We start from the raw sequence: 57,671 nt of genomic DNA, 5'->3' as shown, positions 1-57,671 counted from the left end.
GTGTCGTGCTGTTGCTGTTTTCGGTGGGCCTGGAAACCCGGCTCGAAGACCTGAAGAAAGTCGGCAAGATCGCTTTTCTCGTGGGCATCCTCGGCGTGCTGGTGCCATTCGCCATGGGCGGTTTGTGGGCGCATGGCAGCGGCTTCGACTGGGATCGATCGCTGTTTGTCGCCGCCGCTTTCGTCGCCACGTCGGCGGGCATCACCGCACGCGTATTGCAGGAGCTCGGCGCCTTGCAGCGCATCGAGAGCAAGGTGATTCTCGGCGCCGCGGTGATCGACGACATCCTCGCCATGCTGCTGCTTGGCGTAGTGGTATCGCTTCAAGGTGGCGGCGGTTTCGACCTCACCCACCTGCTGGTCGTGCTGGGCGGCGCGATCGGTTTCATCGCGGTGATCGGCTGGGGCGGCGCACGCGCGATGCGCTGGAATTCGACCTGGTTGGATAAACCATTGAGTCCGCATTCGCCGCTGATGATCGTGCTGGCGCTGTGCCTGGGGCTGGCCTATCTATCCACGCTGTTTGGTCTCGCCGCGATCATCGGTGCGTTCCTCGCCGGCATGATCGCTTCCGAAACGCGACAGCAGCACACGCTGGAACAACAGACGATGCCGTTGCTCGCGTTGCTCACGCCGTTCTTCTTCGTGATCACCGGCAGCAAGATCGACCTGCACGAACTTGCGAACGCCGAAGCACTGTGGATGCTGCTCGTGGTCACGCTGATCGCCATCGTTTCCAAGCTGATCGGCGGCTGGCTAGGCTCGCTTTCGCTGGGCCGACGCAGCGCCACCATCGTCGGTTTCGGCATGGTGCCGCGCGGCGAAGTCGGCGTGGTGATCGCCAGCCTTGGCCTTACTGCAGGTGTATTCACGCACCGCATCTACGCCATCATCGTGGCGATGTCGCTGCTGACCGCGATGGTCACCCCACCAGTGCTTGCGTGGCTGTTGAAGCGACAGAGCAGCCCTCAAGACACCGCGGACATATTGCCGCCCAGCCCGGAGGCCTGACGACGTGCGTTCCATCACGGCGAGGAATGTGCTGTGATGCGTCGGGGCGAACTTGGGGGTTCCGTGTCAACGAACAAGACGATACTCGTTGTCGACGACGACGCACTGGTGCTGGAGTCGATCGTGCTGCTGCTTTCCGCGGCAGATGGATTCGAGACAATCTCTGCGCGTGGTTCGACGGATGCGGCCGGGCATTTGCATGGCCCTCGTTCCATTGATGTCATCGTCGCCGACATCGTGCTGGCCGGCCCGATCAGCGGACTGGATGTCTGCCGCAAGGCCATCGAGCAACGTCCCTCCATTGCCGTCGTGGTGATTACCGCGGACACCGAAGCGCATCGCACGGATATCGTCGAACGCGGCGTGTTTCTTCGCAAGCCGTTCGGCGCCGAAACCTTGCTCGCCGCCATTCGTCAGTCGATGGAACAGGTTCCCGAACACGACGCTCTTTAAAATATGATTTTGCCATGATCGAGTAAACACGCAGGGGCATCGACGCACGATGAAACGCTTGCTTCCGTGGATTGCACTGCTGATTTCATATTGCTGCAGCCTGCATGCGCAGGAACCGTTCAAGGCGGTATCCGCGTTCGATGCGAACGCCATCCAGGGTCGACCCGTGCAGCTCGATGCCACTGGAAAGCTGCTGCCGTGGCCGTGGCCCGACGATGTCGGCGCTTCCTATCAGTCATATTTCATGACGCAATGGAGCTATCTGCTGCAGCAATACCACGGGCCGCGTTACTACTATTTCCATTGCTGCGTGGATTTCGATCGCAGCACGTTCAAGACAATTCCGGACCGCCACTGGGCCAATTCCACGGGTTATCTGCGCGCCATGTTGGAAGGATTTGTCGAGCATCTGTACCCATACACGGGCGACGCCGAAACCATCCAGCTACTTGAAGACGCCGTCGATTACGAACTCGTGCACGGCACCACGCCGCGTGACTACGCGTGGAGCGGCGTGCCTTATGCGTCGGCGGATCCGGGCGCCGCGAACTATCGCGGATGGAGCCAGCACGCGGTGGATTTCATCGAGCCACCGATTGTCGGTGAGGATGGCTACGGTTATCTGCGCCTCTACGAAATGACCGGCGAAGCACGCTACCTGGAGGCAGCCAAGCGATGCGCGGACGCACTGGTGAAAAATATCCGCGCCGGCGACGCCACTCATTCGCCGTGGCCGGTGCGCGTCGATGCGAGAAGCGGGCGAGTTCGTGGCAAGGCGATGGGCGAGTATTCGGCAAATGTCATCGAGCCGATCGCCTTGCTTGATGAAATGATCCGGCTGCAATTCGGCGACGTCGTCGGTTATCGCGGAGCGCGCGAGCAGGCCTGGCAATGGCTGCGCCGATACCCCATGAAAAACAATGTGTGGGTCGGTTACTTCGAAGACGTTGCGCCCACCATGGGCAACATGAACAACGTGATCCCGCTGGAAACCGCACGCTATGTCCTGCTGCATCCCGACAAGGATGTGGAATGGAAGAACGATGCGGCCAAGTTGATCGACTGGGTGAAAACCACGCCGCGCTGGCCGAAATACATCGTGCACGGCGCCACGGTGACCACCGAGCAAGGCGATGGCAAAAACTTCTGCTGTGGCAAACCCAACGTCTGCTGCGACAGCCACACGGCAAGACTCGCTGCCGTCGAAGCCATCTTCTACTGGAAAACCGGCGACGAAAAATACCGCGACGCGGCCTATCGCTCATACAACTGGGTTACCTACCAGCAAGGGTTCCCACCGCTGGGAACGACCCCGTGGGGACAAGGGCAATGGTGGTTCACTGATGAATTCTCTGATGGCCCGCGACGCATGATGGATGGCTTGTGGGCCGTGCCCGCGTGGGCACCGGGGGACGCCTCCCATTTCCTCGGCACCACATCGGTCGTCACCCGAATCGCTTACGGTCGCGGAAGCGTCACCTACGCGACGTTCGATGAAGCGGGCGACGATGTACTGAAACTTGATTTCACGCCGACAACCGTCTGGATGGATGGCCACGAAGTGATGGACGGCTATAAGTTCGATCGCCAGACCCACGTTTTGCGCGTTCATCGCACGGCTGCACGGCAGGTCAGCATTTCAGGCGATGGTGGAAAGCTGCCGGTGAAAACCGTGACTTTCGATAATCCGCAACTCGCCGTGGGCATGACGCTGGATGCAACCTACCCCACCGGCGTGATTTCATGGAATCACGGCGACTGGAAAGTCGGCGCGCCACGCGGCAGGTTTTCCACGTTCAACCTCGGCGTTGCCCAGTGCGATGCGCACCAAGCGGGTTTCTCGTTCATCGCGCCACGCGTGCTCACGGCTCTGAGCATCTTCAACGACAACGGGTCAGACCGCACCGTGATTCTCCACTCGGCACCCAATGCCGATGTGATGATGGCAATCCCCGCCGGGCAGTTGCGGCGCGTGAGCACGCAGTGGCGAACGCCGACGACGTCGGTCGTGCTGGATGCCAGCCCGGATGATGCACTCGGAGGCTTGTTCATCGACGACGTAAGCTATGACGAAAGCACCACGGTACCCGCGCCCGCCCTGCAACATTGAGCCGATCCGTAACCCGACGACGCCGCAGCTGCGTGCATGTCGAAGCTTCGCGCGTCGTTCGCACGTGCGAGTCCCCGCTTACTTGACCTGCGCTTGACGTCGTCACGGTGATGCTCGAATGACCGCATCCCAAGGAATCAGCCATGACGCTTTCACGTGACCAGCTTGAACCACTGCTGGAAAAACTGGACCAATCGATTCCGGGGCTGATCGCCGAACATCCCGACCATCGCGAATTCCTGGGTGCCGTTGTCACGCAGGCCGACGCGATGACAAGCAAGGCCGATCCAGAAGATCATTCATGGCTGCACGGCCAGATCGGCAACATACTGGCAAGACACGGCCAGCTCCACGAAGACCTGCTGCCATTGTCCTATCGACAGACGCCCTGACGAATCAACCCGCTCGATGTTGCATCGAGCGGGTTGATGAACACAACGTTGGAGAGTGTTACCAGTTGTGCCCCTGAGAGCAGTAGTGACCACCGGTCCCATGCACGCCACCCATGCACGATTCACCGCATGTCGGGCATTTGGCAGTGCACCTGGACGCAAAAACACCGACGAGTTTCAAGAGCAGCTTACGCATGACGTCTTCCTCGAGTGGATGGTTGGACAGGATGTTGCCGCGCTGATGCTACAACCACGGCGAAAAATTCCGATAACACTGTATCCGGTGAAGAGCAGGCATCGACGATGCGCTCCGTGCAGGTAAAAAATCCATCGTGCGCAGCGATCTCACGGCGCCACCTTCACCACGGCGCAAATCAACAAGGCTGCAGTGCACACCACCAGCGCGAGCACTGCCATGATTTGCCAAATGGCAAGCTTCGGCGCAATGGCAGCACAAGTGTCTCCGCCGGATTTGCGTCTGCTTCTTGTCAACGTCCCTCTCCATCGTCGAAAAACGTAGAGCGTGACGCCGTTTTTGTGACAACTCCGAAACGAAGTTGTTGTCACTCGAAATGTGCATTCATGAAGCTATACAAGCCATTCATGAATTCAACGATGCACGGCCGCGTGGCGTTCCATGATTCGTTTAAAAATTTGCCGCATCGACGCCGTTGAGAAGATGAAGGGAATTTCAGCCGTCTCAGTCGGCGACGCAATTGCGCCCGGTTGTCTTGGCCTTGTAGAGGGCGTGATCTGCGGTCTGAACCAACGCGCTGACCGAGACGTCGTCGCCAACACTCAGGCTTGCAACACCGATACTTACGGTCACCTTTCCTTCCGTGCTGGTGGGATGCGTAATTGAAGGCCCTTCCACTGTCGCGCGCATCCGCTCCGCAATGACGCGGGCTTCGGTTGATGATGTATCGGGCAACAAGCAGGCAAATTCTTCGCCGCCGTAACGCGCAAGCACGGCGTTCGACAGATTGATCGACACTTCGAGTGATTTGCCAACGGCGCGAATCACGTCGTCGCCAGCCACGTGACCTGACAAGTCGTTGATGGCCTTGAAGTGATCGATGTCGATCATCAACAACCCAAGGTTCTGTCCGGTTCGTCGCGCGCGAGCCCACTCCAGATGCAACGCCGCGTCGAAGGCCCTGCGGTTGCCGATACCCGACAACGCATCTCGCCAAGCCAGCTCCGCCATCACGTCGCGATCGCGCTCTGCGCTACGCGTGGCGCCAACGTGATGCACCTGTTGCAGCGTGCTGCGAATGCCGTAACCCAGAATCGCAAGGATGGTGCAGGAAATGCCGAACCGAAACGCATATTGGGCCGTCAGGGTCGCGATCACGACCACTGTGATGGTCAAGAAAAACGACGGCACGGCGGCGGCGAATCGCGCCAGTCGCGGCGTAACACTCAACGACAGAGGTCCATTTGAATCGAACGCCAGCGCCACGAGTGCAAACGCCAGAAAAGGCAGGTCCACCACGACGTCGTATCGGGTGCCTGTGTCGAAGTGCAGCGTCGCCACGACATGATGGTTGTAGTACCAGGCGGCTACAAAATAGAGACCCGTGTAGATCGCCAGCGCACCATAGAGCAACCGACTTGAGCCATCCGTTGAAGCAAGCAGGCGTATCGATGCGAACAGAAGCAGCAGGAGATTCTCCGCGTCGTACATCGAAATGTTTCCCGCGAGCGCCTCATCGGCGTTGAGGCCCATCAGTCCGGCAAACAGCAGCGCATTGACCAGAATGAGCGCGGTCAGGACCACGACCATCGCCGCGTCGATCCAGCGGATCAACGGCGATGCCCATTCCGAAGGCGATGTAGTCAGTACCAGCAGGAGCGGCACGCCATAAAGCACGTAAGCCGCAGTGTCGAATCCGGGTCTCACGAGGCACGCAGTGCGATACACATCGATGCACATGCTCGCGCCGATGCCAACGGCCCAGAGGAGGAATGCGAGTGCCAGCAGACGCCAGCGAGTATGAAGTTGTCCGTGCGGATCGCGGCCCGTCCACCATGCGACTGCGGCAGCGATCAATGGCGCCAGCACCTGCATGCCGTAGGACAGCGCCATCGGATCCAGGCGCCTTTGGGAAACCGCAAGCAAATGCAAAGCGATCAATCCTGCCGCCAGCACAACGACGACAATGGCGCGTGGCCACATGATCTTCATCATTCTTCCTTGCACTATCGACGTGGCGAATATAGCCCACGGTCTTTCGGGCGCACACTGGTTCGCACGCCATGAGAGCGGATGCCTGCATGGTCAAACACACGAGCATTGATCGCATCGCCAGTGAATATAGATGCGACGTCGGGAGCCGCTACGATCCGGCACTGATTTCCGGAATAAAAAAAGATGGCTTTCACGCCATCCTTTTTTACTTTCGTTCATGGACATTTACGCTCATGCGCACCAGTTGAAGCAATTGCACACGCTTCGCTTTCCTGACCGGAACCCTACGACGCGGCCTTAAACGACGATGCGATCCATTGAGCCGTGCGCAGATTGGTTGGCTCAACGCAGCTCACCATTGCACGGTAGCTCGACGCACCGTGCACTGAGGAAGACGCAGCTTGATCAGTGCCCACGCCCACCATGTTCGCCTCCGCCGACATGACCTCGTCCATCGCGCATTTCGTTGCCGCGAAAACTAGGCATGTGATCGAAATGTCGGGAAGGATCGGGACGGTCGTGCCGATTCGGAAATGGACCGTGAAAGCCGCGGCGGCCATCGAAACGGTTGTCTACGTGGCCGTAGAATCCGTGGTGACCGTGAAACCACGGACCCGCCCCAATGAAGATGCCACCCGCAAACCATTCGGGTCCGTAGTAGCCATAAGGCGCACACGGATAAGGTGCATAGTCGTAATAGCCATACGGACAGTCCGGCGCAGGCCCGACATCAACAACCACTTGAGCGTGCGCCCTGCTGGATGTTCCGATCGAACCAAGACCGACCACTGCAGCCATGGCGAAACATGCCATTTTATTCATGACGACTCCCATCTGTGTTGAGGATTCCAGCGTTGGTCAAGCTCAGTCTTTTTGCCGTGACGATTCTGCGATGCGTCGATCAATTGGCTCTGACGAAGTGACTAAACACGCAAAAGCGTCAGCATCGGGTGCCTGCCATATGCATCGCCGCAAAAAAAGCCGAGTGTCATTTGGGATGTGGGTGCGAGCGATCTGGCCGACGCTTGGAGCCACATACGCCGCGTAGCAGCGGATGGTTCGCGTTGACGCAGCCGCACTGCGGACGTACCTTCCGCTTGGCGGGGTTGCGTGACACTTCCAGGGATAAACCAATGGATGATTCATCACGGAAACATGGCGATCTACCGTCGCCATCGATCGATCTCTCGCCACTCGTCGGTTTATTGCTGGTACTCGTCATTGTGATGATCTGTGCATCGTGGCGAGCACCGATCACTCGGCTGCCGCTGATGGACAATTTTACGGGTAGCGATGGCCCCGTTTGCGTGAATGCAAATGATGACTGTGGCCTCAGTCGGTACACGATCGTCGTGCCTGCGTCGGGTGAGGCATATATAGATGGCATGCCCTCAGTTTCGCTAAGGCCTTGGGGGACACTCGCGTGGCGCGTCACACGCTCACACTCACGTTCCACGCTTTGGTCAATAAAGGCGGACGACAAGGCAAAAGCGCAGCACGTCATCGACGTCCTTGATGCGTTGCAGGCCAACGATCTCAAAGCGGCTATAGCGGAGCGCAATGACTAGATATTGGGCGAGCGAGGCACATCCGCGAGGACATCATGTTCAAGCGGATCGTCGGCTCGACAACCACACCAACCTGTCCAGAAGTACATACGGATATTGCGTTTCCGGCCGGTCTGATCGATCGAGGGCGGAAACATCGCTATGATTCTTGCGGTCAGCAGACCCGTGGTGCAGACGAGGGAACAGCACGGATCAAGCAGCGTGACCGGCCAGAAAGATCAGGCCCCTGGCCCAGAGTAAACGTAATGACAGAGAGCATCAGCTACTGAATTGCATTGTTGAGCTTTCGTCGCGAGTTGCTAAAATTGAACTTGCATCACATTCTTCGGCCATCTCCTAGATGCTATCGCGCTCCACATCTGCCAAGTACGTCGGTAGATGGCATCGGCGTGAATCCGGCTTGATGGTTCTGCTTCTTTTTGTGACGTGCTGTCGGGTCGCTTTCGGTCAAGCCACGATCGCGCCCTCGAAAGCAGTAGCGATGCGCACCCAAGCTGTTACCACGGTCGTGCTTGGAATCATCAGCTATACACACTGGCCGACTAGCGCTCAGCAGTTGCGGATATGCGTATTGGCCAACCCGGCGTACGCCAGCGATCTCCTGAACGGCACACACCTATCGGGCGGACAAAGCATCATCGCTCAGCATATGGATGTCGAGAATCCTGACATCGGCCGCGATTGCGCCGCCGTCTATCTTGGTGCACTCACGGACGATCAGCGCATGAAGTTGTTCACGGAACTGTCTGGGCATCCCGTGCTCAGCATCAGCGAAGCGGACCTTACCTGCGCCTCGGGCAGCATGTTTTGCCTACGCTTCGATGACTCTTCGAAAGTGCGTTTTGCCACCAATCTGGATTCCGTCGCGCGAAGTGGCGTACGGGTCGATCCCCATGTGTTGCTGCTTTCCCATTCCAGGACGGAAGCACAACCATGATGCGACGACGAAAGGCGGATATCGCCGGTCGACAAAACCTGGGAGCGGTTCTCAAGCGTTCCTACCTGGGCATGACTTTATTTTCCGTGTGCTTTGCTGGTATTTCCGTAACCGCTCTTGCCATGTTGGCATTGCGCAGTTCATCTAACTACAGCCTGCACATGATCGCTCGTTCGATGATTACTGTCTGCCTTTCCATCTTCATAAATAGTCGTATTTGGAATGCCGCCAATACATTCCATTTGGCACAACTCGAGATAAAGCTGCCCTTGATAGGAATCTGCATCGGTAATATTACCAGATGGTAACGGATGGTAATTGATTGCCATTAGCGAATTCCCTTTTTCATCTGATAAATGGTGCAATCGGGTGGAGAAAACGTCTCATGATCTTGAGGCGGAGAACTCGGCAGAGCTGGCGTATTGTGATAAATATCCAACTGCGACCAGGCATTTTTTAGAGCAGCTCCTACCAGCGAGGTCCAGCGTATGTAATAAGTCTGTCCCCTGTAGATAAAAGGACTACCTGAGGTCTCATCACCCACACCCCACGACCGATTTAAAGTACCGTCAGCGTTTTCCATAAAAATTGTTGGATTCATACTTCGTGGCGCTTCAACGTCGCCAGGGCACCGCACAGAGTCTAAAAAATAAACAACATGCGAGCTTCCGCTGTTGTTGTTATCAAAAGGAGCTCGATAAAGCTTTATCGCACCTGAACTCATTAGGCGACTCACCGCCGCTTCGTTTTCATGCTTATCGGCTTTCGTTAAAGGCAATTTGCTGTTGTTAACGATAGACATCATTTGGCTTAATAAGCTCCGATACCTAGAATTCGACACAGGCGTGAAATTGATCGGCTTGAAGCCGTAACGAGTCGCCTTGATCGACACGTCGAACCTTCGATAGCAAAGCGGTTTTTGGGCGTCCAGAATCAACCCACGGGACAGCGCCTGTTGGACGGCAAGGCACACCGGCACGTCAGCTTGTCCGTCCCTGGAAAAGGTATATGTCACCGCCAGGGCGCCAGTCGAGCCAGTCACTGCAATTAGCAGAGTCCCTTTTTTCCACCATGCGTAAGCACGTCGCCTCATTTCTACTTCCTCGTATTTGTGGCTGGCGAGCCATCTTGCCGTCGGAGCATTTCATTCCAACGATGGCGTCCTCTGAAATCTGACTAATCATGCCTGCGCACCGAGTACACCATCTCCAGACGCGTGCCAACCGCGAGCCTCCGCATCCGAGTCTTCGCCCTTGCTCTGAAGACATCCAGAGATTTTTCAAGCAACGCGACAGCGAATGGCGCAATGCAAACTTCTACCCAACGATAATATGGCTTGGGTATGCGTGCCCGTATTTCCGTCAGTTTGGAAAGGCAAACCCACGCGAGGTTGAGGCTGGTGGCCACGCATACCGAGAATCGCACGGCAGCACATCGACCTTCCTTAAGTCCCCAGCGTTCTTGATCATCTGAAGTAATTGCGCACACATCGCCAGGTTTACATTGACAACCGTCTTGATCTTGACTCGCAGATGCGAAGCGCCTAGATCTTCCAGTACGATGACAATGAGAACGCAGCAAACGCTCGAAAGCATGCTGGCGTGCGGACTGATTTTGACAAGGTGATCGCGAAAAACGGATGTCACGCATTGACGACCAGTGAACGACACTGGCTAGTTGGAAGTACGACGCAGTTAAACCGTCGTTCGCGGTCCATGCGTCATGGCTGGCGGCAGCGGCACCCTGCAAGGTCGTTCCCCTTTCCTTTTCGAACTCTTCCAAGCCTTTATATCTTTACTCTCAGCATGCAGAAGCTGCAACAAGTAAGTTCTTGCTTGTGATCTGGCCCACAAACCTGTCCCGTAATGATTCGTGGGCCCACGCTTAATCATCATCACGCCGCAGCATGAGCATCGTGTGCGCGATGACTGGCGGCATCATCGATGTTAGCCAGTCCGCCGCCTCCGCCTCCGCCGTATCCCCATGATGATTCCTGACCGCGATCACAGAGCACGCCATCGACGGATTACGAACTTGAGAAGAACTTCCTTCCAGAACTTTGCCGACGGGTTGAAAAGGGCGCCTCCACTATACGTTTCGCTTTTGAAGTGACGACTTAAAGACAACGTTGCCAACCAAGTAGCCAGTGGGTGTTTATCCCACTGGCCTTTTTTATTGCGCACGAGAAGGACTAGGCCATGGAACAAATTCACTTCGAGATCGTGTCTAAAGTACGTGGCACGACTGCCGATCACATCAGATGCATTTTGAGAAAAGGCGCCTTCGCTGAGCGCGATGACTTCATTGGTTGGGGATATGACAATCAGCCAAGCTGGGCACGGCATGATCCGGAAGCATTCTTCCTCGCATCGGACAAGTACGAGCGCAAGAACAGCCCCGCATTTGTCGCTGTGACTTTTAGCTTGCCAAACTGCTTGAGTGCAGAGCAGAACATGCACTTGGCATCCAAAATCATGGATGCTTTGGCGAGAGGCATGCCGTACATGTTCGCGTTTCACGAACCGATCGCTTTCCAATCGGGAGTCCCACATCCTCATGTGCATGGGATGTTATCCGGCCGGGTGGATGACGGCATTGACCGGTCACCGGAGCACACGTTCCGGCGTTACAACGGCAAATATCCCCAAAGTGGTGGGTGCAGAAAGATGGGCTGCGGTATACCGCCTGCCGAGATCAAGAACTCCACCATCGAGATGCGCCGCATCATCGCCGATACGATCAACAGCGAGCTACGCGCGCACGGCTTCAATGATCGCGTTGACCATCGCACGCTTCGTGAACAAGGGATTGTCCGGGAACCGATTCCCTACATGAGGCCCTCTCAGTTCCGTGGAATGCGGAAAAGCCGGATGCAGTGCGCCCACAATCGGGAGCGTCATCCGGAAGGTGGCGCTTCATGGATGTCTTCGGAATCGTGGCGCATCTGAGTAGCATGGCCGCCCGAGAGCCGCTGTGATGCACACTAGCTTTGCCACGCTGCGCTTCGCTGGGTTTTATGAATCGTCGTATGATTTCGAACTGGGCTATGCAATGGAGACGATGCTCTGGTCACGAAATGCTGACGAAACCTTGCAGATGATCCTTGCTCTTCTGCCGTGCACCCACATCTGGTTTGGAAGATCTGTACAGACAGGTGATCCATGGGGCACATGAAGGAAGGTTTGATTCTCGACGACGAACGCGGCTGGCGTGAAAGCGACAAGCACGTGTGCCCTCGATGCGTCGATGATGATTACCTCAGGAAGCTGGTTCGCGACGATTTGACCGCGCGTGCGTGCGATTACTGCGGTCGCCGCAGTCGCAGTCCCATCGCCGCTAGGGTCAACGTCCTGCTGGAAGCGATCTATCCAACCGTCGATGCGTATTTCAATGAGCCGAACGATGCCGGCGTGCCCTTCGACGAAGGCGAATACCTCGTCGAGCCATGGAGCATGGAGGAAATCTTCGAATCCTTGAATCTCGAAGAACGACCTGAGCTGATGCAGGATCTCATCAATGCCGACATCTACGATGGGGGGCGGGTGCCCGCAGCCGACGGCCATTGGGCGTCGAGCCATGAGCACGACATGATGATGGCCTCCTGGCAACACTTCACCCACACGGTGAAGCACGTGACGCGGTATCACTTCGCGAACATACCGCCGTCGGAGAGCAGCGAGCCCGGTGACGTCGACATCTGTAACTGGCTCCCGGCCCTTGCCAAAAGGCTCCGTCCTCTGGTGGTGACCTTGGGCGTCAGCACCGAGGTGTTTCGTGCGCGAATCCGGTGGCCGGATGAGCATTGGTCGCCCACCGCCGATCAGTTGACGGCACCGCCCTCGGCGAAAATGAAAGCAGGCCGAATGAATCCGGCCGGCATCCGCTATCTCTACACCTCCTTCGATCGGCTCACGGCAATGCGCGAGGTGGGCGTCGATCGATCGACGACAGACCCGGTCTATGTGGCGTCATTCAAGCTGACGCGCCCGTTGCATGTGGTGGACCTCACCAAACCTGTTTGCCTGCCATCTGTTTTCGATCTCGCACAGAAAGGCAGGCTGGAACGGGCGCGGTTTCACTATGGATTCGTCCGCGAGGTCAGCAAGCGCGTGGTGAAGAACAATCTGGAACACCTGAGCTATGTGCCCACCCAGGTGGTGTGCGAATACCTCGCCCAAGTGTTTATGACGAAGGGCGGTCACCGGCTGGATGGCCTGATCTATCCCAGCTCCGTGCACAAAGGGGGCTGCAATTTGGTGGTGTTCCCCTCACAGGAAGGCCTCACCGAAGGGTTCCACGGCGTGACCTTCAACGGATCCACCCGGCGCCGGTTGAAGCGGCCTGCAGCAACAGCGTGATCGGCAACGCTGGGACGATGCAATCGTGAGCGTTTGGGTTGCCCGCGAAATGGCCACGTAAAACAACTTGGCTTGAGCCTTTCGCTCCCGAAGAAAGTGTGTGGCATCGGGGATGACCACATGGTCGAACTCGAGACTCGTCATCGAAGTCTTAGTATGTTCGGCCGAGAGGCACCGTTCGTTCTTTTCCACAAAACGAACTTGATGCAAAAGTCCCGCTCAATGAAGCTCAATTAGAGAGAAGCAGAAACAACAACGACCGGCATACCAAATGGTATACCAGTCGCGTCATCTAGAAGTAAATATTACTTAAAACAATAACTTACATAATTTCGATGGCGGAGAGAGTGGGATTCGAACCCACGGTAGTGTTACCACTACGGCAGTTTTCAAGACTGCTGCCTTAAACCACTCGGCCATCTCTCCAAAACTTGGTGCTCTTCAGCAAACTTCGCTTTGCAAGCAGGCGCGCAGTTTATCAGGAACGTTGCGATGGACGAACTGGCGCGTTGCCTTTGCGCGAGAGCGCGAACAGGCAGCCGAGCAGGATGGCTATCGGGATGAGTGCGCCGAGTAGCGGAAACAACAACACGGGCTCACGGATAACCATCGGGACGATCTGGGTTGCGCTGGCGAGGGCGATGATCCACAGGCGCCAGCTTCGACGACCTCGTGCGAACCAGAACGCACCGAGAACGATCAACAGCGCGACGATGGAAAGCACGAGATCGATGGCTGGAAGTTTCCACACCGTGGCGAAGCTCAGGCGCGTACCGATGAAAGCAGCGAGCACGAGCAGCAGGAAATAGCTGGTGTAGAACTCCACCTTGTCCCACGTTCCACGCGCAGGCGCATCCGTATTCATGCGATGCGATCCAGCCCCGCCATGTACGGACGCAGCGCTTCCGGCACGTCGATGGACCCATCGGCGTTCTGGAAGTTTTCCATCACCGCGATCAGCGTGCGACCGATAGCGAGACCGGAACCGTTCAAGGTGTGCACCAGTTCGGGCTTGCCGGTGCCAGCGTTGCGCACGCGCGCCTGCAAGCGACGCGCTTGGAAGTCTTCGCAGTTGGAACAACTGGAGATTTCGCGGTAGGTCTGCTGGCTGGGCAGCCACACTTCGAGGTCGTAGGTCTTGGTCGACTGGAAACCCATGTCACCGGTGCACAGCAGCAGCTTGCGGTACGGCAGGCCGAGTTTCCGTAGCACTTTTTCGGCGTGGCCGACCATTTCCTCGAGTTGCGCGTAAGAGTCGCTGGCGCGGGCCACCTGAACCATCTCGACTTTCTCGAACTGGTGCTGGCGGATCATGCCGCGGGTGTCGCGGCCGTAGCTGCCAGCCTCGGCGCGGAAGCATAGCGAGTGCGCGGTGAAACGCAGCGGCAGCGCGTCGGACTCCTGAATGGTGTCGCGCACCAGATTCGTGAGCGAGACTTCCGCAGTGGGAATCAGGTAGCGCTTTGTGTCGCCGACTTGGGTGGAGAACAGGTCCTCCTCGAATTTCGGTAACTGGGTGGTGCCGAGCATGCTGTCGGCGTTGACCAGCACCGGCACATTGCATTCGAGGTAGCCGTGCTCGCTGGTGTGCAGGTCGAGCATGAACTGGCCGATCGCGCGGTGCAGGTGCGCGAGCTGTCCCCGCAGCACAGTGAAGCGCGCACCGGAAAGCTTGGCGCCGGCATCGCCGTCGAGCCAGCCGTGACGCTCGCCGAGTTCCACGTGATCCTTCGCTTCGAACTCGAACGTGTGCGGCGTGCCCCACCGGCCGACTTCGACGTTGTCGCTCTCGTCCTTGCCCAGCGGCACCGACTCATGCGGAAGATTCGGGATCAGCAGCATGATGTCGGAAAGCTTCGCCTGCGCATCGCTTAGTGCCTGTTCGTTGGCTTTGAGCTTGTCGCCCAGACCAGCGACCTCGGCCATCAGCGCGGAGACATCCTCGCCCTTCGACTTGGCTTGGCCGATCGACTTGGAACGCGTATTGCGCAGGTTCTGCAACTCCTGCGTTTCCATCGCCAGCTGCTTGCGTGTGCTTTCCAACGCCTCGACCGCGGCGACATCGAGCGCGTAGTTGCGGGTTTGCTTGAGGCGCGCGGCGGTGTCGGCCAGGTGCGAACGCAGCAGTGCGGGATCCAGCATGATCGACGTCCAGTAAAGGCTTGAACCCTGAATTATCGCCGCGCGACGGCAATCGTCGCAATGTGAATCACGTTTGCATGGTGACTGCGATCCTTCAGCCGATCAGTTTGTGTTCGGCATTTGTCGCAAAACTGCCTAGCGAAAATCGCGCGCTCCCAACAAGGCCTGCGCCTGAACGATGCGATCGAAAAGCTGTTGTGCCTGCTGATACAGCTGGAGATCGAACCGATTCTGCTCCAGCAAATGCGCGTACAAATCGGGTCCGAGAGCCGTTTCGATCTCGGCGATTCTTGCGCTTAGAGTTGCCGCCCGCTCCGGTGTGGCGTTAGCGGCAGGCGCGAATTCCTCCGGCGCAAAGTCCCGCACGAAGGGACGTACATAGATGCGCAAGCGCCGAATCGATTCATCGAAGCGATCGACCAGACCAAGAAACGGAAGCGATTGCAACGTCGCCTGGGCGCGCTCGAAATCATTGTCGTTGACGACCGCGTGACGAAGATCGTCGCCGTAGGCAGACAAATGGATCGTCTGAAAATTGCGAATGACACTGCCGTTGCCTTCCGCCAATCGCCATCGCACATATCCTGCGAGATCCTCACTGCGTGCAACCTCGATGCCGATACCTCTGGCGTCCGCCGGTTGCCGACGCTCGAAGGCGTAGACCGATCCGACCCGGTCGACCGGATGGCGCAGGAACAGAATCGGATGGAAAACGATGTCGTCCGCTTGCGGCATGGGCATGTGCGCACCGTGACTCGATATGGCACGCAAATGAGGATGAGTGCGCGCGAACGCGACGAACTGTTCGCTCGGCACCGCATGGCGCGGCACTTTTGTTTCGAGCGAATCCCACTGATCTCCGAATGCGCGTTGCAGCATCCCATCGATCGTGGTGCCGGAATTCTTGAAGATGTGGCAGTGAAGCAAAATATCCCGCATGCGCTGGCAGTCCTGCAATTTAAATGGGTGGCGGACCTTTCGTCCTGATTTTTCAACCGCCGGATTCAGCCATGCCGGAGGTCACCGAGAAAAGCTTAGCGTCCGGTATGGGAGACGGGAATCCGTGAACATCCGAGTACTTTGCCGCCCATTTTGCGAACCAGCGAACAGAAATAATAATCCTCGCCCTGCCCGTTTTCGTTGACGGTAGCACTGCGAAAAACTCGCGACTCTGTCCCGGCGCGAGAAAAACCGTCGGCACGGTTGCCGCCATAGTCCACGCATGGGCTAGACCTTCGGTGATCAGTTGTCGTACACATCGACGGGAAATCATCATCAAGGCGGTGCCGATGGCCTGGATACGCGAAGCCTTCGAACCCACCGCCATGGTGGCCGCATCATTCTCCAGCTCGTTTTACACGCTCCCAGCCAACACGTTTTTCGGACACATGACAGCGATGACATCAGCGTCTTTCCAATCGAACATGCGCATGAGTTCAGTGGCGGAAAAGCCCATGTCGCCATTGATGAAGAGCATGTGCGTGGCATCCGTTTCCAGCAGAAAACGTTGCCAGATGTTGCGAGCGACATCGATGGCGCCGATGCCGAAGTTCGCCAGGAACTTGAAACCAATTCCCCTGGACATGCATTGCCTTTGCAAGTCCATCACGCTCGAATCGCATTCGCCGCAGAAGCTGTTGTAGCGACTTGGCGTCGCCACAGCGAGCGACATGGTCGTTGCCGTCCGGCGTTCGACTTTTTAGCCGGACTGTTTGCGTTTCTTGGCTTTCCTTAGCGTGTCCAAGGGCATCGGGATGTTGCGAACGTTCCAGGAGCCTGCCGCGAAGCATCGCTGCATGACGCCCGGTGTTGCCAGAAGGAACTCCTTCCTGAGCAAGGTCACTGATAGGACCCGCGTCAGCCTAGGAATTTCCGCGCGCCTGCCTGCGTGCTTCGCGCAAGGCCAGCAGCTTCTCGCGCAGCTGCACTTCCAGTCCGCGCTCGACAGGCTCATAGAACACGCTGCCTTCGAGTGCGTCGGGGAGACATTGCTGATCCAGCGCTACGCCACCTTCGGCATCGTGGTCGTATTGATAGCCCTTGCCGTAGCCGAGGCCTTTCATCAGTTTGGTCGGTGCGTTGCGCAGGTGCATGGGAACTTCGAGCGTGCCGCCGTCGCGCACGGCCGCGCGTGCCTTGTTGTAGGCGACATACGCGGCGTTGCTCTTGGGCGCGATGGCCAGCCAGATGACGAGCTGCGCCAGGCCGAGTTCGCCTTCTGGACTGCCGAGGCGTTCATAGGTATCCCACGCGTCCAGCGCCATGCGCCATGCGCGCGGTTCGGCCAGGCCGACATCTTCCACTGCCATGCGCGTCATTCGGCGCGCGAGATAAAGCGGGTCGACGCCGCCATCGAGCATGCGACAAAGCCAGTAGACCGCCGCATCGGGATCGGACGAGCGCACGGATTTATGCAGCGCTGAAATCTGGTCGTAGAACTGCTCGCCCATCTTGTCGAAACGTCGCGTGCGATCGGCCAGTACCTGCGCGAGCGTGCTGTCGTCGATGCAGCGGTTTTCCGCCAGTTCTCCGGCAATTTCCAGCAAGGTCAGCGCACGACGCACGTCGCCATCGGCAGCCTGGGCGATCGAATCGAGCGACTCATCGCTTACCTGCAATTGCAGTTCGCCCAGCCCGCGTTCGGTATCCATTAACGCGCGCTTGAGTGCCGCCACGATGTCGGATACCGACACCGGCTCCATCACGTGCACACGGCATCGCGACAGCAGCGCGGAGTTCAACTCGAACGACGGGTTTTCGGTGGTGGCGCCGATGAAGATGATGATGCCGCGCTCGATGTGCGGCAGGAAAGCATCCTGCTGGGTCTTGTTGAAACGGTGCACCTCATCGACGAACAACACCGTGCGTCGGCCTTGCGCGAAGTGAACTTCCGCCTCGGCCAGCGCCTTGCGCACATCGGGCAAACCGGAAAGCACCGCGGAAATCGCACGAAATTCCGCATCGGCATATCTCGCCACCAGCAGCGCCAGCGTGGTTTTGCCGCAGCCAGGCGGCCCCCACAGCACCATCGAGTGAATCTTGCCCGCCTCCAGCGCGCGACGCAGCGCCTTGTCCTCACCCACCAGACGACGCTGGCCGACGATTTCGTCGAGGCCGCGCGGACGCATGCGTTCGGCCAGCGGACGCAGCGAATCGGGTTCGGCGAAAAGATCCGCAGCTGGCGTCGTCGAGCGTGGCATGCGCCCATGATACGGCAAGGCCTGTCGACACCCTTTCACCTTGCAAGGCAGCTTGCGGATATGATGCGATCCCAATGCAGCCGCGGCGTCGAGCAAGCACGTGAATACAGAATCGGCGATCCGTTTTGATGGTCCGGCCGATCTTTTCTGCGCGCTGCGTTTCGCATGAATCACCGAAGTCGTCTACCCGACTGGCGCGCCTGGCTGGCCTCGTTCGCGTTGAGTTTATTGTGCGTGCTCCATGTGCGCGCCGCTGCTGCGCCAGCAGGTGATCCATGGGCGCCGTTCGACTCCCCATGGTTCGACACCATCGGCGTCTCCGAAGGCCTGCCGCATTCCATCGCCACCGCAGTCACGCAGGATCGCCGCGGGCTGATCTGGATCGGCACCATGGGCGGCCTGGTCCGATACGACGGATACCGCATGCAGGTGTTCGAAACGGGCGGCCCCGGCGTGCCCGGGCCACCCGATGCGTATGTGCGCAATCTGCTTGCGCTGCCCGACGGAAGTTTGCTGGTCGGCACAAACGCCGGCGGACTCGTCCGATTCGATCCCCAGAACAACGCCTTCAAACCCTACCCGGTCGGCATCGGCGGAACAGTCGATCGCAAGATCTATTGCCTCGCCGACGACCACGCCGGCGGCGTATGGATCGCCACGGATTCAGGCCTGGATCATCTGGATCTGCATTCCGAAAAAATTGAACTGGTTGACACGGGCCCTGGTACTTCGCCGCGCAATTTCAGTGTGATGCAGGATCGTGCAGGCAACCTCTGGCTTGGCAACAACGCTGGCTTGTTTCTGCGCAAACCCGGCTCGAAGATTTTTGTGCCGGTGACCTCGACGGACGACGAATCGATCGCCGTGCTGCACAACCAGATCTGGGCGCTGTACGAAGATCGTGAACATCGCGTGTGGGCCGGCAGCGGTCAGGCTGGTGCGACCTATCGTGATACCGGCGGCCAGTGGCACGCCGTGCCCGGTTACAGCGGCAATCCCGGCGGCACGCAACAGGCGACGACGCGCGATTTTCTCGAGGCCTCCGAAAACCGCATGTGGATCGCCACCGACGGCGGCGGCATCATCGAAGTTACACCGGGCAGCGATCACACGCGGACGATCGAACACGACCCCGCGAAGGCGTCGTCGCTTCCCGGCAATTCGGTACGCTCGCTGTTGCAGGATCGTGCCGGCAATATCTGGGCGGCGACGGACCTGGGCATTGCACGCAGCGACCCGAACGCACGCACCGCATTCGCAATTCTCCCTTCACCGCTGGAAGATCACGCGCTCTCGGACACGAACGTGCATGGCATCTTCGTGGATTCGCGCCAGCGCATCTGGCTCGGCCTCGGTGCCGGTCACATCGACATGATCGACTTGGCTTCCGGCACCATGCGCCACCTGCGCCTGGGCCATACGCAGTCACATCGTGATGTGCAGGCTTTCGCCGAGGGCGATGACCATGCGATCTGGGTCGGCACGCAGGGCCTGGCGCGTGTCGATCCGGACACGCTGGCCATACAAGATTCCATCGTGCCGGGTCTGGACGATCAGCCGGTGCTGAGCCTGCAGCCCAATGGCGCGAACATGCTCGTGGGCACATACAACGGCATCTATCGCTACGACACGCGCAGCCACGCGCTGTCTCATTTCAGCAACATACCAGCCGATCCAACCAGCCTTTCCAGCAACACCGTGCGGCAAATCGCGCGAATCCGGAACGCGTGGTGGATCGGCACGATTCATGGCATCAGCATCACCGACGACATCGGCAAGGACAACGGCTTCAACAATCTTCGTCATCGCGCGGACGATCCGACCAGCCTGCCGCAGGATTACGTCGGCTCGATCGCCAGCGACCCGCAAGGCCGCGTGTGGGTCAGCACTTACGGTGGCCTCGGTGTCATCGAGCAGCCTGTAGCCGGTCATCCGTATCGCTTTGAAACGGTGGGTCTCGCGGAAGGGCTGGCCAGCGCCAAGGTCAACGCAGTGCTTGCCGACGATCGCGGGCAAGTGTGGGCAAGCTTGTCCAACGACATCGCCAAAGTGGACGCCAGCTCACACGTAGTGCAGAACCTAGGCACGCGCGACGGCTTGCATATCCTTAGCTATATCCACACTGCCGCGGCGCGAGCACCCGGCGGCGAGTTGATGTTCGGAGGCCTCGGCGGGTTGACGGTCATTCGTCCGCACTGGCAACCGCCAAAACTTGACGAAGCGCCGCTGGCGATCACGCAGGCCGTGCTCAATGGCACGCCGATGGCGTTCGGCAAACTGCCCGGCAACGGCGAAGTGTTCACGCTCGACTCGCGCAGCCGGAATCTGCGCGTGGACTTCTCGTTGCTCGACTATAAATCACCGATGGAAACGTCCTACAGCTATCGCATGGACGGCCTCGACGAAAGCTGGACGGATGTTTCCAAAGGCAGCCTGCCCAGCGCGATCTATACCAACCTGCCCCACGGCAATTATCGACTGCAACTGCGCGCAATCACGCGCGGCATGAACGCGCACACGGTGGAAACGAGCCTGACCGTGAGGGTCAACCCGCGCTGGTACGAAACGATCGCCGCGCGCCTGGTGGCGATTTTGTTGTTGCTGGTGATCATGGCTGTGCTGGTGCATTTGCGCACGCTGTACTTGCGCCGCCAGGCCAAGCGAATGCAACTCACCATCGATGACCAGACCCGCGATCTGCGCACGGCGAATCAGCGCCTGGATGAACTGGCTGGCACCGATGGCCTCACGGGTGCTTACAACCGTCGTCGATTCCTCGAACTGGCCAGCGGCGAACGTGAAATGGCAGGCGATGGCCCGATCTGCATCGCGTTGTTCGATCTGGATCGCTTCAAGCAGATCAACGACACGCATGGGCACCTTGCGGGCGACACCGTGATCCGCGCCGCGATCGAGGTGATCAAGCGGCATTGCCGGCAGGGCGATCTCGTGGGTCGCTACGGTGGCGAAGAGTTTGTTCTCTGCCTGCCACGCACGCGGCTGGTCAACGCAATGGAAACCGTGGAGCGCATTCGCGATGCTCTGGTTGTCGCAGTGGTCATGCACGAGGGTCGACGGATTAACGTGACCGTCAGCATCGGCGTGGCCTTGCTGCGGGCCGACGAATCCGTCGAGCAATGGCTTTCGCGCGCAGACAAGGCGCTCTACGAAGCCAAGCGCAACGGCCGCAACCGCTGTGTTGCGGCGAGCTGAGCCAGCAATTCAACCGGCTGCGTTGTCGTCGTCGCGCTTCGATTGCCGAAGCAGGCTGAGTGCCATGCCGGCCACCAGCAGTGCTCCGCCGACCAGCACAATCCACAACAACGGCTTCGTCCAGTCGTAAGGCACTTTGGGTGCGAGCAGGGCTGCTGCGCCGCCAGCATCGCTTCGTTCGCCCAGCATCGCTTGCGGCGGTTGCCAATCACCGCCGGCATCCGCGGGACGCATCTTTTCCAGTGCAGCATCGACTGGATAATCGCCACGTCGCGCGGCGTAGCTGCCCACCAGCAAACTGTAAGGACCCGCGCCTTCGGCCAGAAATACCAACGTGTCCGGATGCCAGCCCACAGCGAGCGCAGGCGCCTGTGCCAGTGGTGTATCGGTATGCAAGCGCAGATGCTGCACGCGAATGGCATCGAAAGTATCAACCCTGGCGTCGTTCGCAGAGTGACCGGCCTGCACGGCGGTTATCGTGGCCAGCGACGCATCCGCTGCGCCTTCTGCATCGTGCGTCGTGAGTACGAAACGCGCGACGGTGTTGGCACCAGCGAGTATCACGCGTGCTGCTTCCACAGGCAGTGTCGCTGGCAGTTGATAGTCGTAATCCGTACCGCCGGAAGCCGACTTGCTGGTAGCTTGCGCCTTCAATGTTTGCCATTGGCGAGAGGCTGCACCATCCGCAGCGGCATCGATGAAACTGCCGGCGAGGTTCACCAAAGGTGTTTGCGTGCTATCCCACGGTGCGTTGCCGTCGATGAGGCGCAAGCGGTAATAGCGCGCGGGCTCACCACTGATGCTTATTTTGTTCTGTTCTACCGCATCGTCGCCGCGCTTGATGCTGACGATCTCGGTGTCGTCGCTGCGGTTTTCCCACTGCTGCAGGTCGTTACTCGAATCCACGGCGAGATGGATGCGCAGGTCTTGCGTCAGCGCCGATGCATCGAATTCGATGCTTTCGAGACTCACCTCGCGCTTGGCGTCGACCAGCCACTGCGTGGGTTTTTCGGCGACGTTGCCTCGCGACTGATCGATCACGATGTCGCCATTCGCGTTGCGTTGCACGCGAACGTCATCGGGGTGTGCGGCATCCGCCGGCAGCGGCAGCAGGTGGGCTTTCAAAGCATAGGGATGCGCCATCGGCGCTGTGACAGGCAATGATGCGAACGGCACTTCGCGTCCCTGTGCATTGACCACCACCAGATCGTGCAGATCCGCATCGCGCCGACTTACGGCATATACCGCGGGCGTCAGTTCCACGCGCCATGCTTCGCTGTTGCCTTTGGTTTGCAATGCGAAACGATAGGCGTAATCGCTGGGCGTCACTGCTGCGGCACAAACCGGCAGTAGCAAGGCGAGTGCGATCAACACGCGGCGATTCAGCGGCCGCAAGTTCCACGAAGAATGATCAGGACGCATCAGCGGTTTCCGGAAGGGTTGGATGAGAATGTTTCGGCGGTGCCGGCGCGAGATATCCGATGAGCGTGCACAGCAGCCCGTAGGCGATGAACGAGGCGATGCCGAACAGATTGCCCAGATGGTCACGATCGACCAGCAGCAGTTTCGCCAGTACGACCGCCATGGTGACGGCACCCGCCAGCCACACGAGTCGCTGGCTGCGACGCGATCCCCAAACCCATGCCAGCAAACCGACCACGCTCCACACCACAGTGAGCGACATCTGCGCCAGGCTCGAATCGTTCAGCGCGTCATTCCATGGCACGCCGCCCCATTGATGCACCGTCCGCAACGTGGTGCTGGTCACGAAGGCCATGCCCAGCAAACCCAGCACGATGGGTCGCTGGCGGCGTATCCATGCCGGCGTGGATGCATCGATCAGCCAACGCGCCAAGCACATCAAAATCACCAGCAACAACAACTCGACCGGATTGAGCAACGGCAGGTAATGCAACGGCGTGGTGTCTCCGGCGAAAAACAACGCTGCCAGCCATGAAACGCCAAGCACGCCAAGCAGCGAATACAACAAAGACGGTCGTAGCTGCGATAGAAGTTCCCGCAATGGCGGTGCGATCCAGCGTGGACGCGTCAGCGTGATCCAGGACAGCGTGCAGACAGGCACCAGCACGAGAACGATGTGCCAGTCATCCGACAGCCAGCGACTGCCGGCGAAAAAAACGCCGATCGCACTGCAGGCCACCAGCAACCATCGCCACCACCAGCCAAGCTGCGTGAGCAGTGCCGCGATAGGTCGCGTGCGGAGGCACACCAGGGTTCGCCAGCCGAGCAGCGCGCTGGCTATCACGACGACAGCGTTCCACCCCCAGAGCGGCGGCTGTTGCACAAGCCAGTTCCAGGTGAGCAGTGGCAACATCAGGAAAAAAAACACCGGCGCGGTGAACGCGACCACTGCGCCGAGTTCGCGATGCCACCCGCGATTCGTCACCTCGGCGCTCGCCCATGCAGTGAACGCAAACAACGTGAGGAAGCCTGCGATTTCGGTGCGGGCTGACAGATGACGATCGATCTCGACGGCCATCGCACCGAGCCACCAGCACAGCCCCCAAACATAAAGAAACACCGCAGCGATCCGTTGCATCAACGCGTCACTGCCGAGTCGCGCGTAGAACGTGCAACTTGCAAAGGCACCGGCCGCCAGCAGCAGAGAGCCGATGACATCGCGATCGAGCCAAGCGATGGTCAACGCGTGATCATTTCCGACAGTGCCGATGACGAGCGCGATGGCGGCGAACATCTGCAACGCGAAACCGCTCCAGCGCGACAGCCGGCGTTGCTGGCGCAACCCAAGCCAGATCAGACCTGCGCCTTCGAGCGCGAAGAGGCTGCCGGTGAGTTGTGCACTCAACGCCAACGGCACCGCGATTGTGGCGAATGCGATCGCGAGTACTGCCCAGGCATCGCGCAACAAGCCCATGCCACCCTGCTTGCGAATGCTCCACGCCACGACCACGTAAATCGCCGCGACCGCCAGCGCCGACATGGCAAGCGGACGCCCACGCCAGTGCAGCAGCGCTGCCTGCAACAGCAGGCTCACCAGCGGATTGCCGAAAAGCAGGCAGCCATCGATCACCCGCCGGCGATCCAGTGGCGCGCGCAACAAATACAACAGCGGAATGGCGAGATAGAACAGGAAATTGAGGATCAGGAACGGTTCGGTGCTCGCGAATAATTCGGGCCGGTACTTCAACACGCCCCATGCGGTGCCGATGCCAAACGTCGCAACGAAACCGAGCAGATTCAGCACCCGCCACGAACGCTTCCACGCGATGCCGAGAATCGCCACATTGAGTACGGCGTAATAGGTGAACAACGCGACATGGCTGCCCTGCCCCGTCGACACCAGGATCGGCGCGAGAAACCCCGCGAGCAACCCGAGCACCGCCAGCGCCAATGCATCCTGCAACACCGCCAGGATGCCGATACCCGCGACGAGTATTACCAGCATTGCGAACGCTGCCGTCGCCGGCAACAGGTGATACAGGCGGAATGCTGCGAATACGGTGATCAGCAGTACGCCGATCGCACCGCCCTGCAGCGACAACCCGAACACGCGCCGCGCATCGCGTTGCCGCCAACCGAACGCCAACGCGGCGATGGCAGCCAGTGCGACCAGCGCCACGCGCAACCCGATCGGCAACGTGAGCAGGCCGGTATCCGACGCGTACTTCAACAACGCCGCCACGCCGAAAAACAACACCAGCATGCCGATCTTCACCGGCACGTTGCCTTCCGTGAACCAGCGCTTGATCCGCACGATCGCCAACTCCGCAAAACCCGGCCCGCGCGGCGGTGCCGCAGCGGCAATCACCGGCGCTGAAACAGCCGGACGCGGCGGTGCGGACGGTGCAGTCGCTGTCGACGGTGGCATGTCGGAATCGACGACAGCCTTCACGCGCGCCGCTTCGTCGTTGGATGCGGAAGTGGATGAAATTGTCAGCGGCCCCCACGAAGCCGCGTTCGCGGCGCTGGATTCTCGCTTTGTTGTGCTTGCCGGTTTGCTCAACGAATCGAGCTGCTCCCGAAGTTTTGCGAGCTCACGCCGCAGCCTCGACTGTCTCGCCCACAGCAAGCCCAGCACCAATCCCACCGCCGCGCCAAACAGATAGCGGTCGGTCCCTCCGAAAATGGAAAACAGCGCCAGCCCCACCAGCGCCCAGACGATGTACATGTGCTCTCCCTGGCTACGCTTGCCAACCACACAGTCGGTGCAAGCTCGCCAATGAGTTTGGCATGGACCGTTCGCTTCGCAAAATCATGCACGGCACGCTGCGCGAGTCAGGTCGTGCCGATGCCCGTATCAGTCTTTCGTTGGTACTGGCAATAAAGGCCATAGCCCGCGCCGCACAGTCCGGTCAGCGCTGCCGGTATCAGCAAGCTGCGTTCCTGCAGCAATCGGAACAGCCATGCACCGGTGACACTGCCAAGCAAAAATGTGCCGATCACCAGCACGCAGACGCGGATACGCAGCGTATCCACCTGCAGGCCGCGCAGGCGCTGGCCGATATAGATACCCAGGTCGGTGAACATGCCCGAGACGTGCGTGGTTCGAAAGACCATGCCGCTATAGGTGCTGGCCATGCCGTTTTGCAAACCCGCCGCCATCGAAGCGAGATACAAACCCGTCGAATTTCCCGCATCGAGCAGCGGCACTGCGCCGAACAGCAACAGCGATTCGAGCACCAGCGCCGCGCCGTAGCGACGGCCGAGCTTCAACGTACGCTGCTGCACGATCAGTCCACTGAAAATCGCGCCAAGCACGAATGCGCCGATCGAAAATGCCCAATGCCAGGCCTCGTTGTGGTCGGCAGTACCCAGCGCCACGCCCAGCAGACTGGTGGAGCCGGTCAGGTTGGTGATCGACTGATGCCGAAAGCCCATGTAACCCGCGGCATTGATGAGTCCTGCAATGAACGCCAGTATGCCGCCGCCGATCCAGGCCCATACGGGTAGCTGGCGCAGGACGGGCATTGCGTGGTCAGTCTTTCAACGGCTGCGTGGTGATCACCGGTACATCGCCGATCACGTCGGCACCTTTGGGCGGCACGAAATCGAAGGTGCCTGCGGGTAGCGCAACGTTGCGTTGCCACGCCGAGAAACGGATGTCGGTGATCGACCCCAGTTGATCGCGAAACGTCATGCGGGCCAGGCCGTTCGCGTCGAATCCGAGATCGGCGTGATCGAACTGCGGATCCTTGTCGGTGGACGTCAGGCGCAACCACACGAGTCCGTCGCGTTCGCCCTGCTCGCTCACCTTGAAGTTCCGATCGAGCTGTTTGACGTCGGTCAGCACGGTCAGCGGGCTGTGCGTTTCCTCGGTGCTTTGCACGCGCACCGTGACTTGCTCGAGCTCGGGATCGTAGGTCCACACGCGGCTGCCGTCGGCCACGATGGTCTGCTTGTACGGAGTCGCGGTATCCCATCGAAATTGCCGAGGTGCTTCCAGCGCGAGCGTGCCGGAACTGGTCTGGCTGGTGTGACCGTTAACGTCGGCGAGCGACTGGCTGAAGTGCCCGGTCAGCGAGTGCAGGTTCGTCGCAAAAGCATCGAGCTTTGCGCGCGCGGGACCGGCAGCCATGGCATTCAGCGAACACGACAGCATCAGGCTGGCGAGAACAAACAAGAAACGTTTCATCGGATTCCCCGAGACATGGCGATGCAGTGAAGTGTGGGTCGTGCAGGCTTAACGGTGCGCTCCTACAAATACGACAGGCTCAGTTCCTTGGCGGCGGTGGCGCCAGCACTTCGCGATTGCCGTTGTGCTGTGGCGCGCTGACGACGCCGTCCTGCTCCATCTGTTCGACCAGTCGCGCGGCGCGGTTGTAGCCGATGCGCAAATGGCGCTGCACGCCGGAGATCGACGCGCGACGCGTTTGCGTGACGATGGCGACCGCCTTGTCGTACAGCTGCGTATCGGCATCGCCGCCGCCGTCCTCGCCATCCTGCGGCAGGCCGGAGTCGTTGATGTATTTGCCGTCGCTGGTGGGCTGTGCTTCTTCCAGCACACCTGCAATGTATTGCGGTGCGCCCTGCGATTTCAGCCACGCGACAACGTGATGCACTTCGTGATCGTCGACGAATGCGCCGTGCACGCGCTCGGGCGTGGCGGTGCCCGGCGGCAGGTACAACATGTCGCCGTGACCGAGCAATGCCTCCGCGCCGGACTGGTCGAGGATCGTGCGCGAGTCGATCTTGCTCGACACCTGGAACGCGATGCGCGTTGGAATGTTGGCCTTGATCAAACCGGTGATCACGTCCACCGACGGCCGCTGTGTGGCCAGGATCAGATGCACGCCGGCCGCACGCGCCTTTTGCGCAAGTCGTGCGATCAACTCCTCCACTTTCTTGCCGACGATCATCATCATGTCGGCGAACTCGTCGATGATGATGACGATATACGGCAGCGGTTCCAGCGGTTCGGCGGCGAGATTCGGCATGTCCGGATTCGGACGGAACAGCGGATCGAGCAGCGGTTGCCCGGCGTTTTCCGCATCCTTCACTTTCTTGTTGAAACCGCCGAGGTTGCGCACGCCGACGGCCGCCATCAGTTTGTAGCGGCGCTCCATTTCGGCGACGCACCAGCGCAACGCGTTCGCCGCTTCCTTCATGTCGGTGACGACCGGCGCCAGCAGATGCGGGATGCCCTCGTACACCGAGAGTTCCAGCATCTTCGGGTCGATCATGATCATGCGCACGTCTTTCGCGCTGGCCTTGTACAACAGGCTCAGCACCATCGCGTTTACCGCGACGGATTTGCCCGAACCGGTCGTGCCGGCGACGAGCAGATGCGGCATCTTGGCCAGGTCGACCACCACCGGCTTGCCGCCGATGTCCTTGCCCAGCGCCAGCGCCAATGGCGACTTCAGCTGGTCGTACTTGTCCGAGCGCAGGATCTCGGAGAGATAGACGATCTGCTTGTGCGTGTTGGGGATTTCCAGGCCGATCACATTTTTGCCGGGGATTACATCCACCACGCGCACGCTGACCACCGACAGGCCGCGCGCGATGTCCTTGTCCAGGCTGGACACCTGCGAACCACGCACGCCCGCTGCCGGCTCCATCTCGAAACGCGTGATGACCGGGCCCGGATACGCGCCGACCACCTTGGCGTCGATCTTGAAATCCTTGAGCTTGAATTCAACTTGGCGCGAGAGGACTTCGAGCGTCTCCTCCGAATAACCCGGCCCTTGCGGCGGCGCTTCGTCCAGCAGCGACAACGGCGGCAATTCGCCTGGCGTGGACGCGCCGACGAACAACGGGATCTGTGTCTCGAGCTTCGCGCGTTCGCTCTTCTGCACCGGCGCTGGCGCCGGCTCGATGCGAACCGGTTCGCGCTTCGCCTGTTTCACGGCGTCGGCTTTCTTGACCACTTCGCGCTCGGTACGCGCCTGCCGCGCTGCCATCGCCTGCGGCGCTTCGCGCATCTTGCCGCGCGCCCAGGCAATCAATCGAAGCAGCGTCTGCCCGGTCCAGTCCGCCACCTTGAACCACGACAGGCCGGTAGCCAGCGTCACCGCAATGAGGAAAAGAGCCAGCAACAACAACGGCGCGCCTTCATCGCCGAATGCATGCCGCAACGCCTCGCCGACCCACACGCCAATGATGCCGCCGACGCCTTGCGGCAGCACCGGTTGATATTGGAAGTTGAGATACAGCAGTGCCGGGCCGGTGATGAAGAAAAACACGAAACCGATCAGGCGCAGCGATGGTTCCCACGCGTGTGCCACGCGTTCACCGCGTTGACGCAGCACCTGCACGCCGAGCAGCAAAAGCAGCAGCGGAAAACAGTAGGCGACGAGTCCGAAAATCCAGCGCAGCAGGTCGGCGATATGCGCGCCGACCGTGCCGCCGAAGTTCTGCGCCAGGTTGATCTGGCTGGCGTTCGTCCAGCTCGGATCATGAGCGTTGTAGCTGAGCAGGCAAACCAGCAGGTACAGGCCCAGTGGCAACAGCAGCAATGCGCCGGCTTCACGCAGCCGGCGCTTCAGCTCTTCGCTGAGCCCTTCCTTCGGTTTCTGCCTGACGTTCGTGCTGCGCGCCACCTTGGAAACCTGCCTGTTTTTTTCTGGACGGATCAGAGCATACCCTGCAATGCCGGATGCACCAGTTTGCCGCCATCGATGTTGACACCAACGCGCAGCGGCTCGAATTCACGCCATTCGTTGCCGCCCGCAAGACGCTGCACGTAAGGCAGGATTGCGGCGGAAATCGCCACAGACGATGTCTGTGGCACCGCGCCCGGCATGTTGGTGACGCAGAAATGCGTCACGCCGTGCACGTCGTACGTCGGCTCCTTCCAAGTGGTCGGTTTCGATGTTTCGAAGCAGCCACCCTGGTCGATCGAGATATCCACCATCACGCTGCCTGGCTCCATCGTCTTCACCATCGCCTCGGTGACCACGCGCGGCGCCTTGGCGCTCGGAATCAACACGGCGCCGACCACTATGTCGGCATCGCGCACTTCTTCGGCGACGGACGATTCATACGCATACAGCGCAGTGACGTTCGGGCCCATCGCCATCATCTCGGCGAGACGATCCTGGCGCTTGTCGAACACCACCACGTTGGCACCGGCAGCGGCGGCGAGCGCAGCAGCATTGCCACCGGCAGCGCCGGCGCCCAGCACCACCACTTTGCCGCGCGGCGTGGAAGCCATGCCGCCCAGCAGTTTGCCCTTGCCGCCCTGCGGACGATGCAGCAGCGTGGTTCCGATCTGCGTGGCAATGCGCCCTGCGATCACCGACATCGGCAGCAACAGCGGCAAGCCACCATTTTCTTCCACCGACTCAAACGCCACGCCGGTCAGGCCGATGTCCAGCAGGCTCTTTGTCAGCGCCGGCTCGGCAGCCAGATGCAGATAACAGAACAACAGGTGATGCTTCTTCAACAGCGCGAGGTCGCCCGCGACCGGCTCCTTCACCTTGACGATCAATTCGCCCGCTTCGTACAGCGCAGCCGCGTCGGGCACGATCTGGATGCCCTGCTTCACGTAAGCGTCGTCGCTGAAACCGCTTTTGAGGCCAGCGCCGGCCTGGATGAATACTTCGTGGCCGCGACGCACCAGGTCGGCAGCGGCTGCGGGAACGAGGGCAACACGACCTTCGAGGGTCTTGGTTTCGGAGGGGATACCGATACGCATGGAGAAAGAATCCTGTGGGAGCACGTGGTGAATCCATCGCGCAACAGCCGCAATGGTGTCGTTGAATTGGCCGCCTACCTTGAATCAGCCGGGTGGATTCCCCATCCTTGCGGGATCATGCAGCCCGCCGGCACCGATTGACTCCCTGCGTGGAGAAACCGTAGCGGCAGCTGCATCGAATAGAGTTTCAGGCCATCGGTAAACCCAAGGATTATAACAACTCATGAGCACCCCCAAACACAGCCGCCTGCTGATCCTCGGCTCGGGTCCCGCCGGCTACACCGCAGCGGTCTACGCCGCGCGCGCCAACCTGAAGCCGACCATGATCACCGGCCTGCAGCAGGGCGGACAGCTCATGACCACCACCGAAGTGGACAATTGGCCCGGCGATGTCGAGGGATTGCAGGGGCCGGCGCTGATGCAACGCATGGCCGAGCATGCCGAGCGCTTCCACACGGAAATGATTTTCGACCACATCCATTCGGTGGACCTGAAGCAGCGCCCTTTCCGGATGAAAGGCGATTCGGGCGAATACACGGCCGACGCGCTGATCATCGCCACCGGCGCCACCGCCAAGTACCTGGGCATTGCAAGCGAAGAGAAATACAAGGGCAAAGGTGTGTCCGCCTGCGCAACCTGCGACGGCTTCTTCTTCCGTGATCAGGATGTGGTGGTCATTGGCGGCGGCAACACCGCGGTCGAGGAAGCGCTGTACCTGTCCAACATTGCACGCAAGGTTTACCTCGTGCACCGCCGCGACAAGTTGCGCGCGGAAAAAATCATGCAGGACCAGTTGTTCGAGAAAGAAGCCCACGGCAAGATCGAACTGGTGTGGAACCACAGCATCGACGAAGTACTCGGCGACGACACCGGCGTTACCGGCGTGCGCGTGAAAGACGTCAACTCCGGCGTCACGCGCGACATCGAAGCCACCGGCTTTTTTGTCGCCATCGGCCACACGCCCAACACCGGCATCTTCGAAGACCAGCTCGACATGCACGACGGCTACATTCAGATTCGCAGCGGCCTTGCCGGCATGGCGACGATGACCTCGGTGCCTGGCGTGTTCGCCGCTGGTGATGTGGCCGATCACGTGTATCGACAGGCAGTCACCTCTGCCGGTTTCGGTTGCATGGCCGCGCTCGACGCCGAACGCTGGCTTGATCAGCAGGGCTGATCAAGCTGAAGTCTCTGCTGCCAATCGTCATTCCGGCGCAGGCCGGAATCCAGCTGGCAAGGATCGACTCTGTCCTGATGCGATTGACGTTCGAACCGAAACCGACAATCGGACACAATCGCCACTGGATTCCGGCCTGCGCCGGAATGACGGCTCTGTAATGTGATCACCGCTCGCTTCCACACCACGATCGATCAGATTCCGGCGCACGCCTGGGACGCGCTGCGCGTCGACGCCAATCCGTTTGTGTCGCACGCATTTCTCGCCGCGCTGGAGCACCGCGGTTGCGTCCGGCCCGACTGGGGCTGGCAGGCGCATCATCTGGGCTTGTACGAAAACGAAGAGCTGATCGCTGCGGCGCCGTTGTATCTGAAGGGCAACTCGCACGGCGAATTCGTATTCGACTGGAGTTGGGCCAGCGCCTGGGAACGCGCTGGCGGCGAGTACTACCCGAAGCTGCTCAACGCCGTGCCCTACTCGCCCGTGCCCGGGCCCAGGCTGCTCGCCGGCAACGGCATGCAGGCCCCGATGCTTCAGCGCGCACTCGTCGAAGCGATGCGCGAGGAAGCCGAACGCATGGGCCTGTCTTCCGTGCACGCCAATTTCCTGCAGCCCACCGAGCTCGAAGCGTTCGACGAGGATTGGCTCGCTCGTTCGGACATCCAGTTCCACTGGCACAACCACGGCTACAAACACTTTCCGCAGTTCCTCGCCGCGCTGAACCACAAGAAGCGCAAGAACATCCAGCGCGAACGCAAACAGGCACACGCGAACGGGCTGACCATCGAATGGCGCAGCGGCGACACGTTAAGCCTGGAAGAATGGCGTCGCGTGCACGCGCTCTACGAGACCACTTTCGACGCCAAGGGCAACCACGCCGCATTAACCGCTGCGTTTTTCAGCCACCTCGGCGAACTGGGCCAGACCACGCAAATCGCCATGGCGCGCGACGAAAAAAACATTGTCGCGATGGCGCTTTTCGTGCGCAGCGACAATGTGCTGTATGGCCGTTACTGGGGCGCCGTCGTCGACGTACCGGGACTGCATTTCGAACTCTGCTACTACCAGGGCATCGAACACGCCATCGCCCACCAGCTCGAACGCTTTGAACCCGGCGCGCAAGGCGAACACAAGATGGCGCGAGGTTTTCTTCCGGCGCGTACGCATTCGCGGCACTATCTGGTCCATCCGGATTTTCGAAAAGCCGTGGCGTCTGCTCTCGTGCGTGAGTCGGAATCGATGGACGTCTATATGAGTGAACTGCAGGAACGCAGCCCGTACGCAAACATCAGCGAACCATGATCGAGTTGCCGCAACTTGATGCGGCGATGCCTGATCGATTTCCCGATCCACGTTTTGCCTTGAAAGAACCGAATGGTCTGCTCGCGTTCGGTGGAGATCTGACCACGCAGCGACTGATCGCCGCGTATTCGCGTGGCATCTTTCCATGGTTCGGTGAAGGCGAGCCGATTCTCTGGTGGTCGCCCGATCCGCGTTGCGTGTTTCGAACCGATGCGTTGAGGATCAATCGCAGCTTGCGCCGGCAGCTCGCGGGCAAGTCGTGGCGCGTGACGGTCGATCGCGCATTCGAGAAAGTCATTCGCGCCTGCGCTTCGCCGCGCGCCAACGAATCGTGCACGTGGATCGTGGCGACGATGATCGACGCGTATATCACTCTGCATCGCGAAGGCTACGCACACAGCGTGGAAGTGTGGGACGACGAAGAACTCGCCGGCGGCGTTTATGGCGTCGCCATCGGCCGATTGTTCTGCGGCGAATCGATGTTCAGCGCGCAGAACGGCGGTTCGAAACTCGCGCTGGTCAGCCTTGCGCATCTGCTGCGCGAACTGGGTTTCCCGTCGATCGATGCGCAAGTCGCCAATGCGCATACGCTCGGCCTTGGCGCGCTCGAAATCCCGCGCAGCGAATTCATGCAGGAAATTTCCGCTCTCGTGAACCTTCCTGGCGTCGTGGGCAGCTGGTCCGACATCGGCGCGCGCGTTTTAATCGAGCCGAAAAACTAATTCGTGCGCGCCACGTATTTGCGCGCCACGTAATCATCGAGGATGCCGACGAATTCGCGCGCGATGTTGTCGCCGCGCAAAGTCATCGCTTTCTCGCCGTCGATGAACACCGGCGCCGCCGGCGCTTCGCCGTTGCCCGGCAACGAAATGCCGATGTTGGCGTGCTTGGATTCGCCCGGACCGTTGACGATGCAGCCCATCACGGCAAGCGTGAGGTTTTCCACGCCGTCGTATTTGATGCGCCAAACCGGCATCTGCTCACGCACGTGTTCCTGCACGGTTTTCGCCAGTTCCTGGAAAAACTCGCTGGTGGTGCGGCCGCATCCCGGGCATGCCGTCACCAGCGGTGTGAACGACCGCAGACCCATCGTCTGCAACAGCTCTTGCGCCACGATCACTTCGCCGGTACGCGATGCGCCCGGCTCGGGCGTGAGCGAAATACGGATGGTGTCGCCAATGCCTTCCTGCAGCAGCACGGCCAGCGCGGCACTCGATGCGGTGATGCCCTTCGAACCCATGCCAGCTTCGGTAAGGCCCAGGTGCAATGCGTAATCGCAACGCGCCGCAAGGTCGCGATACACCGCGATCAACTCCTGCACGCCGGATACCTTGCACGACAGGATGATGCGGTCGCGCGGCAGGCCGATCTCCTCGGCTTTCGCGGCGGAATCCAGCGCCGAACGAAGCAGCGCTTCGCGCGCGACGTGCGATGCATCCCACGGCCGGTCGCGCTGTGCGTTCTGGTCCATCAATGCGGCAACCATGCTCTGATCCAGCGAGCCCCAGTTGGCGCCGATGCGCACGGGCTTGCTGTACTGGATCGCCTTTTCGATGATCGCGCCGAACTGGCTGTCTCTCTTCTTGCCGAAGCCGACGTTGCCGGGATTGATGCGGTATTTCGCCAGCGCTTCGGCGCAGGCCGGTTCGTTCTCCAGCAACTGATGCCCGTTGTAGTGGAAGTCGCCGATGATCGGCACATCCACGCCCATCATCGCCAGCCGCTCGGCGATGCGCGGGACGGCCGCGGCCGCTGCCGGCGTGTTCACCGTGATGCGTACGAGTTCGGAACCTGCGCGTGCGAGTTCGGCAATCTGTTTCGCCGTGCTGGCCGGATCCTCGGTATCAGTGTTGGTCATCGACTGCACCACGATCGGCGCGCCGCCCCCAACGCGTACCTTGCCGATCTGCACCGCCACGCTGGGACGTCGACCCATCGGCTCGGCCGCGCTCGGAGACTGGAAGGATGTTTCGTTCATTCGGTAACCGACCACATGACATGGCCGCCAGAAGTACGGCGGCGAAGCGCCAAGAATAACCGAACGTGGATGACACCTCAGCGGCGCAACGCGGCCTGCAGCAATCGTCGCTGCACGCGATCGGTCAGAGTTGCCGGCGCATGGAGGCCCATGCGCCGCAGCGCCTCGCTCTCGTCCGCCGCTTCCGGACCTGGCGACAGCGCAGCGCGCAGCAGCCGCAGTTTGCCGCGCCAGTGGCTGCCCGAACTTTTCAGCCAGCTCAGCGCAGGCAACAGTCGTTGCTCCACCGCGTTGAAATCGCTGCCGAATGGAAATGTCGGCAACAGCCCGCGTTGCTGCAACGGCAACAGCGATTCGCGCAGGTAACGCGGGCGGTGTTTGCGCCATGCATCGGGAATCACGAAATCCGTGGCCAGTTTTCCGTGCGACTTGGCCTCTGCGCATAACGCGTCGAGGAAGCGCGCATCGCTGATCGACAACATCGCTTCGATGCACTCGCCGTCGCTCTTGCCGCGCAAATCGGCCACGCCGTATTCCGTGATATAGAGATCGCGCAGATGACGCGGAATCGTCGTCTCGCCGTAACTCCAGCGAATGTTGCTTTCGATGCCACCGTTGACCTTGCGCGTCGCGCGCAGCAGCAAGGCCGAGCGGCCATCGACCAGCTCGTGCGCCATCGTCACGAAGTTGTACTGGCCACCGACGCCGCTGACCACTTCGCCGCCTTCAAGCGTATCGGAGGTGGCCGCGCCGAGCAGTGTCGCCATCATGCAGGTGTTGAAGAATCGCGCACCACGCCGCTGCAACATGGCCAGCGCCTGATGGTCGCCGTACAACTGGTTGACGTTGGATACCGCGCACATGTCGATGGCATCGGGATCGGCTTTCTCCGTGCTGCCGAGCCAGTCATAGAGTTCGCGCGTGCCGAGGAAGAATGCACCGCGCAGGTAGTGGCCGCCCGGCGTCTCAGCGTTCAGACGGCCAGCGGCCGATGCACGCTCAAGCGCGAGGTTATCCCAGCTGCGGCGCTTGAGAATGCCGCCGCGCTGCAAGTGCATGAAGCCATCCATAACCATTTCGCTCGCGCCATACAGGCCGGTTTCAAACGGCGTCAGCCCGCCGACCCAACTGGCCAGGGCATGCGTGCTGCCATCGACGTCCAGCGCAACCAGCGCACGTCGCCAGATGGTGTTGTCCTGCTGGCGCAGCAGCAGCGCTTTCACCAGCGCATCGGACAGCGCGCCGATGCCGATTTGCAGACAGCCGCCATCTTTCACCAGTGCGCTGGCGTGCAGGCCTAGTGCGTATTCTGCGAGGTCGACCGGCAGGCGCGGCAGCGCGAATAACTGCGGTGATGTCGCGGGAATCAGTTCGAGATCGAAATAGTCCTCTGCCACTTCCGCGTCGCCGCCGATGAACGGCAGATCGGGATGCACTACAGCCACGCAAAGCGGCCGCGGCTTGCCGGCAGCTTCCATCCGCTTGAGGAAATCGAGCGTGAGGTCTGGGTTGCTCGACAGGCTGTAGCAGACGCCATCAGGCCCTTCGCGTCGCGCGACCAGTTGAACCAGCAGGTTCACGTCCTGCAGCGTCAGATCGCGCGCCACATGCGTGTAGTTCTGGCTGATGTAATTACGTTGCGCGCTACCCGAATGGAGCAACGCACCGGATTGCAGGTAGAACTCGTGCACCTCGACGTTGGACGGCAGCGCGTCGCGCGCCTGATCCACCGCGTATTGCGGATCGACCTGATCGGCGCCGAAATGGCGTTCGAGGAACGGATCGAGAAACCGCGCTTCCAGCCCGGGTTTCGGTTTCGGTCGGGTCAATGAAAGCGCCGTGTAAAGTCGCATCGAGCGCCGAGTGTCCTTCTGCGTCAGTCGATAAAGCGCATTGAGCAATCCATGCGGCTTGCCCAGACCCAGCGGCGCGGCCACGCGAAGGTCCGCACCCAGCCATTCGGCAATGTGCTGCGCGCAATCGTCGACGTCGTTGTAGTGGCGCTTGGTTGGCATCGGTAAAATCATGCCAGATGCGTGCCAACGACGATGCCTCCACGAGGCATGGCCTACACTCGCGGCATGTCGACGAAACCCTCGCTGCCCCCGACCACCAGCCGACTGCTCGCGCAACAGGCACTGAGCCGCGCGGCCGGCGCGCCGCTCATCGAAGGCAACGCCATCGAGTTGCTGATCGACGCGCAAGCCAATTACGACGCATGGCTCGCGGCCATCCGAGGCGCTCGGCATCGCGTGCTGCTGGAAAACTACATCGTGCGCGACGACGCGATCGGACAGCTGTTCCGCGATGCGCTGATCGAACGCGCGCAAGCTGGCGTGATGGTCGCGGTCGTGGCGGACTGGGCCGGCTGCCTGGGGCAGTCGCGCAACGCATTCTGGGCACCGCTGCGCGCGGCCGGCGGCGACGTTCGCATCTTCAATCCGCCGCAACTTGGTGCACCGTTCGGCTGGATCAGTCGCGATCACCGGAAACTGCTGGTGGTCGACGGCGTACACGGCTTTCTGTCCGGCGTTTGCATCAGCGAAAAATGGCTAGGTGACAGCACGCGTGACATTGCGCCCTGGCGCGACACCGGCGTGGCGTTGCGCGGCCCGGCGGTCATCGAACTGGAAACCGCTTTCGCCCAGAGCTGGAGCGGTATCGGTGCTGACCTGCCCGCGCTTACTCCCGCGCCAGCCAGCGTCGAGCCTGCCGGTTCGGTATCGCTACGGGTGATCGCGACGCAGCCATCCACCGCCGGCATGTACCGACTTGATCAGCTGATCGCGTCGATGGCGCGCGAAACGCTGTGGCTCACCGACGCATATTTCGTCGGCGTGGCTCCCTACGTACAGGCGCTGGTAGCGGCATCGCTCGATGGCGTGGACGTGCGCCTGCTGGTGCCCGGCAGCAGCGATATTCCAGCCGTCGCCGCGATGTCGCGCTCTGGCTATCGCCCGCTATTGAAAGCCGGCATTCGCGTGTTCGAGTGGAACGGCTCGATGCTGCACGCAAAAACCGCCGTCGCCGACGCCCAGTGGGCGCGCGTGGGCTCGTCGAATCTCAACATCGCCAGCTGGCTCGGCAATCGAGAGATCGATGTGGCGGTCGAGGACGCAGGATTCGCCGGCCAACTCGCCGCGCAATACGAGAAGGATTTGCAGAACGCCACCGAAATCGTGCTGGCTCCGCGCCAGCGCCGTCGCGGCGAAAGCGTGCAGAGCAGTCACGCACGGCCGCGTCGCGCGCGTGGAGGCAGCGGCAGTTCGAGTCGCGCGGCAGCGAGTGCGTTGCGCATTGCGAACAGTGTGAGTGCAGCGTTGTCCAACCATCGCGTGCTCGAAAATACCTCCAGCGTACCGCTGCTGGTCGGCACCGTCGTGCTGGCGCTGCTGGCGGTGATCGCGGTGCTTTGGCCGGCGTGGATCGGCTGGCCGTTCGCGCTGATTGCCGCGTGGTTTTCGCTTAACCTCGGCATCCGTGGCTGGCGGTTGCGCCAGCGACATCGACAGGCTGACACCGAGCCCGATGACGACTGAGCTACATGCGTCGTCGATGCTGCACGGCTTGTTTCTCAATGGTTTGCAGGAGATACATCATGTTAGCCTTCACGGCCCATGCGCAGCCCTGACTCTCTCTCCGATGGCACCGGAGCACCGCCCCGGCACATCCTCACTCCGAGCACGTTGAACCGACTGGTTCGCGGTCTGCTGGAAGATGCACTGGCGCAAGTGTGGATCGAAGGCGAGCTGTCGAACGTGGCTCGGCCGGCGTCGGGACATCTGTACTTCACTCTGAAGGACAGCGGCGCGCAGGTTCGTTGCGCGATGTTCAAACCCCGAGCGGGAACGCTGCGCTTTCGTCCGGTCGACGGCATGCAGGTACTGGTGCGCGCGCGCGTCGGCCTGTACGAACCACGCGGCGAATTCCAGCTGGTGGCCGAGTCGATGGAGCCGGCCGGCGAAGGCGCCCTGCAGCGCGAATTCGAACAACTCAAGACGCGGCTCGATGCCGAAGGCCTGTTCGCGCAGTTGCGCAAGCGCCCCTTGCCGCTGCACGTGCACCGCATCGGCGTGATCACCTCGGCCACCGGCGCGGCTGTGCGCGATGTGTTGAGCGTGCTTTCGAGACGCTGGCCGCTTGTCGAAGTCGATGTGCTGCCGGTGCCGGTGCAGGGTCGCGAGGCGCCGCCGGCGATCGTCTCCATGCTGCGCAAGGCTTCTGCAAGCGGTCGTTACGGCGTGCTGCTGCTGACCCGTGGCGGCGGTTCGCTGGAAGATCTCTGGGCCTTCAACGACGAGGCGGTCGCGCGTGCCATTCACGCCAGTGCCGTGCCGGTGATTTCGGCCGTCGGACACGAAATAGATTTCAGCATTGCGGACTTTGTCGCCGATCTGCGCGCACCCACGCCCTCAGCTGCAGCCGAGCTTCTCGTTCCCGATGCAGGAGTGGTCGACCGCCATCTGAGACAACTTCGGCAGCGACTGCTCACATGGCAGCAACGGCGTTTGCAGTCGCACGCGCAGCGCGTTGATCATCTGCTGGTCCGCCTGCAAGCGCAGCGACCGCAGGCTCGCCTGGCCCGCGATCGCGAACGACTGATCAATTTGCAGCGACGCCTTGCGACTGTGCTGCGCGAACAGCAGCAGCTTCGACAATCACGGCTAGAACGCCTGCATGCGCGACTGCTCTCCCAACACCCTCGCGCACGTCTTCCGCTGCTGGAACGACGCCTCGCCGAACAGGATCTGCGCCTGCGCCGAGTGATGCTGCACGCGCTCGAACGTCGCAAGACGCAACTTCAACACGTTGCCCGCGCGCTTCATACGGTGAGTCCGCTGGCGACGCTGGACCGTGGATACGCGATTGTTTTCGATGATGCGGGCCGCGTGGTGCGCGCCGCATCATCCGTTGTCGAAGGCGACGCCGTTACAGCGCGCCTTGCTGACGGGCAGCTGCGGTTGCGCGTCACCGACCACTAGTTCGCATTTTTCAGCTCGCCCTGCGTGTATTCATTGGGCCAATGGAGTTCGCTGGTTGCGTGCGATCGAGAACGTCAGCTGCTGCTGGCGTTATCCGCCAGGCGAACCAGCGCACCGGCGGCGCTGACGAATTCGGACGGCATCATCACGATGGTCATCGTGTTCTGCTCCGCGCCGACCTCGGTCAGCATCTGCATGCGTCGCAGTTCCATCGCCATCGGCATGTGTGCCATTTTGGCAGCGGCCTCGGTGAGTTTGAGCGCTGCGTCGTGCTCGGCTTCGGCCTTGATGATGCGTGCGCGTTTCTCGCGATGCGCTTCGGCTTCCTGCGCCATGGCGCGTTGCATGGATTGCGGAATTTCCACGTCCTTGATCTGCACGCGATCCACTTCCACGCCCCACGGCTCGGTCACCTTGTCGATGATTTCGCCGAGCATGCTGGACAGTTTTTCCTGCTCCTTCAGCAACTCGTCGAGCGAGTGCTGGCCCATCACGCTGCGCAGGCTGGTGAGTGCCGTCTGTCGTACGGCGTCCTCGAAATTCGCCACCTCGACGATGGCGCGTTCGGGATTGATGACCTTGTACCAGACCACCGCGCGCACCTTCACCGGCACGTTGTCGTTGGTCATGGTTTCCTGCGGTTCGATGTCCTGAGTCATCACGCGCACATCGACGACCTGCATGCGCTCGATCACCGGGATGATCCAGGTCAGGCCGGGACCACGCGTGCCGCTGTAACGTCCGAGCCGGAACACAAGGCCGCGCTGAAATTGCTGCAGCACACGCAGGCCTGAAAACAGCAGGATCAGAACGACGATCACGAACGGATAGATGGGCATGATGTTCAACGGCGCCGGATGGAAGTGGGGCCAGTGTACGCTGCTGTGGCAGGCCACCACGGTCGATCACGACGAGGACAGGACCAACTCACGAATGTTGAACGGTCGACGCGCTTATGCTTTCGGCAACTCGTCGCCACGGCCGCCGCCATGCTTGAAAAAACCTACCCGTATTATCTTGCCAACCAGCCGCAGACATCGAAGACGATGCTCGACGTGCTGGACAAATACAGCGGCAAGGTTGCCACGCGTGTGGCCGTGCCGGATGCGAAGGCAGTCGAGAAAGCCATCGTCGCAGCGGTGAAGGCCGGCACGCCGATGCGCGAATTCAAACCGTGGGCGCGACGCGACGTATTGCAACATTGCGCGAAACGATTCGCCGATCGCCGAGATGAACTGGCCGAGGCGCTATGCATCGAAGCGGGCAAGCCAATCAAGGATTCCGCCGGCGAAGTGACGCGATTGATCGAGACGTTCCAGATCGCCGCCGAGGAATCGGTGCGCACCAACGGCGAAACGCTGAACCTGGAACTGGCCAGCCGTCTGGACGGCTATCGCGGCTTTACCCAGCGCGTGCCGATCGGGCCGGTGTCGTTCATCACGCCATTCAATTTTCCGCTCAATCTGGTCGCGCACAAAGTGGCGCCGGCGATTGCCGCGGGCTGTCCGTTCGTGCTGAAACCTTCCGAGAAAACCCCGATCGGCGCGTTGATCATCGGCCAGGTGCTGGCTGAAACCGATTTGCCCAAGGGCGCATTCTCGATACTCACGCTGGATGGCAAACACGCCAATCCGTTGGTGGAAGACGAACGTTTCAAGTTGCTGTCGTTCACTGGTGGGCAGATCGGCTGGGATTTGAAGGCACGCGCCGGCCGCAAGAAAGTCGTGCTGGAACTCGGCGGCAACGCCGCCTGCATCGTCGATGCCGACCAGGGAGCGAAGCTCGACTATGTAGTCGAGCGATTGATCTTCGGCGCGTTCTACCAGTCCGGTCAAAGCTGCATCGGCGTGCAGCGCATCATTGCTCACAACGACATCTACGACGCACTGAAAAAACGTCTGGTTGCCGCCACGAAAAAGCTGATCGCCGGCGACCCGAAGAAAAAGGAGACCTTTGTCGGCCCGATGATCGACGAGGCCGCTGCCGAGCGTTTGCATGGCTGGATCGGCGAGGCACGCAAAGCCGGCGGCAAGCTGCTGTGCGGCGGCAATCGCAAAGGCAACATGCTCGAGGCGACGCTGATGGAAAACGTTCCCAACGATGCCAGGGCGAATCGGCTCGAAGCATTCGGTCCGTTCGCATTGCTCACGCGTTTCAGGAATTTCGGCGAGGCGATTGCGATGGTCAACGATTCCGATTACGGCCTGCAGGCCGGCATCTTCACCGATCGGCTCGATCACGCGATGCGCGCGTGGAACGAGCTCGAAGCGGGCGGCGTGGTCGTCAACGACGTGCCGAGTTTTCGCGTGGACAACATGCCTTACGGCGGGGTCAAGCTTTCCGGGCTCGGTCGCGAAGGCGTGCGTTACGCGATCGAGGACATGACCGACATCAGGCTGATGGTGATGCGCGAACGCGGGTGAATCACTCGTCGGTCATCCGACCAGCGCAAGCGTGCCGCCACGCAAACGTTCCGCATCGCGCAGCGGTGGCGCGCCGAACTGCCGGCTGTATTCGCGGCTGAATTGCGACGGGCTTTCATAACCCACGCGATGCGCGGCCGATGCCACATCGCAGCGTTCGGTCAGCAGCAGTCGGCGCGCCTCCTGCAGGCGCAACTGTTTCTGGTATTGCAGCGGACTCATCGCGGTGATCGCGCGAAAATGGTGATGCAGCGACGACGCGCTCATGCTCACCGTGCCGGCCAGCTCCTCAATGCGCAGCGGTTGATGGTAGTGATTCTTCAGCCATCCGATCGCGCGCGAAATCTGATGGCCGCGACTGCCGTTGGTGGCGATGTGGCGCAAGCGCGGGCCTTGCTCGCCGAGCAGCAATCGATACAGCAATTCGCGCTCGACCAGCGGCGCAAGAATCGGCAGATCCTGCGGCGTGGCGAGCAGCCGCACGAGACGCAATACGGTATCCAGCAACTCGCTGCTTAACGGGCTCACCGACAGGCCGCGGCCAGCGGACATCGTCGGCTCAGGCATGTCGGTTTCCGCCAGCAGCTCACCGATGCGTCGCGTGTCGAAGCGCAACATCGCGCACAGATACGGCTGCTCCGGCGTGGCGCCGATCACCTGCGAAGACACCGGCAGATCGATCGAGGTAACCAGATAGTTGGCCTGGTCATAACGATAGGATTCGCCCGCCAGAAAAACCTGCTTTGCGCCCTGCGCCACCAATGCGAGGCCCGGTTCGTACATGGCGCAAACCTGCGCGCCCGGATCACTGGCGCGGAACAGGCGCAACGCCGGCAAGGCAGTGGCGTGGATGCCGTCGGAAGGTGTCGATCGATCAATGCGGCTTGCCAGTTCCTCCCGATCGCGTTGCATGCGGTCGGTGGAGTCGGTGACGGAAGGTTCCGATGTCATGGCGTTCGCACTCACTTCTGCAGAACCGAAGATTGCCTGTTCCTGCACGGCAGCGCGAGTGGCTTTCGGAGGTCTTTGCAGGATCAGGCAAGGATTGCGCAGCATCCTGCTATCGGCTGACTGGCCGTGCTGCGCATAATCGTCGCATCGATCGTCGTTCGTCCAAGGAGAAAACCATGTCCCTGAATATCCGTGGTTACGCTGCACAATCCGCCACCACGCCGGTGGCCCCGCATGCCTTCGAACGTCGCGATCCGCGCGCGGACGACGTGGTGGTCGACATCCTTTATTGCGGCGTCTGCCACTCCGATCTGCATCAGGCGCGCAACGAATGGGGCAACAGCCAATTCCCGATGGTGCCCGGTCACGAGATCATCGGTCGCGTCAGCTCGGTCGGCGCGGGCGTGAGCAAGTTCAAGGTCGGCGACATGGTCGGCGTCGGCTGCATGGTCGACTCGTGCCAGCACTGCAGTTCGTGCGCGCAAGGCCTGGAGCAATATTGCCTCGAGGGCGGCGCCACCTGGACCTACAACGGCATCGATCGTCGCGACGGCCTGCCGACCTACGGCGGCTATTCCGAGCGCATCGTGGTGTCCGACAAGTTCGTGGTGAACATTCCCGACGGACTCGATCCGAAATCAGCCGCGCCGCTGCTTTGCGCCGGCATCACCACGTACTCGCCTTTGCGTCATTGGAAAATCGGCAAGGGCAGCAAGGTCGCCGTGATCGGCCTGGGCGGTCTCGGACACATGGGATTGAAGTTCGCCAAGGCGCTCGGCGCGGATGTCACGCTGTTCACGCGTTCGGCGGGCAAGGAAGAGGAAGCACGCCGGCTCGGCGCAGGTCATGTGGTGCTTTCCACTGACGAGGCGCAGATGAAGGCGGTGGCCAACCAGTTCGAATTCATTCTGGACACGGTGCCGAATCCGCATGACCTCAATCCCTACCTAGCGACGCTGGCCGTCAACGGCGTGCATTGCCTGGTCGGGCAACTGCAGCCGCTCGATCCGCCAGTGAGTGCCGGCGCGGTGATTTCAGGCCGGCATTCCATCGCCGGCTCCGGCATCGGCGGCATCGCCGAGACGCAGGAGATGCTGGACTTCTGTGCCGAGCACGGCATCAGTGCGGACATCGAGATGATCGACATCCAGGACATCAACGACGCCTACGAACGCATGCTGAAAAGCGACGTGCGCTATCGCTTCGTGATCGACATAGCGTCGCTCGCCAAATCCGCCTGAGTCTGGGTTATCGCGTCGCCGGAATTGCCGGAGTCAGCACCGGCGGCGCGTTCCAGCCGAGCACGTTGTAGATGTGATAACGCGCAATGCCGGCATATTCGTGCAGCACCACATCGCACAAGGCGATGTTCCATGCATCGGGCCAGCTCGGCGTGGTGGCGTTGATCTCGTCACCGCGCACGGGTTCGGCGTTCATGCCGAAGTGCGCGAAGTACAGCAGGCTGCGACGCATGTGGAAACCCGAAGTCAGCAGCAACATGCGCTGCGGCGCATAGGTGAGGAGCATCGGACGCGTGAACTGCGCGTTCTGCCATGTCGTCATGCTGCGCGGTTCCACCTGCAGGTCGTTGTCGGCTACGCCAAGCTTGCGCAGTGTCACGGCATAGACCTGCGCTTCTGCAGAACCATGTTTCTGCGGATCGCCGCCTGTCACCAGCACCATGCATTGCTGGCCTGACGCCTTGCAATCGCGATACAGGATCGCTGCATGCGCAAGACGCCCGTAAGCGAACACCGGCGGTTCCAGCGGCGCCTCGCGTGATGCGCGCGTGGTGCCCACACCGAGCACCACGATCGCATTGCGCGCGGCCCACTTGCCCGAAGGCATCGAGGCGTAGCTATCCTGCAGATCGTGCAGCAACAGGCGCGGCACCGGCCCGCAGGCGATCGCCAGAAACAACACCAGCGTCAGCAGCGTGAGCCAGCGCGAGAGGCGTCGACGACGCCTCCAGCCGGCGATAGCCGCCACACAAATCAGGGCGAGAAGCAGCATCAACGACATGAAAGTGGCAATCCTCGGAAAGGTTGCAGCGTAACAAAGCCGGGTGTCCGGGCGGAGTCGTTCGTGCGGGGAAACGCTGTGGTCGCGTCGGTGCCCTTGGTATTCGACAAGTCATGACCAACTTGGGGACATCCCACTGGACACTGTCGTGAACAACCTGCTGCGCTCCCTGCTGTTTGCCGTTTTCTTCGCTCTTGCCGCACTGCCGAACCTGAGCCGCGCCGCGTCGGGCGGCTACATATCCCTGCACGTGCCGGATCTGCCGCAGGCGATCGGCTTTTTCCACGACGTGATGAACTGCGACGTGATCGCGCAGAGCGCGACGAACGTCGCTTCATCCGCTGCGATGCTGGATTGCGGTGATGGTTCCACCGTCGAACTGATCCACCGGAACAACACGCGTGCGGTTGAGCCCACCGTCGTGTTCACCACCGATAACGCCACCGCGGCGGCTATGTGGCTGCGCGCCCATCGCGTCAGCATCGTCGGCCAGCCCGTGCGGCTCGCCGACGGCGTGGACAGCGAGCGGGTTGTCGTCGATTTCGTGACGCCGTGGGGCCAGCCGATGCAACTCGTGAGCCATGGACGGGTGGACGATGGTTCGACTGGAAGCCGGCTCGCCGTGCAGTAACGCGACGCAGCGCCGGCTTTGCGCATCGGACATCCGGCCAAGGCCATCTTGTCTATGCCGCGGCGCGGCTTCATCCGGCATCATGGCCCGACTCACTTCGCGAGGCTGAGCCATGACCACGCTTGTGTTCGTCCACGGCTGGAGCGTCAGCAACACCTCGACCTACGGTCAGATGCCGCAACAACTGCAGCAACAGGCCACGGCGGCCGGCGTGACGCTGACGCTGGCAAACATCTGGCTGTCCGAATACGTGAGCTTCGACGACGCGGTGACGATGGGCGATGTGGTGCGCGCGTTCGATCACGCGCTGCGTGATCTGCACCTCACCGACGCAAGTTTCGACTGCATCACCCACTCCACCGGCGGCCCGGTGGTGCGCGAATGGCTGCGTGCGCAGCGCGACAAACCCGGCAGTTACAGCACCATCAAGCTCAGCCATCTGGTGATGCTGGCGCCGGCGAATTTCGGTTCGGCGCTCGCGCAACTCGGCAAGGGCACGCTGGGTCGATTGAAGTCGTGGTTCGACGGCATCGAACCCGGGCAACGCATTCTCGATTGGCTCGAACTGGGTAGCGCAGAATCGCTGTCGCTCAACCTCGATCACATCCACGGCCCCGATCCGGTGGCGAGCGATCATTTCATGTTCGTGCTGGTGGGCGACCGCCCCGACCGTGCGCTCTACGATCATCTCAACAGCTACACCGGCGAAGACGGTTCCGATGGCGTCGTGCGCCTCGCTGCTGCCAATCTCAACGCACGGCACGCGCTTCTGACGATCCAGGGCCAGGTCACAACCAATGTCGTCGACACGCTCACGCTCAACATGCAGCAGGGCCCGCGCAGCGCATTCAAGCTGATCGCCGGCGCATCGCATTCCGGGGCTGCGCACGGCATCCTGCAGAGTGCTGCGGCGCCGACCATCGCGGCGATCCTGCGCTGCCTGCAGATTCGCACTGCCGCCGACTACGCCGGCTTGTGCACGGCCTTCGATGCCGAAAATGCGCAACGCGATGCCGACAAGGTGGAGCTTGATCCGTCCGGGCTGTTCTCGCCACGCGTGCACATCCACGATCCGCGCAGCATGCTGATCGTGCGGCTTGCCGACGAAGCGGGCGAGCCGCTTACCGGCGCGGGTTTTCTTTTCACCGCCGGCCCGCAGGCCAGCCCGGACATGATGCCGGACGATTTCATGATCGATCGCCAGGCCAATTCCAAGAGCAAAACGACCATCACGCTGTTTCTCAATAACTCCCTGCTGGCTGGCGATGCGCGCGTGGCCGATCCCACCAACACGCGCAAGACGCTGCGTGCCGCGGTAGCCAGTCATCGACCTTACGGCGCCAACGTGCAGCCGACCGACCTGGCCGGGCTGGTGCATCACGCGCTGGCCAAAACCGCCGCGACAGATGACCTCTTCAGCATGCTCGGTCCGCACCAGACCACCGTGCTCGACGTGGTACTGCCGCGCAAGATCCAGGAAGGCGTGTTCCGCCTGACCCAGAACCTGACGCCCGAGGATTTCAGCAAGCCGGCGCCGGGCGCGGTGATTGCCTGACGACCTGCTGATCAACTGATCGGATGACTGGCGCGCGCCGCTTATCCCGTATCATTCACAGCTTCAGCACCCCACTACGCCGCAGTTAAGCGGTCACGTGCACACTGGTCGCTTCAGCGTCCGCCCACTCGATTCAGGCATGCAAAAAAAACCCATCTTCTTCGACCCCACCGGCCGACGCGCGAGCCATGTCTCGCGTGTGGCTTTGCTCGCTGGCGTGGTCAGCACGCTGTTCGTGGTCGCCTGCGCGATCAGCCTGTTCATCGCGCCCAACATGGTCGGGTTGCAGCTGGGCAATCACAACAAGACGCGACACGCACTCGCCAACGTCAAGGCAGCCGCACCGGAGCTGTTGAAACCCGCAGCCAAGCTCGCCGCCGACTTGCGCGCCAGGCAGAAACTGCTGCATGCGTCGCGCACGCATGCTGGCAAGAACAACGCCGTGCACACGCCGCCGCCGTCGTTGAACAAGCCGGCCGATCGGCCGCTGTCCATCGGCTTCTACGTCAACTGGGACGACAACAGTTACCCGTCACTGAAACGCGCGCTGCCCACGCTGGACTGGGTGATTCCCACTTGGATGAGCCTGAGCACGGACAAGGCGATCGGCACCAAGCCCGCTGGCGAAGACATGGCGCTGCACACCGACGTCGATGCCAAGGCGCTGAATTACATCCGCGCGCAGAAACCCTCGACGCCGATCCTGCCGCTGCTGCAAAACGCCACCGGCGGCAACTGGGATGGTCCCGGGCTCGCGCGCATGCTCGCCAACCCCGCGATGCGTGCGACGCGCATTGCGCAGGTCGTCGCGTTCATCGATGCCAACAAGTTCCAGGGTGTGACGATCGATTTCGAGGAAGTGCCGGAAACCTCGCAGAAGGATCTGAAAGCTTTCCTCAACGAACTCAACGATGCGTTCGATCCGCACGGCTGGGGCATCGTGCTTTCCGTGCCGTTCGACGATCCCGCGTGGGATTACGCCGGTTATGCCGACATCGTCGATTTCGAGTTGCTGATGGCATACGACCAGCATTGGGCCGGCAAGGAACCCGGCAGCATCGCCGCGCAGGATTGGTTCGAGAGCACGCTTGAAAAGCGCATGAAGGTGCTCGATTCGGACCAGACCATCATCGCCATCGGCGGCTATGGTTACGACTGGGCGAAGGGCCAGAATGCCGACACGCTCACCTTCCAGGACACCATGGATCGCGCGTCCGACGCGGATGCGGATGTCACCTTCGATCCCGATACGCAGAACCCGCATTTCTCGTACAGCGAAGACAACGGCATCTCGCATCAGGTGTGGTTTCTCGACGGCGTCACCGCGTTCAACCAGATTCACGCCGCCGATGATTACAAGCCTTACGGCTACGCGCTGTGGCGACTGGGTTCGGAAGATCCGTCGATATGGTCGGTGATGGGCCGCAACTACGGCTCGCCTGCGCCCGACCAGATGAACACCATCGGCCAGGGCGAAGACATAGACATCGAGGGCCAGGGCGAAATCCTTCAGATCGCGTCGCAGCCTTCGCCCGGTTCGCGCACCATGAAGGTCGACAAGGACGACGGCAGCATCGACGACGAGTCGTACACCGGCTTTCCAAGCTCGTATGTGATCCAGCGCGTGGGCACGTTGCCGCACAAGATCGCGCTGACTTTCGATGACGGCCCCGATCCGGAATGGACGCCGCAGATCCTCGACATCCTCAAGGCCAAGCACGTACCGGCGACGTTCTTCATCATCGGCGAGAACGCCGAGATGTCGCCACGGCTGGTGCAGCGCGAAGTCGCCGAAGGCCACGACGTCGGCAACCACACCTTCACCCATCCGAATCTCGGTGACAGCCCGGCAAGCATCGTCGCGCTGGAACTCAACGCCACGCAGCGACTGTTCGAGGCCTTGACCGGCCACTCGATGCGGCTGTTCCGCGCGCCTTATTTCGGCGATGCCGAACCGACCACCGGCGACGAGTTGGTGCCGATCGAACTGGCGCAGAAGATGGGCTATATCGCGGTCGGCCTGCACGTCGACGCCGAAGACTGGCAGCGCCCCGGTGTCGATGCCATCGTCAAGAACGTGCTCAGCGGTATCGACGCCACCAATCAGGATCGCAAGGGCCAGGTGGTGCTGCTGCATGACAGCGGTGGTGAACGCTCGCAGACCGTCGCCGCACTGCCTCGCATCATCGACGGCCTGCGTGCACAGGGCTATGACTTCGTCACTGTCTCGCAACTGGCCGGGCTCACGCGCGAACAGACCATGCCGACGCTCACGCCGGGTTCGTTGTCGCGCTGGGCCGATCGATCGGTGTTTCTCGCGCTGGGTTTCTTCGGTCATTTCATTCGCGGCTTGTTGCTGCTCGCCATCTGGCTCGGCGTGGCGCGACTGGTGCTGCTCGGTGGCCTCGCGCTGCTCAACCGATCGCGCGAACGTCGTCGCACGCTGCCCGTGCTTGGCGAGCATCCACCGCTGGTGTCGGTGCTGATTCCTGCGTACAACGAAGCGAAGGTGATCGCCAGTTCGATCCGCTACATCCTGCGCAGCCGGCATCCGAATATCGAAGTCATCGTGGTCGATGACGGCTCCACCGATGGCACTTCGGACGTGGTCACCGAGCACTACGCCAACGAATCGCGCGTACGGCTCATCACCATTCCCAACGGCGGCAAGGCACACGCAGTCAACACCGCGCTCAGCGAATCAAAGGGCGCGGTGATCGTTGCGCTGGATGCGGACACGCAGTTCGAACCGAACACCATTCCGCGACTGGTGCGCTGGTTCAACGATCCGAAAGTTGGCGCCGTTGCCGGCAATGCGAAAGTCGGAAATCGCGTCAATCTGATCACGCTGTGGCAGGCGCTCGAATACATCACCGCGCAGAATCTGGAACGTCGCGCGCTGGCCGCGCTCGGCGCCATCACCGTCGTACCCGGTGCCGTCGGTGCGTGGCGACGCGAGGCTCTGGAGCAACTCGGAGGTTTTCCGTCGGAAACATTGGCCGAAGATCAGGACCTCACCATCGCCGTGCAGAAGGCCGGATATCACACCCTGTTCGATGCCGAAGCGATCGCCTGGACCGAAGCGCCGGATACCGCGCGTGGTCTCGCACGCCAGCGCTTCCGCTGGGCCTACGGCACGCTGCAATGTTTGTGGAAACATCGCGACGCCACGTTCCGTCCGCGCTATGGCGCACTCGGCATGATCGCGCTGCCGCAGGTGTGGCTGTTCCAGATCCTCTTCTCGGTGGTGTCACCGCTGATCGATCTCGTGCTCGTATGGCAGATCATCAGCACCGGCCTCGATTACCTGCAGCACCGCGGTCAGTTCGACAACACCAACCTGATCCGCATGCTGGTGTTCTACGCCGCCTTCATGGCCGTGGACCTCGCCGCCGCCGCCCTCGCCTTCGCGATGGAAAAAAAGGAACGTTGGAGCCTGATGTGGTGGCTCGTCCTGCAACGCTTCGGCTATCGGCAACTGATGTACTACGTCGTCGTGCGTTCCGTTTGGACGGCCATACGCGGGCCTTCGGTCGGCTGGGGCAAACAGGACCGCAAGGCGACGGTCAACACCGGCGATGAATTGAGTCCGTAAGTTTCGTCGGTTGCGGCCAAGTGACAACGGCACTCCTTTGCACTCGCCGCTTTGTCGGACTCAGTTCGCCAACGGCTCGATCAACACCGGTCGTTGTACGCTCAACGCGGTGCCCGCCGCGGCCACGATGATTGTCAGGATCGCCAGCCACTGCAGCAGGCTGAGTTGTTCGCCCAGCAATGCCACGCCGGCCACTGCAGCGATGGCTGGCTCCAGGCTCAGCAAGGTACTGAACGTGCGCGCCGGCAACCGGGTCAGCGCGATCATCTCCAGTGAATACGGCAACGCGGAGCTCAGCACCGCGACGCCCAGCGCATAGGGCAGCAACGTCGGCGACAGCAACGCACTGCCGGCGTGCGCGATGCCGAACGGAATCGCGAGCAGCGCGCCGATCGATGTGCCCAGCGTCACCGCATCCGCACCGTAAGCATCACCGGCTTTCTTGCCGAGCAGGATGTACAGCGCCCAGCCCACACCGGCAGCGAGCGCATACATCACGCCCATCGGATCGAGCGTCTGCACGTGACCGCGCAGCGGAAGCAATAACGCCAGCCCGATCACCACCAGCGCGATCCATACGAAGTCGATCCATCGACGCGAACCGACCAAGGCCAGCGCGAGCGGCCCGGTGAATTCCAGCGCCACGGCAATGCCCAGCGGAATCGTGCGCAACGACATGTAGAACACCATGTTCATCGCGCCCATCGACAGGCCGTATCCCCACAGCACGCGCCAGTCGCGCTGGTTTCCCATCCGGCGCCACGGTCGTTTCCACAGCAGCAGGAGCAGCGCGCTGAATCCCAGTCGATAGGCGGTAGCTCCCTGCGCACCGACCTCAGGAAACAGATGCTTGGCCAGCGATGCGCCGCACTGATACGACACCATGCTGATCAAGAGCATGCCGACCGCGAGCGCAACCGGAGCAAGGGTGGAACGTGGGGACATGTGCGAAATCAGCGAATGAACAGTATTTCCATGATGCGCGCAGAGTCGGATGAAACCCACCACACGCGCCGTCTATTCGTTGTCACTGCTGACAACGCCTGGCAGCAACCAGCCTTGTCTTTCAGCTGTCGCCGCGCAATCGCATCGTCAGCCCTTTCAGGAAATTCCGCAGCAGCTGATCGCCGCACAGGCGGAAATTCTTGTGGCCCGGCTGGCGGAACAGCGCGCTGAGTTCGGGCTTGGAAACGGGGAAGCCGGCGTTGGCGAGAATCTCGTGCATGTCGACGTCTTTCAGTTCGAACGCCACGCGCAGTTTTTTAAGCACCACGTTATTGGTCACGCGTTTTTCCACCGGACGTGGCGGCAGGCTTTCGTCGCGACCACGGCGGTGGATGACCAGTCCGTCGAGGAAGTGCGCGAGCACCGCGTTGCTGCATTCGACGTAACCGGGTTCCTCGTCCTTTTTCAGAAAGGCCTGCACGTCTTCCTTGCCGAGCGAAAATGCCGCATCGGCCAGATGGGTGATATCCACCACCTTCGCGTCGCTCAGATCGAGCATGTAGCGAATGGCGCGCAGCGTGTCGTTGTTGATCATGTCGTTCCGTGTGGACGTGCCGGGGACGCCATGCTACCGCGCCGCGCGCGGCATTAACCCCGTTCGGCACGAACCTGCGTTTCATCTTTCACGAACCGAAGGAGAACCGTTCCATGAACGTGAAAGCCCTGTTGCGCAGTCTGTTGCTTGCCTTGCTGGTGGTGTTGAGCGGCTGCACTGCGCCGCGACCCGACATTGTGGCGTCCACAAGCGGCGTGAAGGCGATCGAACCACCGCTACAGCCTGAGGCAATTCCTCCATCATCGCCACAGGCCGCCGTGGCCGACAAGGCGTACGCCAAAGTCGCCGCGCCTGCCGTGCAAGAAATGTCGATTTCGGCAAACGCTCCTCAAGCCAGCATGCCCTTGGGCGCGCCGATGGGCATCGTTGCTGGCCGCATGGCAGCGCCAATGCAGCCGATGGCCGGCGACATCAACACGGAAAAATACGCGCATCGCGATGCCAACCCCGTGCTGCTTGCCGCCGAGCAACCCGTCTCGACCTTCAGCATCGATGTCGACACCGGCTCATATACCAACGTGCGCCGCATGTTGAACGAAGGCCGGTTGCCACCGGCCGATGCCGTGCGCGCCGAGGAATTCATCAACTACTTCGACTACGGCTACACGCCGCCGGCGAATCGCAGTCAACCCTTCAGCGTCACCACCGAACTCGCGCCTTCGCCATGGAATGCAAAACGCGAGTTGCTGATGATCGGCATACAGGGCTATCGCGTGCCGGCCGCGCAGATTCCCGCGTCGAATCTGGTGTTCCTGATCGACACATCGGGCTCGATGGATGAACCGGACAAGCTGCCGCTGCTGAAGGCCTCGCTGAAGCAACTGGTGCGCGAGCTGCGCAAGCAGGATCGCGTTGCCATCGTCACCTACGCCGGCAACGCAGGTGTTGCCCTGCCCTCCACCGCCGGCGACAGGCACGCCACCATCGACGCAGCGATCGATCAACTTGACGCAAACGGTTCCACCAACGGCGCCGCCGGCATCGACGCGGCCTATGCGCAGGCCGAACAGGGTTTCATCAAGGGCGGCGTGAACCGGGTGATCCTCGCCACCGATGGCGACTTCAACGTCGGCACGGTGAGCGAAGATGCGTTGAAGACCACCATCGAAGACAAGCGCAAGAGCGGCATCGCGCTGACCACGTTCGGCTTCGGCGAAGGCAATTACAACGATGCGATGGCCGTGATGCTGGCCGATGTCGGCAGCGGCAGCCATCACTACATCGACAGCCTGCAGGAAGGTCGCCGCGTGCTGGTGGATGAAATGTCCGCCACGCTGCTGACGATCGCGAAGGACGTGAAGATCCAGGTCGAGTTCAATCCCGCGCAGGTGCAGGAATACCGGTTGATCGGCTACGAGAAGCGCATGCTCAAGCGCGAGGATTTCAACAACGACAAGGTCGATGCCGGCGAGATCGGTGCGGGCGCCAACGTCACCGCGATCTACGAGATCACCCCGAAGGGTTCGCAAGCCGTACGCATTGATCCGCTGCGCTACAGCGACAAGACAATGCCCGCGACGAAGGGCAGCGAACTTGCCTTTCTTCGTCTGCGCTACAAGCTGCCTGCGCAATCGGAGAGTCGTCTGATCGAACAGCCGATCGCTGCGCAGCCCGAAGCTCAACCCGGCGAGCGCCTTCGCTATGCCGCCGCCGTCGCCGCCTTCGCCGATGCGCTGCAGGGTGGAAAGTATCTGGACGGTTACGGCTATGCACAGATTGCACGCCTCGCCAACGACGCGCGTGGCTCCGATCCGAACGGTTACCGCGCCGGCTTCGTGCAACTGGTAAAGCTGGCCGATGGCCTGTCCACACACGGCAACAGCAGCGAAACGGCGGCGCGTTGAAGTTCGCGGCGCCGATGCACGAACGTTGGTTGCGGGTGCGCAGACCTTGGCACCCCTCCCCGGCCATCACCGTGCATCGGCGCCGCAACATGTTTATTGCTTGCGCTGCGGGTGCGACATGACGGGCATGCAACCTTGCCGGAACCTATCCGGTACCCCCGCATTTCGCTTACCCTCGACCACCATGGATGCTGCGGTCGACCCCGATGCGATGTTGATGCTTGCCTACGCGCGCGGCGACATGGCTGCGTTCGAAGCGTTATATGCGCGGCATCGCGGCATGCTCTACCGATTCCTGTTGCGCAGCGTGCGCGATCCGCATCGCACCGACGAGCTGTTCCAGGAAACCTGGAGTCGGGTGATCGCTGCACGCACGCGCTACCAGCCGCAGGCCAAGTTCACCACCTGGCTGCTGCAGATCGCACACAACCTGATGATCGACGGCATGCGTCGGCAACGACCGATGGCCGAGGGCGCAGAAGCGGAAACAGCGCTGGCGACCGTGGCGACACCCGAGCACGAACAACCCGATCACGCGTTGTCCGATTTCGAACGACGCCGCAATCTGCAGCGCGCCATCGAACAACTGCCTGACGAGCAACGCGTGGCTGTCATGCTGCGCATGGAACAGGAACTGAGCCTGGAGGAAATCGCCGAAGTCACCGGCACCGGCCGCGAAACCGTGAAATCGCGGTTGCGCTACGCCATGAATCGACTGCGCGACGTACTGACCGAATGAACACGCCCCTGCCACCCGACCACGACGACGCACTGCCCGGCGAAGCCGAGCTGGCCGCGCTGTATCGCAAGTTGCCCAAGAGCGAACCCGGCGCCGCACTGGACGCCGCGGTGTTGCGCGCTGCCGCCAAGGCGCTGGCCTCGGATGGAAAGAACACGCACGCCACTGCAATGCCGCGTCGCAACGATGACGTGCGCACGCGCAAAGCTCCGCCACGCTGGCTGATCGGCCTGAGCAGTGCGGCCACCGTGGTACTGGTCGCGGGTCTGGCCTGGCGCATGCGCGAGCCTTCGCTGCAGTCGGCACCTGCATCATCGCAAGTCGCTTCCACCGATGCCGGAAACTCATCGGCTGCACCGGCCGCACCGGTGCACGCCGAACCGATGGCCAAGAAAGCGATCACGCCTTCGCTGCCAAGTGCGCCTGCTCCTGTCGCGGAGTTCGCGAAGCGAGAGGCTGCCACGCCGAAGCAATCTTTCGACGAGTCCATGGCGTCGCTGGACGCACGAAAAAGCCGTCGTGCTCTTGCACCCGAGAAGATCGCTCCCGAAAAAGACCTCGCAGTCGCAGGACGTTCATTCGTTGTTGTTGCGCCGCCTCCTGTCGAAGAACCTTCGGCAAACGCCATACCGTCCAAACCCGCACAGCAAGGCCTCGTGGCAGATGCAAGCAAGGCTGCACCTCCCGCCATCCTCGGGAAAACGAACGACACCCATCGCGACAAACTGTTCGCATACACGACGACACCTTCGTCCACACCCGCGCCGGAACCTGCACCCGCTCCGGAAGCAGAAACCGTAACGGCGCCATCTCCCGCTGCACCGGTCGCAGCCGTCGCACCCATGGTTGCTGCCGCACCTCCGGCACCGATACCAACGAGTGACGCCGACGACACACCCGCGCAGCAACTCGACGCGATCCGCGCGCTGTATTCCGAGCACCGCGACAACGAAGCCACGCCGCGCCTGATCGAATTCCATCGCGCGCATCCCGATTGGAAACTCCCCACCGACCTGCGCGCCCGCCTGCCCCGGCCATGAGCGAACCGCTGTCGACGCTGGCGCGCCCCTGCCGGCATCAGCAAGACATCCGCAAGAGTCGCTTCCTCGCACAGGCAGCGCCGGTCACTTCGGCGGAACACGCGCTCGCCTTCGTGCGCGACGTGAGCGATGCCACGGCAACGCACAACTGCTGGGCCTATCGCATCGGACAGGACTATCGCTTCCATGACGATGGCGAACCCGGCGGCACCGCGGGTCGGCCGATTCTGCAGGCCATCGAAGGACAGCGCATGGATCGCGTCGCGATCGTGGTCACGCGCTGGTATGGCGGCATCAAACTCGGCGCCGGCGGACTGGCGCGCGCGTACGGCGGCAGCGCCGCAGAGTGTCTGCGCACCGCCGAGCGCGTGCTGATCGTGGAGATGACATCGGCCAGCCTGCGCTGCGATTTCGCCGAGCTTGCGTTGATCAAATCGCGACTGAAGGAACTCGACGCCGTCGTCGTCACCGAGCAGTTCGATGGCGATGGTGTCGTCCTGCATCTGCAATTGCCGCTGCATCGCGTGACGGAAGCGCAAGCCCGCATCACCGACCTCACGCGCGGACGCGCCACACTCACCACTTCGTATTGAGCGAAACGCCATGGCAGGCCATGCCCGCGCATTGAATCGCCGCACCGTCCACCCCATGTCGTGAACGGCTGCTTGTGCAGTCGCCGGTTTTTCTGCGAGTGCCCATGAGCGACGCCACCATCGACAAGCCCAAACCCGCTCGCCGCATCGGCGCGCTGCGCCAGCTCTGGCCTTTCCTCAAACCGCATCGTGCACTGGCTCTGGGCTGGCTGCTGTTTCTCGGCATTTCATCCGGCGCATCGCTGGTATTGCCGATGGCGCTACGCCACATCATCGACCAGGGCTTCGGGCATTCGAGCGCCACCGTCTTGAATGCCACCTTCGTTGCGCTGTTCGGTGTGGCGCTCGTGCTCGCCTTCGCCACCGCTGCGCGTTATTTCTGCATCACGCTGCTGGGCGAACGCGCGCTCGCCGAACTGCGTCGCACGCTGTACGCGCAGGTGATTCGTCTCGATGTCGGTTTCTTCGAACGCAGCCGCGTCGGTGAGTTGCTGTCACGCCTGAGTGCCGATACCGAAGTGGTGCAGGCGCTGGTCGGCTCGGGCATTTCGGTCGCTTTGCGCAGCGTGGTCATGTTGATCGGTTC

General features: G+C 61.2%; 46 protein-coding genes and 1 tRNA gene (1 of these 47 running past the window's edge). 27 read left to right on the top strand and 20 right to left on the bottom strand.

What is annotated here, in order from left to right; translation table 11 throughout:
- From GSQ73_RS12610 to GSQ73_RS12595, 4 genes are all read left to right on the top strand, one after another.
- Positions 1 to 1,010 carry the 3' portion of a cation:proton antiporter gene (locus GSQ73_RS12610; protein WP_158884499.1) on the top strand. 205 nt of this gene lie to the left of the window's left edge, so only the last 1,010 of its 1,215 coding nucleotides appear in the window; its start codon lies off the left edge, out of view; it ends in the stop codon at positions 1,008 to 1,010.
- A 63-nt stretch (positions 1,011 to 1,073) separates the two neighbouring features.
- Positions 1,074 to 1,463 carry a response regulator gene (locus tag GSQ73_RS12605; RefSeq protein WP_158884497.1) on the top strand — a complete coding sequence of 130 codons (390 nt, stop codon included), beginning with the start codon at positions 1,074 to 1,076 and terminating at the stop codon, positions 1,461 to 1,463.
- A 49-nt stretch (positions 1,464 to 1,512) separates the two neighbouring features.
- On the top strand, positions 1,513 to 3,573 hold the full coding sequence (locus tag GSQ73_RS12600) for a hypothetical protein (RefSeq protein ID WP_158884495.1): 2,061 nt from the start codon (positions 1,513 to 1,515) through the stop codon (positions 3,571 to 3,573).
- 143 nt (positions 3,574 to 3,716) lie between these two features.
- A complete protein-coding gene (locus tag GSQ73_RS12595; RefSeq protein ID WP_158884493.1) occupies positions 3,717 to 3,965 on the top strand; it encodes a hypothetical protein in 249 nt (82 codons plus the stop codon).
- A 700-nt stretch (positions 3,966 to 4,665) separates the two neighbouring features.
- Here the strand turns inward: GSQ73_RS12595 and GSQ73_RS12590 are convergent.
- Positions 4,666 to 6,153, bottom strand: a complete 1,488-nt coding sequence (locus GSQ73_RS12590) for a GGDEF domain-containing protein (RefSeq protein ID WP_158884491.1) — start codon at positions 6,151 to 6,153, stop codon at positions 4,666 to 4,668.
- Positions 6,154 to 7,289: 1,136 nt separating this feature from the next.
- Here GSQ73_RS12590 and GSQ73_RS12585 point away from each other — a divergent pair.
- From GSQ73_RS12585 to GSQ73_RS12575, 3 genes are all read left to right on the top strand, one after another.
- A complete protein-coding gene (locus tag GSQ73_RS12585) occupies positions 7,290 to 7,724 on the top strand; it encodes a biopolymer transporter ExbD (protein WP_158884489.1) in 435 nt (144 codons plus the stop codon).
- A gap of 481 nt (positions 7,725 to 8,205) precedes the next feature.
- Positions 8,206 to 8,661 (top strand): YfiR family protein, encoded by a 456-nt coding sequence (locus GSQ73_RS12580; protein ID WP_216844774.1) that lies wholly within the window; start codon positions 8,206 to 8,208, stop codon positions 8,659 to 8,661.
- Positions 8,658 to 8,969, top strand: coding sequence for a hypothetical protein (locus GSQ73_RS12575; protein ID WP_158884485.1), 312 nt, complete (start codon positions 8,658 to 8,660; stop codon positions 8,967 to 8,969). Before GSQ73_RS12580 ends, GSQ73_RS12575 begins: the two co-directional genes overlap by 4 nt.
- A gap of 20 nt (positions 8,970 to 8,989) precedes the next feature.
- On the opposite strand, the gene GSQ73_RS12570 is transcribed toward GSQ73_RS12575, so the two are convergent.
- Positions 8,990 to 9,754 (bottom strand): hypothetical protein, encoded by a 765-nt coding sequence (locus GSQ73_RS12570; protein WP_158884483.1) that lies wholly within the window; start codon positions 9,752 to 9,754, stop codon positions 8,990 to 8,992.
- 1,105 nt (positions 9,755 to 10,859) lie between these two features.
- On the opposite strand from GSQ73_RS12570, the gene GSQ73_RS12565 reads away from it, so the two are divergent.
- Positions 10,860 to 11,609, top strand: coding sequence for a MobA/MobL family protein (locus GSQ73_RS12565; RefSeq protein WP_158884481.1), 750 nt, complete (start codon positions 10,860 to 10,862; stop codon positions 11,607 to 11,609).
- 222 nt (positions 11,610 to 11,831) lie between these two features.
- Positions 11,832 to 13,019, top strand: coding sequence for an RES domain-containing protein (locus GSQ73_RS12560; RefSeq protein ID WP_158884479.1), 1,188 nt, complete (start codon positions 11,832 to 11,834; stop codon positions 13,017 to 13,019).
- A 336-nt stretch (positions 13,020 to 13,355) separates the two neighbouring features.
- Here GSQ73_RS12560 and GSQ73_RS12555 read toward each other — a convergent pair.
- The 4 genes from GSQ73_RS12555 to GSQ73_RS18155 all read right to left on the bottom strand — a co-directional run bounded on the left by GSQ73_RS12555 (position 13,356) and on the right by GSQ73_RS18155 (position 15,728).
- Positions 13,356 to 13,445: transfer RNA gene (locus GSQ73_RS12555), tRNA-Ser, on the bottom strand.
- A 52-nt stretch (positions 13,446 to 13,497) separates the two neighbouring features.
- Positions 13,498 to 13,884, bottom strand: a complete 387-nt coding sequence (locus GSQ73_RS12550; RefSeq protein ID WP_158884477.1) for an LrgA — start codon at positions 13,882 to 13,884, stop codon at positions 13,498 to 13,500.
- Positions 13,881 to 15,161, bottom strand: a complete 1,281-nt coding sequence (gene serS / locus GSQ73_RS12545; RefSeq protein WP_158884474.1) for a serine--tRNA ligase — start codon at positions 15,159 to 15,161, stop codon at positions 13,881 to 13,883. Before serS ends, GSQ73_RS12550 begins: the two co-directional genes overlap by 4 nt.
- 135 nt (positions 15,162 to 15,296) lie before the next feature.
- Complete coding sequence (locus tag GSQ73_RS18155) at positions 15,297 to 15,728, bottom strand: hypothetical protein (RefSeq protein WP_343160844.1); 432 nt, start codon at positions 15,726 to 15,728, stop codon at positions 15,297 to 15,299.
- A 138-nt stretch (positions 15,729 to 15,866) separates the two neighbouring features.
- Here GSQ73_RS18155 and GSQ73_RS18150 point away from each other — a divergent pair, with 138 nt between their 5' ends.
- Complete coding sequence (locus GSQ73_RS18150; RefSeq protein WP_343160842.1) at positions 15,867 to 16,148, top strand: hypothetical protein; 282 nt, start codon at positions 15,867 to 15,869, stop codon at positions 16,146 to 16,148.
- A 259-nt stretch (positions 16,149 to 16,407) separates the two neighbouring features.
- Positions 16,408 to 16,896, top strand: coding sequence for a hypothetical protein (locus GSQ73_RS12535; protein WP_158884470.1), 489 nt, complete (start codon positions 16,408 to 16,410; stop codon positions 16,894 to 16,896).
- 127 nt (positions 16,897 to 17,023) lie between these two features.
- Here the strand turns inward: GSQ73_RS12535 and GSQ73_RS12530 are convergent, their stop codons facing one another.
- Positions 17,024 to 18,361, bottom strand: coding sequence for a replication-associated recombination protein A (locus tag GSQ73_RS12530; protein WP_158884468.1), 1,338 nt, complete (start codon positions 18,359 to 18,361; stop codon positions 17,024 to 17,026).
- 165 nt (positions 18,362 to 18,526) lie between these two features.
- Between GSQ73_RS12530 and GSQ73_RS12525 the strand changes: the two genes are divergently transcribed.
- On the top strand, positions 18,527 to 21,574 hold the full coding sequence (locus GSQ73_RS12525) for a ligand-binding sensor domain-containing diguanylate cyclase (protein WP_158884466.1): 3,048 nt from the start codon (positions 18,527 to 18,529) through the stop codon (positions 21,572 to 21,574).
- Between the two features lie 9 nt (positions 21,575 to 21,583).
- Here the strand turns inward: GSQ73_RS12525 and GSQ73_RS12520 are convergent, their stop codons facing one another.
- The 6 genes from GSQ73_RS12520 to ald all read right to left on the bottom strand — a co-directional run bounded on the left by GSQ73_RS12520 (position 21,584) and on the right by ald (position 30,692).
- Positions 21,584 to 22,996, bottom strand: a complete 1,413-nt coding sequence (locus GSQ73_RS12520; RefSeq protein WP_158884464.1) for a DUF3999 family protein — start codon at positions 22,994 to 22,996, stop codon at positions 21,584 to 21,586.
- Positions 22,986 to 25,724: a DUF2339 domain-containing protein gene (locus tag GSQ73_RS12515; protein WP_158884462.1), complete on the bottom strand. Its 2,739-nt coding sequence runs from the start codon at positions 25,722 to 25,724 to the stop codon at positions 22,986 to 22,988. The genes GSQ73_RS12520 and GSQ73_RS12515 overlap by 11 nt, the downstream gene beginning before the upstream one ends.
- A gap of 107 nt (positions 25,725 to 25,831) precedes the next feature.
- Positions 25,832 to 26,524, bottom strand: coding sequence for a YoaK family protein (locus tag GSQ73_RS12510; RefSeq protein WP_158884460.1), 693 nt, complete (start codon positions 26,522 to 26,524; stop codon positions 25,832 to 25,834).
- A gap of 7 nt (positions 26,525 to 26,531) precedes the next feature.
- A complete protein-coding gene (lolA, locus tag GSQ73_RS12505) occupies positions 26,532 to 27,188 on the bottom strand; it encodes an outer membrane lipoprotein chaperone LolA (RefSeq protein WP_158884458.1) in 657 nt (218 codons plus the stop codon).
- A gap of 79 nt (positions 27,189 to 27,267) precedes the next feature.
- Positions 27,268 to 29,541, bottom strand: coding sequence for a DNA translocase FtsK (locus tag GSQ73_RS12500; RefSeq protein WP_254063453.1), 2,274 nt, complete (start codon positions 29,539 to 29,541; stop codon positions 27,268 to 27,270).
- A gap of 86 nt (positions 29,542 to 29,627) precedes the next feature.
- Positions 29,628 to 30,692, bottom strand: coding sequence for an alanine dehydrogenase (ald, locus tag GSQ73_RS12495; protein WP_158884454.1), 1,065 nt, complete (start codon positions 30,690 to 30,692; stop codon positions 29,628 to 29,630).
- A 223-nt stretch (positions 30,693 to 30,915) separates the two neighbouring features.
- Between ald and trxB the strand changes: the two genes are divergently transcribed.
- From trxB to aat, 3 genes are all read left to right on the top strand, one after another.
- Positions 30,916 to 31,869, top strand: coding sequence for a thioredoxin-disulfide reductase (trxB, locus tag GSQ73_RS12490; protein ID WP_158884452.1), 954 nt, complete (start codon positions 30,916 to 30,918; stop codon positions 31,867 to 31,869).
- 162 nt (positions 31,870 to 32,031) lie between these two features.
- Complete coding sequence (locus tag GSQ73_RS12485) at positions 32,032 to 33,171, top strand: GNAT family N-acetyltransferase (RefSeq protein WP_158884450.1); 1,140 nt, start codon at positions 32,032 to 32,034, stop codon at positions 33,169 to 33,171.
- A complete protein-coding gene (gene aat, locus GSQ73_RS12480; protein WP_158884448.1) occupies positions 33,168 to 33,893 on the top strand; it encodes a leucyl/phenylalanyl-tRNA--protein transferase in 726 nt (241 codons plus the stop codon). The genes GSQ73_RS12485 and aat overlap by 4 nt, the downstream gene beginning before the upstream one ends.
- On the opposite strand, the gene ispG is transcribed toward aat, so the two are convergent.
- Together ispG and GSQ73_RS12470 are read right to left on the bottom strand one after the other, a co-directional pair.
- Positions 33,890 to 35,149 carry a flavodoxin-dependent (E)-4-hydroxy-3-methylbut-2-enyl-diphosphate synthase gene (ispG, locus tag GSQ73_RS12475; RefSeq protein ID WP_158884446.1) on the bottom strand — a complete coding sequence of 420 codons (1,260 nt, stop codon included), beginning with the start codon at positions 35,147 to 35,149 and terminating at the stop codon, positions 33,890 to 33,892. The two genes, aat and ispG, sit on opposite strands and share 4 nt — an antisense overlap.
- A 77-nt stretch (positions 35,150 to 35,226) precedes the next feature.
- A complete protein-coding gene (locus GSQ73_RS12470; protein ID WP_158884444.1) occupies positions 35,227 to 37,176 on the bottom strand; it encodes an acetyl-CoA hydrolase/transferase C-terminal domain-containing protein in 1,950 nt (649 codons plus the stop codon).
- 54 nt (positions 37,177 to 37,230) lie between these two features.
- On the opposite strand from GSQ73_RS12470, the gene GSQ73_RS12465 reads away from it, so the two are divergent.
- Positions 37,231 to 38,688 carry a phospholipase D-like domain-containing protein gene (locus GSQ73_RS12465; RefSeq protein ID WP_158886454.1) on the top strand — a complete coding sequence of 486 codons (1,458 nt, stop codon included), beginning with the start codon at positions 37,231 to 37,233 and terminating at the stop codon, positions 38,686 to 38,688.
- A gap of 78 nt (positions 38,689 to 38,766) precedes the next feature.
- Positions 38,767 to 40,131: an exodeoxyribonuclease VII large subunit gene (xseA, locus tag GSQ73_RS12460; RefSeq protein WP_158884442.1), complete on the top strand. Its 1,365-nt coding sequence runs from the start codon at positions 38,767 to 38,769 to the stop codon at positions 40,129 to 40,131.
- Between the two features lie 74 nt (positions 40,132 to 40,205).
- Here the strand turns inward: xseA and GSQ73_RS12455 are convergent, their stop codons facing one another.
- Positions 40,206 to 40,970 (bottom strand): slipin family protein, encoded by a 765-nt coding sequence (locus GSQ73_RS12455; protein ID WP_158884440.1) that lies wholly within the window; start codon positions 40,968 to 40,970, stop codon positions 40,206 to 40,208.
- 150 nt (positions 40,971 to 41,120) lie between these two features.
- Here GSQ73_RS12455 and GSQ73_RS12450 point away from each other — a divergent pair, with 150 nt between their 5' ends.
- A complete protein-coding gene (locus GSQ73_RS12450; protein WP_158884438.1) occupies positions 41,121 to 42,554 on the top strand; it encodes an aldehyde dehydrogenase family protein in 1,434 nt (477 codons plus the stop codon).
- A gap of 12 nt (positions 42,555 to 42,566) precedes the next feature.
- On the opposite strand, the gene GSQ73_RS12445 is transcribed toward GSQ73_RS12450, so the two are convergent.
- Positions 42,567 to 43,610 (bottom strand): AraC family transcriptional regulator, encoded by a 1,044-nt coding sequence (locus tag GSQ73_RS12445; RefSeq protein WP_254063402.1) that lies wholly within the window; start codon positions 43,608 to 43,610, stop codon positions 42,567 to 42,569.
- A gap of 71 nt (positions 43,611 to 43,681) precedes the next feature.
- On the opposite strand from GSQ73_RS12445, the gene GSQ73_RS12440 reads away from it, so the two are divergent.
- The gene (locus GSQ73_RS12440) at positions 43,682 to 44,746 is read left to right on the top strand and encodes an NAD(P)-dependent alcohol dehydrogenase (RefSeq protein ID WP_158884436.1); all 1,065 of its coding nucleotides are present in this window, start codon (positions 43,682 to 43,684) and stop codon (positions 44,744 to 44,746) included.
- A 7-nt stretch (positions 44,747 to 44,753) separates the two neighbouring features.
- On the opposite strand, the gene GSQ73_RS12435 is transcribed toward GSQ73_RS12440, so the two are convergent.
- The gene (locus tag GSQ73_RS12435; RefSeq protein ID WP_158884434.1) at positions 44,754 to 45,527 is read right to left on the bottom strand and encodes a YdcF family protein; all 774 of its coding nucleotides are present in this window, start codon (positions 45,525 to 45,527) and stop codon (positions 44,754 to 44,756) included.
- 148 nt (positions 45,528 to 45,675) lie between these two features.
- Here GSQ73_RS12435 and GSQ73_RS12430 point away from each other — a divergent pair, with 148 nt between their 5' ends.
- The 3 genes from GSQ73_RS12430 (at position 45,676) to GSQ73_RS12420 (ending at position 51,308) form a co-directional block, all read left to right on the top strand.
- On the top strand, positions 45,676 to 46,158 hold the full coding sequence (locus tag GSQ73_RS12430) for a VOC family protein (RefSeq protein WP_158884433.1): 483 nt from the start codon (positions 45,676 to 45,678) through the stop codon (positions 46,156 to 46,158).
- Positions 46,159 to 46,270: 112 nt separating this feature from the next.
- Complete coding sequence (locus GSQ73_RS12425) at positions 46,271 to 47,713, top strand: phospholipase (protein WP_158884431.1); 1,443 nt, start codon at positions 46,271 to 46,273, stop codon at positions 47,711 to 47,713.
- 139 nt (positions 47,714 to 47,852) lie between these two features.
- On the top strand, positions 47,853 to 51,308 hold the full coding sequence (locus GSQ73_RS12420; protein WP_158884429.1) for a glycosyltransferase: 3,456 nt from the start codon (positions 47,853 to 47,855) through the stop codon (positions 51,306 to 51,308).
- A gap of 60 nt (positions 51,309 to 51,368) precedes the next feature.
- Here GSQ73_RS12420 and GSQ73_RS12415 read toward each other — a convergent pair whose 3' ends face one another.
- Positions 51,369 to 52,253, bottom strand: a complete 885-nt coding sequence (locus GSQ73_RS12415; RefSeq protein ID WP_158884427.1) for an EamA family transporter — start codon at positions 52,251 to 52,253, stop codon at positions 51,369 to 51,371.
- 121 nt (positions 52,254 to 52,374) lie between these two features.
- Positions 52,375 to 52,848, bottom strand: a complete 474-nt coding sequence (locus GSQ73_RS12410; RefSeq protein WP_158884425.1) for a DUF1456 family protein — start codon at positions 52,846 to 52,848, stop codon at positions 52,375 to 52,377.
- A 113-nt stretch (positions 52,849 to 52,961) separates the two neighbouring features.
- Between GSQ73_RS12410 and GSQ73_RS12405 the strand changes: the two genes are divergently transcribed.
- The 5 genes from GSQ73_RS12405 to GSQ73_RS12385 form a co-directional block, all read left to right on the top strand.
- Positions 52,962 to 54,713: a VWA domain-containing protein gene (locus tag GSQ73_RS12405; protein WP_158884423.1), complete on the top strand. Its 1,752-nt coding sequence runs from the start codon at positions 52,962 to 52,964 to the stop codon at positions 54,711 to 54,713.
- A 184-nt stretch (positions 54,714 to 54,897) separates the two neighbouring features.
- Positions 54,898 to 55,452, top strand: coding sequence for an RNA polymerase sigma factor (locus GSQ73_RS12400; RefSeq protein ID WP_158884421.1), 555 nt, complete (start codon positions 54,898 to 54,900; stop codon positions 55,450 to 55,452).
- Positions 55,449 to 56,492, top strand: coding sequence for a hypothetical protein (locus GSQ73_RS12395; RefSeq protein WP_158884419.1), 1,044 nt, complete (start codon positions 55,449 to 55,451; stop codon positions 56,490 to 56,492). The genes GSQ73_RS12400 and GSQ73_RS12395 overlap by 4 nt, the downstream gene beginning before the upstream one ends.
- On the top strand, positions 56,489 to 57,085 hold the full coding sequence (locus GSQ73_RS12390) for a YigZ family protein (protein WP_158884417.1): 597 nt from the start codon (positions 56,489 to 56,491) through the stop codon (positions 57,083 to 57,085). The genes GSQ73_RS12395 and GSQ73_RS12390 overlap by 4 nt, the downstream gene beginning before the upstream one ends.
- 104 nt (positions 57,086 to 57,189) lie before the next feature.
- Positions 57,190 to 57,671, top strand: a 482-nt coding sequence (locus GSQ73_RS12385; protein ID WP_254063401.1) for an ABC transporter transmembrane domain-containing protein, incomplete at its 3' end; no start/stop codon positions are given.

Origin of the sequence: Rhodanobacter sp. L36 (assembly GCF_009765755.1) — a bacterium.
In the GTDB taxonomy this organism is placed as follows: Bacteria; Pseudomonadota; Gammaproteobacteria; order Xanthomonadales; family Rhodanobacteraceae; genus Rhodanobacter.
The sequence above is the reverse complement of the archived record's forward strand: the minus strand, read 5'-3'. Positions and strand labels throughout refer to the sequence as shown.

Bases quoted from the DNA above. Each gene is read 5' to 3' on its own strand.
- GSQ73_RS12600 (WP_158884495.1), top strand. From the start codon at position 1,513: ATGAAACGCTTGCTTCCGTGGATTGCACTGCTGATTTCATATTGCTGC.
- GSQ73_RS12595 (WP_158884493.1), top strand. From the start codon at position 3,717: ATGACGCTTTCACGTGACCAGCTTGAACCACTGCTGGAAAAACTGGAC.
- GSQ73_RS12590 (WP_158884491.1), bottom strand. From the start codon at position 6,153: ATGAAGATCATGTGGCCACGCGCCATTGTCGTCGTTGTGCTGGCGGCA.
- GSQ73_RS12585 (WP_158884489.1), top strand. From the start codon at position 7,290: ATGGATGATTCATCACGGAAACATGGCGATCTACCGTCGCCATCGATC.
- GSQ73_RS12580 (WP_216844774.1), top strand. From the start codon at position 8,206: ATGCGCACCCAAGCTGTTACCACGGTCGTGCTTGGAATCATCAGCTAT.
- GSQ73_RS12575 (WP_158884485.1), top strand. From the start codon at position 8,658: ATGATGCGACGACGAAAGGCGGATATCGCCGGTCGACAAAACCTGGGA.
- GSQ73_RS12570 (WP_158884483.1), bottom strand. From the start codon at position 9,754: ATGAGGCGACGTGCTTACGCATGGTGGAAAAAAGGGACTCTGCTAATT.
- GSQ73_RS12565 (WP_158884481.1), top strand. From the start codon at position 10,860: ATGGAACAAATTCACTTCGAGATCGTGTCTAAAGTACGTGGCACGACT.
- GSQ73_RS12560 (WP_158884479.1), top strand. From the start codon at position 11,832: ATGAAGGAAGGTTTGATTCTCGACGACGAACGCGGCTGGCGTGAAAGC.
- GSQ73_RS12550 (WP_158884477.1), bottom strand. From the start codon at position 13,884: ATGAATACGGATGCGCCTGCGCGTGGAACGTGGGACAAGGTGGAGTTC.
- serS (WP_158884474.1), bottom strand. From the start codon at position 15,161: ATGCTGGATCCCGCACTGCTGCGTTCGCACCTGGCCGACACCGCCGCG.
- GSQ73_RS18150 (WP_343160842.1), top strand. From the start codon at position 15,867: ATGGAAAACGATGTCGTCCGCTTGCGGCATGGGCATGTGCGCACCGTG.
- GSQ73_RS12530 (WP_158884468.1), bottom strand. From the start codon at position 18,361: ATGCCACGCTCGACGACGCCAGCTGCGGATCTTTTCGCCGAACCCGAT.
- GSQ73_RS12525 (WP_158884466.1), top strand. From the start codon at position 18,527: ATGAATCACCGAAGTCGTCTACCCGACTGGCGCGCCTGGCTGGCCTCG.
- GSQ73_RS12520 (WP_158884464.1), bottom strand. From the start codon at position 22,996: ATGCGTCCTGATCATTCTTCGTGGAACTTGCGGCCGCTGAATCGCCGC.
- GSQ73_RS12515 (WP_158884462.1), bottom strand. From the start codon at position 25,724: ATGTACATCGTCTGGGCGCTGGTGGGGCTGGCGCTGTTTTCCATTTTC.
- GSQ73_RS12510 (WP_158884460.1), bottom strand. From the start codon at position 26,524: ATGCCCGTCCTGCGCCAGCTACCCGTATGGGCCTGGATCGGCGGCGGC.
- lolA (WP_158884458.1), bottom strand. From the start codon at position 27,188: ATGAAACGTTTCTTGTTTGTTCTCGCCAGCCTGATGCTGTCGTGTTCG.
- ald (WP_158884454.1), bottom strand. From the start codon at position 30,692: ATGCGTATCGGTATCCCCTCCGAAACCAAGACCCTCGAAGGTCGTGTT.
- trxB (WP_158884452.1), top strand. From the start codon at position 30,916: ATGAGCACCCCCAAACACAGCCGCCTGCTGATCCTCGGCTCGGGTCCC.
- aat (WP_158884448.1), top strand. From the start codon at position 33,168: ATGATCGAGTTGCCGCAACTTGATGCGGCGATGCCTGATCGATTTCCC.
- ispG (WP_158884446.1), bottom strand. From the start codon at position 35,149: ATGAACGAAACATCCTTCCAGTCTCCGAGCGCGGCCGAGCCGATGGGT.
- GSQ73_RS12470 (WP_158884444.1), bottom strand. From the start codon at position 37,176: ATGATTTTACCGATGCCAACCAAGCGCCACTACAACGACGTCGACGAT.
- GSQ73_RS12465 (WP_158886454.1), top strand. From the start codon at position 37,231: ATGTCGACGAAACCCTCGCTGCCCCCGACCACCAGCCGACTGCTCGCG.
- xseA (WP_158884442.1), top strand. From the start codon at position 38,767: ATGCGCAGCCCTGACTCTCTCTCCGATGGCACCGGAGCACCGCCCCGG.
- GSQ73_RS12455 (WP_158884440.1), bottom strand. From the start codon at position 40,970: ATGCCCATCTATCCGTTCGTGATCGTCGTTCTGATCCTGCTGTTTTCA.
- GSQ73_RS12450 (WP_158884438.1), top strand. From the start codon at position 41,121: ATGCTTGAAAAAACCTACCCGTATTATCTTGCCAACCAGCCGCAGACA.
- GSQ73_RS12445 (WP_254063402.1), bottom strand. From the start codon at position 43,610: ATGCTGCGCAATCCTTGCCTGATCCTGCAAAGACCTCCGAAAGCCACT.
- GSQ73_RS12440 (WP_158884436.1), top strand. From the start codon at position 43,682: ATGTCCCTGAATATCCGTGGTTACGCTGCACAATCCGCCACCACGCCG.
- GSQ73_RS12435 (WP_158884434.1), bottom strand. From the start codon at position 45,527: ATGTCGTTGATGCTGCTTCTCGCCCTGATTTGTGTGGCGGCTATCGCC.
- GSQ73_RS12425 (WP_158884431.1), top strand. From the start codon at position 46,271: ATGACCACGCTTGTGTTCGTCCACGGCTGGAGCGTCAGCAACACCTCG.
- GSQ73_RS12420 (WP_158884429.1), top strand. From the start codon at position 47,853: ATGCAAAAAAAACCCATCTTCTTCGACCCCACCGGCCGACGCGCGAGC.
- GSQ73_RS12415 (WP_158884427.1), bottom strand. From the start codon at position 52,253: ATGTCCCCACGTTCCACCCTTGCTCCGGTTGCGCTCGCGGTCGGCATG.
- GSQ73_RS12410 (WP_158884425.1), bottom strand. From the start codon at position 52,848: ATGATCAACAACGACACGCTGCGCGCCATTCGCTACATGCTCGATCTG.
- GSQ73_RS12405 (WP_158884423.1), top strand. From the start codon at position 52,962: ATGAACGTGAAAGCCCTGTTGCGCAGTCTGTTGCTTGCCTTGCTGGTG.
- GSQ73_RS12400 (WP_158884421.1), top strand. From the start codon at position 54,898: ATGGATGCTGCGGTCGACCCCGATGCGATGTTGATGCTTGCCTACGCG.
- GSQ73_RS12395 (WP_158884419.1), top strand. From the start codon at position 55,449: ATGAACACGCCCCTGCCACCCGACCACGACGACGCACTGCCCGGCGAA.
- GSQ73_RS12390 (WP_158884417.1), top strand. From the start codon at position 56,489: ATGAGCGAACCGCTGTCGACGCTGGCGCGCCCCTGCCGGCATCAGCAA.